The following is a 56,861-nucleotide window of genomic DNA, read 5'->3' as shown; positions in this document are numbered from 1 at the left end:
GCAGGTCTTCTACAGCGCCGACCCGACCAACTACGGTCAGGACAACCGGTACGGCGCCGCGAACCCGAACGCCGGCGGCGAGGTCCCCTTCAAGTCGGTCGATGGCACCACGATCACCACGAACACCCAGAACAACCAGTTCTACAGCTACAACACCACCAACGAGATCGACTTCGCCCGGACCGGAGCCGACGGCACCGGCAAGGAGTTCTTCGAGGTCCAGACCGCCAACGAGGCACCCCACCTCGGCTGTGGCATCCCCGTCACCACCGACGGCGTGACCAAGCCCCGGTCCTGCTGGCTGGTGATCGTCCCGCAGGGCCGCCTGGACCTGGACGGCAAGCCGTACGCGGACAAGAGCCAGGTCAACGCGGGTTCCCCGGTCTCCTCCACCAACTGGCAGAACCGGATCGCGGTCAAGCTGGACTTCAACAGCGTCGGCGACAACTGCGCCCTCGGCGCCGACGAACGCCCCACCTACGGCAGCGAGCTGGCCGCCGACGCGATGACCAGCTGGCAGACCCGGCTCTGCTCGGTCGGCAAGGTGTTCAGCTACACCGAGTTCGGCGAGCCGGACAGCCGGTCCCGGCTGATCGCGGACGGTTCCTCCGGGCTGGCGTTCACCACCCGGAAACTGGGGGCAGATCCGGCCGCGCCGGCGCCCCCGGGTACGACGACGTACGCGCCGGTCGCACTCTCCGGAGCCGTCATCGGGTTCACCATCGAACGCAGAGCCTCGTCCGACGCGCCGGCGTCCGAGGCGAAACTCGACGGCACCAAGGTCGAGTCCATCAAGCTGAACCCCCGCCTGGTGGCCAAGCTGCTCACCGAGTCGTACCGCAGCTCCACCTGGGGTTCGGTCATCAGCGGCACGGCGGCGAAGGGATACGGCTGGGCTCGGAAGAACCCGTCCGGGCTCGCCACGGACCCGGAATTCCTGGCGCTGAACCCGGAGTTCGCGTACCTGTCGGTCGCCGAGACCCCGGCCACCGACACCGACCTGCTGACCTCGCTCGGCCACTCCGACACCGCCCGCGCGATCTGGCAGTGGATCTACGCCGACAAGGACGCCCGGCAGTTCCTCGCCGGTGTCCCCGACGACGACGGCATGCGGGTCAACCCGTACTACAGCACCAACTCGGATCTGAACCCGCTGCACATCGCCTTCGACCCGTCGAACACCGACGACTACCCGAAGAGCGACCCGTGGTGCACGGTCCCGCCCGGCTCGGACGCACCGGACACCAACAAGCAGTGCATGATCGACTTCCACCCCTATGTGGAGGACATGCACGCCGGCGCCCTGCACGCCCGCCGTACCGACGTGCTGTGGAAGTCCACCTGGGACCCGCTGGCCACCCCTCCCACGTACAAGACCGCCGGCCCGCAGATCGTCGGTTCGCGCTTCGTCATCACCATCACGGACGCCGCCTCGGCCGCCCGCTACGGCCTCCAGACGGCCGAACTGAAGAACTCCGCGGGCAAGTACGTGGCCCCGACCACGGCCGGCCTGACCGCGGCCGCTGCGGCAGCCACCGGCTCCGGCGTCGCCGAGATCACCCCGGCGAACGCCACGGCGAAGGGCGCCTACCCGCTGACCGAGCTGGTCTACGCGGCGGTCCGGCCCGGCAAGGTGAGCAAGGCTGCCCGCCAGGACTACGCGGCCCTGCTGCGGTATGCCGTCGCCACCGGCCAGACGCCGGGCGCCGATCCCGGCAAGCTGCCCGACGGGTACGCCCCGCTCTCCGAGAAGCTGCGTGCCCAGACCGTCAAGGCGGCCGACGCACTGCTCGCCTACACCGGCCCGAGCTCTGCGGGCGACGGCGGCTCGGCCGACGGCGGTGGCACCGACACGAGCGGGGGCGGCGCACCCGGCTCCGCCGGGGGCACCGGCACCGTCGGCGGCACGGACGCCTCCGGCGGCGCCGGTGGCAGCGCGTCGCCGAGTGCGTCGGCGTCGTTCGACGGTGGCAAGTCACTGCAGACCACCGCGGCCGGCAACACACCTGCCGACCCGGCCAATCCTCTGCGTTATGCCGTTCCGGCGGGGGCCGTGCTCGGTGCGGTTGCCGGGGCCGGGGCGCCCTTCGCGGGTGGACGTCGGCTGTCGACGGCTGCCGTGACGGCGGCAGTGCGCCGGCTGCGGGTACGTCGTGGCTGGTCGCGCCCACGCGGCGGCAGCCGCACGTCAGATACAGCCCCGCGCCCCTGAAAGGGCGCCACATCCAGGGGCTTTCGAAAGCCCCACGGAGCCCATGTGCTCCCCACAGACGGCCGCCCGCCCCGAAAGGCAGTCGGGGCGGACGGCCCGTACCACCCTGCCAGATCCCTCAGCAACACCCCAGCTCGCTCTTCTCAGGAGACTCACGATGCGCAATCTGCGCTCTTCGGCGGCGCTCGTCGCCGCTGCCGTGGTGGCCGGCGGCATCGCCCTCGCCAGCCCGGCGGTCGCCGACCCGGACTCCGGTACCTTCCGCCAGCTGGTCGGCGTGGGCTCGGACACCACCCAGGACGTGCTCAACGCCCTGGCCGGCGACACCGTCAACAGCACCAGCTACTCCGCCACCGCCGTGAAGTCGACGAACGGCGCGGGCATCGCGTCGTACGACGCCATCCAGCCCGGCACCGGCGCCACCGGCACGAAGATCACCACCCGCACCGGCGGCACCACCTTCCTGCGCCCGAACGGTTCCGGCGCCGGCCGCACCGCCCTGAGCGAGTCGCTCACCGGTGACCTGGACGCCTCCGGCGCCTCGGTCAAGGGCCAGGTCGACTTCGCCCGCTCCTCCGGCGGTCCGTCCGCCTCCGGCTCCGCGCTCACCTACATCCCGATGGCGCGTGACGCGGTCGGCGTCGCGGTCAAGGGTTCGGGCCTGGACACCCTGACCGTGCAGCAGCTGCACGACATCTACATCGGCCACCTGACCGTGGTGAACGGGCAGACCGTGCACCCGAAGATCCCGCAGGGCGGCTCCGGCACCCGCAAGTTCTTCCTGAACGCGATCGGCGTGGCCGACAGCGACGTCCCCGCGAGCATCGGCGTCGTCCAGGAGAACCAGGCCAACGCGGCCCTCACCGAGGACGGCGCGCTCGTCCCGTTCTCCGTCGGTTCCTGGATCGCCCAGAACAACGGCGTCTCTCCCGACTACAGCAAGACGGCGGCCGCGGCCGGCGGCCACCTGGCCTCCGTGCAGCTGCCCGGCGACGACGGCGCCACCAGCCCGGTCACCACGGTGAACGGCAAGCTGGCCCCGGTCAACGCCTACTACGAGAACGCGACGTTCGGCCGTGACGTCTACAACGTCGTGCCGAGCCGGGCGATCGACCCGACCAGCATCTTCTACGACAAGGACCTGTACGACGTCTTCGTCACCAGCGGCAGCCACACGGCGCAGCTGGCGTCGGACGCCGCCGAGTCGGTCATCGCCAAGTTCGGCTTCGTCAACGAGTCCTACAACGGCTCCATCTCCGTCGCCAAGCACGCCAAGCTCGGCGGCCTGGAGGAGTCCAGCACCTTCGACCACTCGGTGCCGAACGCGCCCGCCCTGAAGTCCACGGTCGGCGACGCGAGCCTCAACCTCAGCTGGACCCCGAGCAGCACCGTCCCGGCCATGCCGGTGACCGACTACCGGATCACGCTGACCGACGCGGACGGCGGCGTCGTCGCCACGAAGGACGTCGCGACCACCACCACGTCGGCCTCCTTCACCGGCCTGGCCACCGGCACCTACACCGCCACGGTCACCGCCAACAACGTAAACGGCACCGGCGCGGCCGCCACCTGGACCGGCGCGGTCAAGTACACCAGCAAGACCGTGGCCACCACCGCCACCACCGCCTACGGCAAGGTCCCCAAGGTCGCCGTCACCGTCACCGGCTCGCACAGCGTGAAGCCGACCGGCAAGGTCACCGTCAAGGACGGCACCACCGTCGTCGGCACCGGCACCCTCGACGCGTCCGGCAAGGTCACCATCGGCCTGTCGAACCACCTCAAGGTCGCCACGCACTCCCTGTCGGTCTCCTACGCGGGCAGCTCCAGCCTGAACGCGTCCTCGACGACCGTCTCCCTGAAGATCACCAAGGCCACGGCGTCGGTCTCCACCTCCGCCCCGACCTCGGTGAGCCACACCGCCAAGGCCAAGGTCACCGTCAAGGTCACCGCGTCCGGCACCACCCCGACCGGCACCGTCCGCATCTACCAGGGCACCAAGGTCATCGCGACCGGCACCCTGAGCGGCGGCAAGGTCACCATCACCCTGCCGAAGCTGGCCAAGGGCAAGCACACCCTGCACGCCTTCTACGTCGGTTCCTCGACCGTGAACTCGAAGGCCGGCGCCAACTTCACCATCACCAGCAAGTGACCCTCTGACGGGCCCGCCGGGAGCCTCGTTCGGCTCCCGGCGGCCCCTCACCGAATTCCCCGAAGGAGGCGGGCCGCCATGACCGTCGCCGTACCGACACCGAAAACCCTGGCTCCGGCCGTGCCCCGCAGGCCCGTCCGCAGCCTCACCTTCGTCCGCCACCTCTCGCGCGGCGGACTGCTCAGCCTCGCCGCCCTGCTGCTCGGCATCACCGTCCAGCTGCTGGTGCTCAGCGGCGCCCAGGAGAACTCGGCCCAGCACGCCGACTTCGACCAGCTGCGCGAGCAACTCGCCCTCGGCACCGCCCCGGTGGCGCAGACCGGGCAGGACGGCAAGCTGCTGGCGCCCGGCACGCCGGTCGCGCTCGTCGAGATACCGAAGCTGGGCCTGAGCCAGGTCGTCCTGGAGGGCACCGACTCCTCCGTGACGACGGACGGCCCCGGTCACCGCCGGGACACCCCGATGCCCGGCCAGGCCGGCACCAGCGTGCTGATGGGCCGGGCGGCCGCCTACGGCGGCCCGTTCGGCACGCTCTCCCGGCTCGCCACCGGTGACACGTTCTCCGTCACCACCGGCCAGGGCAAGGCGAAGTTCCAGGTCATCGACGTACGGCGGGCCGGCGACCCGGCGCCGACGGCGCTGGCCGCGGGCAAGAGCCGGATCGTCCTCATCACCGCCACCGGCCCGAAGTACATGCCCTCCGGGATCCTGCGCGTCGACGCCGACCTGGTCTCCACGCCGTTCCAGACCCCGTCGGCGGTGATCCGGGCCGGCACCCTGCCGAGCTCCGAGGAACCGCTGGCCCGCCCCTCCGGGGTGCCGTGGCCGCTGGTGATGTGGCTGCAGGCGCTGCTCCTCACCGCCGTGGCCGCCGTCTGGACCTGGCACCGCTGGGGCCGCCACCAGACGTGGATCGTCTTCGCCCCGGTCGTCGCGGTGCTCGGCCTCCAGGTCGCGACGCGGACCACCGAACTGCTGCCGAACCTGCTGTGACCGAGGTGAGTGAAGTGACTGAGACAACCGACACGACCGAAACGACCGACACCGCCGTGACTGCTGTTATCGCCGAGACCGCCGAGATGACCGACACCGCCGTACTCCCCACCGCCACCACCACCGCCGTGGTGGAAGGCCCCGCGCCCGCCACGCTCGAAGCCCGTGCGGTCTCCGCCTGGTTCGGCTCGCACCAGGTGCTCAGCCAGGTGTCGCTGACCATGCCCGCGGGCGAGGTGACCGCGCTGATCGGCCCGTCCGGCTGCGGCAAGTCGACGTTCCTGCGCACCCTCAACCGGATGCACGAGCTGATCCCGTCGGCGCAGTTCGGCGGCGAGGTGCTCTTCGAGGGCGAGGACATCTACGACCCGTCCTGGCGGCTAACCGACGCCCGCCGCAGGATCGGCATGGTCTTCCAGAAGCCGAACCCGTTCCCGGCGATGTCGATCTACGACAACGTCGTGGCGGGCCTGAAGCTGACCGGCACCAAGGTGACCCGCCGGGAGAAGGACGTCCTGGTCGAGGAGTCCCTGACCCGCGCCGGCCTGTGGAAGGAGGTCCGTGACCGGCTCCGCCAGCCCGGCGGCGCCCTCTCCGGCGGCCAGCAGCAGCGCCTGTGCATCGCGCGGGCCCTCGCGGTCCGGCCCAGGGTCCTCCTCATGGACGAGCCGTGTTCCGCCCTGGACCCCACCTCCACCCGCCGCGTCGAGGAGACCATCCAGGACCTGGCCGGGCAGGTGACGATCGTCATCGTCACCCACAACATGCAGCAGGCGGCCCGCGTCTCCCAGCAGTGCGCGTTCTTCCTGGCGGAGCAGGGCACCCCGGGCGGCATCGTCGAGCACGGCGACACCGAGGCCGTCTTCAACTCCCCGCAGGACCAGCGCACGGCCGACTACGTGGCCGGCCGGTTCGGCTGAGCCCGCCGTCGGGGCTCAGCAGTACGGCGGCTGGTTGGTGAGCGAGGAAGCGACCCGCATCCAGACGCCGAACTGCCGGTAGAGGGCGGGCAGCGGACCGCGGGCCTGCACGGTACGGCTGTCCAGGGCCGTCACCCCGGGGATGCCGAGGAGGACGGCGGGGACGGAGGCGGACTGCCAGCGCACGGCGAGGACCGACTCGCTCTCGGGGCCGGCGGGCCGCTTCGGCACGGGCGTCAGGGCCGCGAGCACCCCCTCCTCGATCGCCCGGCGGGCTTCCTCCGCCGGGCGCAGCTCCGCGGCGAACCGGTCCCGGGCGTACTTCACGGGCACCACGACCACCGATTCCTCCTAGGCCGTCATCTCGGCGCACGCCGCGTCGTCACCCGTGAGGGCCACGACCGGAACGCCGAGGGCCGCGGCGGTGGCGTGCGCGAGCCCGATCTCCCCGGCGGGCCTCCCGTCCAGCCAGATGTCCTCGATCTCGTGACCCATGAAGCTGTGACTCAGCACACCGAGGGCACCGGCCCGGGAGTGGTAACCGACACATACCGCCGCGTCGTGCTCCGCCGTGAGCCCCTCCAGCATCAGCATCTTCTTCGGCTTGCCGCGCACCAGGCGGGCCGCGGGGTGCAGGTGCTCGGGGAGCAGGTTGCGCATCGGCCCGTGGGCGTCGTTGACCAGCACCTCGGTCGCCCCGGCGGCCACCGCCCCGCGGATCGCCGCGTTCACGTCCTCGGCCATCATCGACCGGCCCCGCTCGTAGTCCCGCCCGCCCGGCTGCACATCGTCCCGGTCGACCAGCCCGGTGATGCCTTCCATGTCCACGCTGATGTAGATACGCACGTCCTGAGGCTATCCGGACCCTACGTATTGTAGGTTCCCCATCGGCCACTGCGGCTCGTCAGCTCACGGGGGTACCTCATGCAGGGCACGGACACACAGGAGGCACGGCGCAGCCTCGCCCCCACGGTGGCGGTGCTGGTGGCGAGCCTGCTGGTCGCGGCCGTCGGCGTGTACGAGCTGTCCGGCTTCGGCCTGCAGGCTCTCGACCGGCGCCCGCACCTGTTCAGCGACGGGCTGGCGACCGGCGGGGTGATCGTCGCGGCGGTGCTGGCGGGGGCGGCGCTCGGCAACCTGGCGTGGATGCTGGCGGCCCGGCGGCGGGCAGAGCGGGAACGGGCGCAGGCTCCCGCACGTCCGTAAGAGCAGGAGACCCTTTCACACCGTATTCCGTACGACGGTGGACCGCTCCCGCGTCTCCCACAGCTACCCTACAGACTGTAGGGTCAGCCCTCCGTCAACCCGCTCCCCGTCCCCAAGGTGACCGGTCCCCATGCCCGCACAGCTGTCGACCCTGATCCCGTCCGGCGTCTCCGCCGCCCTGCGCGCCCCCACGGGCGCCTCGGGCGGTGCCCTGCGCAGGCGGGCCGCCGACTTCACCGTCTGGTACCTGCGCGTGATCGCCGTACTGAACATAGTGGCGGTGATGTCGCTCCCCTTCCGCCAGGAGGTCGACGAGCACAACAACGGCCGCATCACCCTGCACCTGCACCGGCAGCACGCGCACCACTCCGGCCAGTTCTTCACTCCGTACCTGGCCACGGCGGGCCTGGTCTCGGCCGCCCTCGCCATCTTCTTCGTGCTGGTGATGCGCCGCCGCAAGCGCGCGGCCTGGGTGGTCAACCTGCTGCTGTCCGCCCCGCTCTTCGTCCTCTACGTCCTCGCCCTCACCCAGCACGAGTACCGCGCCCACTTCTTCAACTGGGTCTCGGCGGCCGTCACCGGGCTCTTCGTGGCCGCGCTGCTGCTCAGCCGCCGGGAGTTCAACGCGGTGGGTGACCCGTCGAACCCGAAGACGGCGCTGGCGGTGGGCGCCGGCGGGGTCCTGGTGACCGGCGGCCTGGGCACGCTCCTCGTCCACGCCACGAACAAGCTCCCCGGCGCCACCCTCCCCGACGAGATCGCCTACACCCTCCTGAGGGGCGTCAGCGTCGGCCCGCTCGCCGACCACGTCACCGCGGTCCACGCGCCCCGCTGGGCCGACATCATCATCAACATCCTTCTCGCGGCCGCGTTCTGCCTGGTCCTCTACGCGGGCTTCCGCTCCCCGCGCGGCCGCCGCCTGCTCAGCACGGAGGACGAGACGAAGCTGAGGTGCCTGCTGGACAAGCACGGCGCCCGCGACTCCCTCGGCTACTTCGCCCTGCGCCGCGACAAGATGGCGATCTTCTCCCCCACCGGCAAGTCGGCGGTCACCTACCGCGTCGTCGGCGGCGTCAGCCTCGCCTCCGGCGACCCGATCGGGGACCCGGAGGCCTGGCCGGGCGCGATCGACGCGTGGCTGACGGAGGCGCGGCAGCACGCCTGGACGCCGGCCGTCATGGGCGCCAGCGAGGAGGCGGGCACCGTCTACGCCCGGCACGGCCTGGACGCCCTCGAACTCGGTGACGAGGCCATCGTCGACATCGCCGACTTCACCCTGGAGGGCCGTGCGATGCGCGTCGTCCGCCAGGCCCACAACCGGGTCCGCCGCGCCGGTTACACGGTCCGCATCCGCCGCCACGAGGACATCCCGGCCGACGAGATGGCGACCCTGATCGAACGGGCCGACAGCTGGCGCGACGGCGCCACGGAACGCGGCTTCTCCATGGCCCTCGGCCGCCTCGGCGACCCGGCGGACGGCCGCTGCGTGATGCTGGAGTGCCGGGACGCGGACGACACCCCCCGCGCCCTCCTCAGCTTCGTCCCCTGGGGCGAGCAGGGCCTCTCCCTGGACCTGATGCGCCGCGACCGCAACTCCGAGAACGGCCTGATGGAGTTCATGGTCGTCGAGCTCCTCCTCCGCGCCGCCGAGCTGAAGGTCGAACGGGTCTCCCTCAACTTCGCGATGTTCCGCTCGGTCTTCGAACGCGGCTCCCGCCTCGGCGCGGGCCCGGTCCTGCGCCTGTGGCACGCGACCCTGACCTTCTTCTCCCGCTGGTGGCAGATCGAGTCCCTGTACCGCGCGAACGCCAAGTACCGCCCGGTGTGGGAACCCCGCTACATCCTCTTCACGAAGACCAGCGACCTCCCCCGCATCGGCCTGGCGAGCGCCCGCGCTGAGGGGTTCCTCACGGTTCCCTGGGGGTCGTGACGAGCCTGGCGCCCCCGGGGAACCAGGGCCCCGCCGTTGGCCATCGCATCAGTCACCCAGGAACCACAGGTAAAGATGCGACCCGCGCTCCACCTGATGACAGAGGCTTTCGATCTCCGCTGCCGTGTCCTGGCCCAAGAGTTCGCGCACGAACTGATCGGCAAGCTCCTGCCGAAGCCTCACCGTCTGTCGCGAATTGAACATGGTGTCGAATTGGCATGGACACCGACGGGTCCCTGCCGGGCGGCTCAGCCGCGAGGCAGACCGCCCGTGATCCCCCCGCCCACCGTGAAGCCGATCACCGCGCCGCCGCCCTCCCGGCGGAGGGCGAAGGGGGCGCCGCCGTGGGCCAGGGCGACCTCGCGGACGATGGAGAGGCCGAGGCCGGAGCCGGGCAGGGAGCGGGCGTCGGCGGCGCGGTAGAAGCGGTCGAAGATGCGGATCAGGTCGCCCTCCGCGATACCGGGTCCGCGGTCCAGCACCTCGACGCGGACCGTGCCCGGCCGGCCGGGGCCGGTCACGCTGATCTCGATGGGGGCCTTGCCGTCACGGTCGAACTTGGCCGCGTTCTCGACGAGGTTGGAGACGGCCCGCTGGAGCATCCCCGGCCGGCCGTAGGTCGTGGTGTCGCCGGCCGCGCGCAGGACGACCTCGCGTCCGGTGCGGCGCCGCGCCAGCCCCGCCACGTCCTCCGCGATGTCGGCCAGGTCCACGTGCTGCGGGGGCTCGGTGTCGGACTGCCCGGCGGCGAGGTCGACCAGCTCGTTGACCAGGTCGGTCAGCTCGCGCGCCTCCTGGCCGAGGTCGGCGACGAGCTCGTCGCGGGTGGCGGGCGGGAGTTCGTCGATCCGGCGGAGCAGGGAGATGTTCGTACGGAGCGAGGTCAGCGGCGTGCGGAGCTCGTGGCCCGCGTCCTGGACCAGGCGCCGCTGGTCCTCCTCCGACTGGGCGAGGCGGCCCAGCATCCGGTCGAAGGCGCGGCCCAGCCGGCCCACCTCGTCCAGTCCCGTCACCGGCACCTGGATGCCGAGCTGCCGGGTGCGGGCCACGTTCTCCGCGGCCGCGGTGAGGATCACCAGCCGTCGGGTGATCCGCCGGGCCAGCCACCAGCCGAGCAGCCCGGCGGCCACCACCACGGCCGCCATCAGCAGCAGCGTCCGCTGCTGGAGCGCGTTGAGCAGGTCCTCGGTGTCGCTGAACTCCTGCGCCACCTGGACCGCGCCCCGCCCGCCGCCGAGCGCAACCGTGGCGATCCGGAACAGGTCCTCGCCGGCCTGGACGTCCTTGTGCTGGACCGTCTTCCCCGCCTCCGCGGCGGTGGCGGCCGCCCGGTCCGCGGCGGTGACGGGCAGCACCGGGCTGCCGCGGTCGACGATCTCGCCCCGCGCGCCGAGCACCTGGACGTCGGTGCGCGCGGGCCGGACCAGGTCATGGCCGGGCTGGGAGGAGGAGAAGTCCTCCGGCACCATCCTGTGCTGCTTGACCTCGTCCTGGACGTCGGAGACGACCTGCGTGAACACCGACTGCTGGTCGACGCGGACCAGCCGGGCGGCGGCGTTGTACGACAGGATGCCGACGACGACCGTGACGACGGCCGTGACCGCCGCGAAGGAGACGACGAACGTGGTCCGCAGGGAGACGAGGCCCGGCCGGCGCCGGGCCAGCACCCGCGTGAGCCGCTCCAGCCGCTGGAGAGGGCCCACTCAGTCCTCCCGCAGCACGTATCCCACGCCCCGGACCGTGTGGATCAGCTGCGGGGCGCCCGGCTCGTCGAGCTTGCGGCGCAGGTAGCCGACGTAGACGGCGAGGTTCTTGGAACCGGGGCCGAAGTCGTAGCCCCAGATGCGGTCGTAGATCGTGGAGTGGTCGAGGACGATGCCCGCGTTGCGCGCGAGCAGCTCGAGGAGTTCGAACTCGGTGCGGGTCAGCTCCAGCTCGCGCCTGCCGCGCCAGGCCCGGCGGGCCTGGAGGTCCATCCGCAGGCCGGCCGCCTCGACCTGCCGGTCGGAGACCTGGGGCTCCCGGCCGGGCTCGGCCGCGATACCGCCACCACCACCGCTGCTGCCGCCGCCGGTGGTCACGGGCGAGGTCCGGCGCAGCAGCGCCCGCAACCGGGCGAAGACCTCTTCGACGTCGAAGGGCTTGACGACGTAGTCGTCGGCGCCGGCGTCCAGTCCCGCGATCCGGTCGGCGGTCTCCACCAGCGCGGTCAGCATGAGGATCGGCGTACGGTCCCCCTCCGCCCGCAGCACGCGGCAGACCTGGAGGCCGTCGATGCCGGGCATCATCACGTCCAGGACGAGGACGTCGGGGTTGGTGCGGTGGGCGTGTGCCAGGGCCTCCACACCGTCCGCGACCGCCGTCACCTCATAACCCTCCAGGGTGAGGGCCCGCTCCAGGGCGTGGCGGATGGCGCGGTCGTCTTCGGCGAGCAGCACAGTCTGGGGCACCTCCCCAGTCTGCCAAGGCCTCCGGCGGTTCTGCCGTGGTGAGCGGGCCTACGATCACCCTTTTTACCTGCCTCTCACCGTCACAGAGGCAACCGGGCACCGGATTTCGGCTGCGGGCCGGTGGGGGCTGGGCGCGCAGTTCCCCGCGCCCCTGACGGGGCGCTGCCCAGCCGCGTCCTACATACATGGCCGCGGGCAGGCGTGCCGCAGGGCGGCACGGGTGGGCGCTGGGGGTCCCCCGGCCGAAGGCTGGGGGAGGCACCCTGCAAGCGCCGGTAGGCGTCCCCACCCCCGCCCCGGCCCACCTCAGCTCGCGGCCAGCCTCGCCAGCTGTTCCGCGAACGGCACGACCGGCAGCTCCCCGGGCTGCTCGGGCACGCTCCGGCGAAGCCCCTGCATCATCCTCGCCAGCTCCCCCGCCGCCCGCTCGACCCGGTCCTCCAGGCCCTCCGCGCCCCAGTCCTCCGACGCCGCGTACACGCCCGTCGGCACGACCACCGCCCGCAGGTACGCGAACATCGGCCGCAGCGCGTGCTCCAGCACCAGCGAGTGCCGTGCCGTACCCCCGGTCGCCGCGATCAGCACCGGCTTCCCCGCCAGCGCGTCCTTGTCGAGCACGTCGAAGAACGACTTGAACAGCCCGCTGTACGACGCCGTGAACACCGGCGTCACGGCGATCACGCCGTCCGCCCCGGTCACCGCCTCCTGTGCGGCCGCCAGCTTCCGCCCCGGGAACCCGTTGGTGAAGTTGTGCGCGATCTCCACCGCGAGGTCGCGCAGCTCGACCACCTCGACCTCGACCGGGGCCTCGGCCTGCCGGCCCACGGCCGCGGCCAGCCGGTCCGCCAGCAGCCGCGTGGACGACGGCACGCTCAGCCCCGCCGACACGACGACGAGCTTCATACCCCGGCCTCCTTCTTGTCCGATGCCTTGGCGGCGGAACCGTCCGCAGCCTCGTCGGCCTTCTTCTCCGCCGCCGCGGCGGCCCGCAGCGACGCGTGCGTCGGCGCCTCCGGGACGTCCGCCGGACGGCCCTTCGCGAACTCCTTGCGCAGCACCGGCACGACCTCCTCGCCGAGCATGTCGAGCTGCTCCAGGACCGTCTTCAGCGGCAGCCCGGCGTGGTCCATCAGGAACAGCTGGCGCTGGTAGTCGCCCGCGTACTCGCGGAAGCCCAGCGTCCGCTCGATCACCTGCTGCGGCGAGCCGACCGTCAGCGGGGTCTGCTCGGTGAAGTCCTCAAGGGACGGCCCGTGCCCATAGACCGGGGCGTTGTCGAAGTACGGCCGGAACTCGCGCACCGCGTCCTGCGAGTTCTTCCGCATGAACACCTGGCCGCCGAGCCCGACGATCGCCTGCTCGGGGGTGCCGTGCCCGTAGTGCGCGAACCGCTTCCGGTAGAACTCGACCATCCGCTTGGTGTGGTCGGCCGGCCAGAAGATGTTGTTGTGGAAGAAGCCGTCACCGTAGTAGGCGGCCTGCTCCGCTATCTCGGGCGAGCGGATCGAGCCGTGCCAGACGAACGGCGGCACCCCGTCCATCGGCCGCGGGGTGGAGGTGAAGCCCTGCAGCGGGGTGCGGAACTTGCCCTCCCAGTCGACGACGTCCTCGCGCCACAGCCGGCGCAGCAGGGCGTAGTTCTCGATGGCGAGGTTGATGCCCTCGCGGATGTCCTGCCCGAACCAGGGGTAGACCGGCCCGGTGTTGCCGCGGCCCATCATCAGGTCCACCCGGCCGTCGGCCAGGTGCTGGAGCATCGCGTAGTCCTCGGCGATCTTCACCGGGTCGTTGGTGGTGATGAGGGTGGTGGAGGTGGAGAGGATCAGCTTCTCCGTCTGCGCGGCGACGTAACCGAGCATCGTGGTCGGCGACGACGGCACGAACGGCGGGTTGTGGTGCTCACCCGTCGCGAACACGTCCAGACCGACCTCCTCGGCCTTCAGCGCGATCGCGACCATCGCCTTGATGCGCTCCCGCTCACTCGGCGTCCGGCCCGTGGTGGGGTCCGGCGTGACGTCGCCGACCGTGAAGATCCCGAACTGCATGCTCGCTCACCCTCCAGGTTGTTTACGATTCAACTATACCCACAGAACGAGACCCCGCCGCCACCTATTCCCCACGCTCACCGCTCGCGCCCTTGGGGGCGCGGGGAACTGCGCGACCAGCCACAGCGAACCCGCAGCCACACCACACCCACCAGCCACCCCTTGCATTTCCGTTGTCCCACCACCCCCGTCCAGGTCTCCCCTACGACAGCCCACACCCGTGGGAACGGACAGGAGCCCCGTGACATGCAGCACCACCGCCGCCGCAGACCCCGCCGGTACTCCGGCCCCGCCGCCGCCACCGCCGTCGTCCTCACCTGTCTCGCCCTGGTGACCGGCGTGGTGCTGGCCCGTATGCAGTCGGGCCCTGCCGCGGACCGGCGGACCACTGTCGCCGGCCCGGCGGCCCCACCCCGTACGACGGCCGCCGCCACCCCCCTCGCCAGTCCTTCCGGGAAGCCGTCACCGTCCGGCTCGGCCTCGGCGACCCCGCACGCCGGTGCCTCGCCCACGACCAGGGCCACCTCGCCCTCCCGCACCGCAAAGCCGTCGGCAACCGCCGCCCCGGCCTCCGGCAAACGCACCGTCACCCTCGTCAACCGGCTCGACCAGACCATCTGGCCGGCCATCGCCGCCGACCCCAAGCACCCGGTCGAGGCCACCGGCTGGGTCCTGCGCCCCGGCGCCAGCCTCAGCTTCACCGTCCCCGACCACTGGGACGTCCGCCTCTGGGCCCGCACCGGCTGCTCCTTCGACGCGGCGGGCGACGGTGACTGCCTGACCGGCGGCTGCGGCCACTTCCAGTGCGGCTCCACCTGGGGCGAATTCCCCTCCACCCTCGCCGAGTTCAACCTGAACGCCTGGAACGGCATGGACTTCTACGACGTAAGCCTGGTCGAGGGCAACAACCTGCCGATGTGGATCAACAGTTACGGCGGCACGTCGAAGGACAGGATCGACGCCGACGGCTGCTCGGCCGCCGGCTGCACCCGGGACGCCAACGCCACCTGTCCCGCCAAGCTCCAGCGCGTCCGCGACGGACATGTCGTCGCCTGCCTCAGCGCCTGCCTGGTCTTCGACACCGACCAGACCTGCTGCACCGGCGCCTACGCGGCCCGCCCCCAGTGCGTCCCGTCCTCCTGGCCGGTCGACTCGGCCAAGGTCTTCAAGGCGGCCGAGCCCTTCGCCTACTCCTACGTCAACGACGACGCGACCAGCGTGCTCACCTGCTCCGGAGAGTGCGGCTACCGCGTCACCTGGGGCGTCAGCCCGTGACCCGGAGGGGGCCGGTACGGTCGTCGCCGGCACCGGCCCCCTCCGTTCAGCGCGCCGCCTGGAAGGCCCGGCCCGCCGCCGTGGCCGCCGTACCGCTCGTGAACAGCCCGCTGCTCGGCTTGGCCGGGTCCGCGCCGAGCCCGAACCACGCGTACCGCTGCAGGTACGGCAGCGCGTCGAGCGCCTTCGTGGACGCGGTGACGAAGTCCGCCTGCTGCTGCGCGGACGGGAACCGGGTCCCCTGCGAGAAGTCGATCAGCGCGTACTCGGTGAGCCAGATCGGCTTGTGGTAGCGCGCGTACACCGCCGCCAGGTACGAGGTCAGCTGCTGCACGGCCTGCGGGGTGCGGAAGTCACCGCCGTACCAGTGCAGCGTGATGAAGTCGACCCGGTACCCCTTCGCCTTCGCCCCGGACATGAACCGGTCCAGCCAGCCGCCGGCCGTGTCCCCGCCGTACGCCACCGCCGGGCTGCCCAGCACCTTGCCGGCCGCCATCAGCTTCGGCCACAGCCCCAGCGCCTGGTCGACCGTCATGTTCGACTGCTGCGCCATGTCGGGTTCGTTGAAGCCCAGGAGGTACGGCCCCGCCGCCCGCGCCTGCGCCAGCGCGGCGTCGGTGACGGACGCGGAGCCCCAGATCATCGGCACGAAGGAGGCCGAGGCCGGGGTCGTCACGCCCTGGTGCTGGGTGTTCCAGGTGTAGTACCAGCTCGCCCCGCTCGCCGCGAGGGCCTGGCTCACGCCGTTGAACGTCCAGACCCCGACGCCCTTCTTCGCGCCGGAGGCCACCCGCACCTCAGCCGCGGTGTGCTTCGAGGGGGCCGGCCTGGCCGACGGTTTCGGGGACGCGCTGCGGCTGGGGGAGGGCGAAGGGGAGGCGGAGTGCGTCGGGTTCGGGCTCTGGCTCGGGGCCACGACGGCCACCGGCGTCGGCGGCGGGGCCGTGTCCGCGGCCGGGGTGGACGGGCCCGCCGTCATCCGGGCCGCGACCAGTGCGACCGCCGCGACGACCGCGACCGCCGCCGAACCGCCCACGACCGCCTGCCTGCCCACGAGTTGCCGGCCGGCCCGCGTGCCCGTCCGCCTGCCCGCACGACCGTGCCGACCCCGCGGACGACGGCCCCCACCACCGGAATCGGCGGCACCGGTCGCATGAGGCGCGGTCGCATGGGGCCCGGTGACATGGGATGCGGTCGCATGGGGCCCGGTCACGTGGGCCAGCACCCGCGCCGGGTCGAGGCCGGCCGGTACGGCCACCAGCGGCAGGCCGCTCAGCAGCCGGTCCATCGGCAGCAGCCCCCGCTCCAGGCCCGCGCACACCCCGCAGCCCCGTATGTGACGCCCGAACCGCTTGCGCCACAGCGGACTCGGCGTGCCGTCCCACGGCGTGGCGATCCCGTCCAGCTCGGCGCAGCGCGGGTCGGCCGCCAGCCCCCGCACCACCCCCCGCGAGACCTCCATCTGCTTCTTCATCCGCTGCACCCGTACCGCCGCATGCCGGTCGGACAGCCCCAGCGCACCGGCGAGTTCGGCACGCTCCAGGTCGCCGGTCTCCTCCAGCCACCACAGGGACAGCAGCTCCTGGTCGTCCGGGTCGAGCCAGCGCGTCGCCTCCGCGACCTCCCGGCGCTGCTCGGTCAGGCCCAGCCGCAGGATGGTCAGCCCGGCGAAGTCGAGCGCCGGGTCGGTGATCGTCTCCGCGTCGTCCAGGCGCGCCCGGCGGTCCCGGTCCGTGGCCCGCGACTGCTCCCGGTTGCGCACCTGCCGGATCGTGATGGCGACGAGCCACGACCGGAACGCGGACGGGTCCCGCAGCTTCTCCAGTCCCCGCACCATGCGCAACAGCGTCTCCTGTACGACGTCGTCGACGTCGGCATGACCGTTCAGGGCCCGGCCGACGATGTTGTAGACCAGCGGCAGGCACGCGGTCACCAGGTGCTCCAGAGCCGCTCTGTCCCCCGCGCGGGCGGCCGTCACCACCCCGGGGTCGGGTCCGCTGCGATGGTTCTCGGTCATGTGGGTCTGTTCCTCCGCGCAGAGTCCGGCTGTCGGAACGGAGACCCCGCGCAGGACGCGGGGACAACAGAAAACCGGCGAGTCGGCTTCGCGATTTGTGTTGTACGCCCCCCACCGAGGAGGTCACCGAGAGGCAGGCACACGTCAGGTACCGCCCGAGGAAGGCACCAGGATGGCACGAGGACGCAGGAGACACGGCGCGAGACCACCGCGACGCCGCTGGTGGTACGCCGGCGCGGCCGCCCTCGCGACGGCCGCCACCGTGATCGTCACCTACGGCACGTGGACACCCGCCGGCACCCCCACCGCGCACCCGGACCGCCGGACCGCCGCGGCCCTCCCCACCGGCCCGTCGGACACCGCGCCCGCCTCGTCACCGTCGTCTTCGCCGTCACCGTCGCCGAGCCGCAGCGCGTCCCCCTCCGCGTCGGCCCGCCCCAAGCCGTCGGCGCCGGCGAAGACCCCGGCCGTCCCCGCGACCACCGTCCAGGCCGGGCAGCCCACCACCGCCCCCGTCGGCAGACGCCTGATCACCGTCGTGAACAGGACCCCGCAGACGGTTTGGGCGGTCGTCACCAACACCTCCGTCTACCCGGCCGGCCGCAGGCTCGCCCCCGGCCAGAGTCTCTCGGTGACCGTCGCGAACAACTGGGGCGGCCGCATCTGGGGCCGCACCGGATGCACCGAGGGAACGGCCGCGGGCCCCTGCGCCTCCGGCGACTGCACCAGCGTCTGCAGCGGCGGCAACCCGCCCACCACCCTCGGCGAGTTCACCTTCGACGCCTACGCGGGCATGGACTTCTACGACGTGAGCATGGTCGACGGCTCCAACCTGCCCATGTACATCAACGTCTCCCACACCACGACCACCGACCCGGTCAGCGCCTCCGGCTGCTACCGGGGCACCTGCACCACGGACGTCGACTGCCCCAAGGCCATGCAGGCCCTCTCCGGCGGCGAGGAGATCGGCTGCAAGCCGCCCTGCGCGGCGTTCGGCGGCGACACCTACTGCTGCCGCGGCGCCTGGGCGGGCCGCGAGAACTGCGTCCCCGCCAAGTGGCCCGTCGACTACACGCAGGTCTTCAAGCGCGCCGAGCCCTACGCCTACTCCTACGCCTTCGACGACGGGGCGACCATGCCCTGCAAGGGCGCCTGCTACTACCGCGTGACCTTCGGGACGACGGCCGGCTCCACCTGAGCACGGCGGGCGGCGCCGGAGCGCGGATCCCCGGCGCGCGGTCGGCCGTTCACCCGGACGGCCCGCGCACGAGGACACGCCGACGGGTCTCCTCGACGCTGGAATCCCGGGCGTCGCCCGACGCTCCCGCCCCGAAGGACCGGCATGCACATATCCCGCTCCCCCCACGCGTCCCGTGCCTCCCGCAAGTCCGGCAGGCCCCGCCGCACCGCGCAGGCCGCCCGCTGGGGCGCGGCACTGCTGGCACTGTCGGGGACCACCTCGGTCCTGGTCCCCATGACGGCACAGGCGGGCGGTCCGGCCGGCGACCCCGGCCGGGAGAAGCCCACCATCGTGCTCCTGCACGGCGCCTTCGCCGACGCGTCGAGCTGGAACGGTGTCGTGCAGAAGCTCCAGCAGAACGGCTACACGGTGGCCGCACCGGCCAACCCGCTGCGCGGCGTCGCCCAGGACTCGGCCTACCTCGCGAGCTTCCTGAAATCCGTCACGGGACCGGTCATCCTGGTCGGCCACTCCTATGCCGGAGAGGTGATCTCGCAGGCGGCCGTCGGAAACGACAACGTCAAGGCCCTCGTCTACATCAACGCGATCATGCCCGACAAGGGAGAGTCGCAGGCCACCCTCGCCGCGAAGTTCGCCCCCGCGCCCCTCAGCAAGGCCCTGAAGCAGGTGCCCTTCCAGGTCGGCGCCGGCAGCACCGGCACGGACCTGTACGTCCAGCCGGCCAAACTGCACCAGGTCTTCGCCGCGGACCTGCCCACCAGCCAGGCTGCCGTCATGGCAGCCACCCAGCGCCCGGTCGCGATGTCGGCGTTCACCGACAAGCTCACCGGCGCCGCCTGGCGCACCAAGCCCGTGTACGCCCTCGTCGGCAGGCAGGACCAGGCGGTCAATCCGGCCCTGGAACTGTTCGAGGCGAAACGCGCGCACGCCAGGAAGACGGTGGAGATCAACTCCTCGCACGTGTCGCTCATCTCCCACCCGCAGGCGGTCAAGGACCTGATCACCGAGGCCGCCGAGGACTACATGTGGAAGTAGGCCGCTGCGCCTGTTCCTCGGCGTCGACGGCATGCACCACGAGGAAGTAGCGGTCCGGGCCGCTGCCCGGCGGCGGCACCGGACCGAGGTACCTGCGGTGGCCGGCGCATTTCCCGGACGTCGGCCCTGAGTTGCGGCCCCCGGAATACCCGCCCAGACTTGATGGGCGCATTTGAACGCATCCCCATGAACGTCCCGGAGGAGCGTGCCATGGCCAGGATTCTGTGTGTGGTGACCGGCGCGAGCTACTGGACCCTCAAGGACGGGCACCGACATCCCACCGGCTACTGGGCCGAGGAGTTCGTGGCTCCCTACCGCGTGTTCACCGACGCGGGACACGAAGTCACCGTGGCCACTCCGCACGGGGTCGTACCCGTCGTGGACACCATGAGCCTGCGACCCCGGATGGCGGGCGGCGAGGAGAACTCCCTGCGCGAGGAGGCCGTCATCGAGGAGGCGGAGGAGCTGCGGTACGCCGTCCCCCTCACCGACATCCGCCTGGAGGACTACGACGCGGTCTACTACCCCGGCGGCCACGGCCCGATGGAGGACCTCTCGACCGACCTGGACTCCGCCGCGCTGCTGCGGGACGCCCTCGCCTCCGGCCGTCCCCTCGGCATCGTCTGCCACGCCCCCGCCGCCATCCTCGCCACCCGCGACGCGAGTGGCGGCACCCCCTTCGCGAACTACCGGCTGACGGGTTTCTGCAACGAGGAGGAGGCCGGCGTCGGATTCGCCGACAGGGCCAAGTGGCTGCTGGAGGACGAGCTGAAGAAGCTGCCCACCGAGTATTCGCGGGGCCCCGCCTGGGAGCCCTACACGGTCGTCGACCGCAACCTCTTCACCGGCCAGAACCCCGCGTCCTCGGGCCCGCTCGCCCGGGAACTCGTAGCGGCACTGGCCTGAGCCCGGCCCTGAGACCCGGCCGACGCGACGGCGCACGCGTGGGCGGGCGACAGACGTTCGCCCACGGACCCGGCTCGGCCGGTGCCGCCCGCCGATCAGAACGCGTACGGATCCCCCGTCGCCAGCACCAGCACCCGCTGCTCGTCGTTCGTGCGGTCCTGGTCCACCGCGCCCCCGCCCCACGCCACGTCCACCGCCAGCCGCACCTCCGCAGGCCGCTCCCGCAGCCGTACCGGCACCACCAGCTCCTCCCCCGGCACCTCGACCGCCAGCGGCCCCGTCTCGCACACCACCTCCCGGTCACCGGTGCGCGCGCACCCGCCCGGCAGCTGCTGCGAGTCGGCCAGCGGCGCCGACGAAGCCAGCCGCACGCTGGCCCCGGTCACCCCGTCCGGCCCGTGGTTGCGCGGAGTCACCCGGACCTCCACCAGGTCCCCGTTCAGCACCGCGGACCCGTGCACCTCCAGATCCGCGCTGCCGGCCCAGGCGGCACCACCGCCGCCCACGACCAGCACACCCACCGCCACCGCACCGGCCACCGCCGGTCCACCACGACGCATCGCCATGCCACCCGTCCCGTCCGACTCCGGCATCCGTAACCCTGCTCTCGTACGGATGTATGCCACCCGGACCCGGCCACAGGCGCCCCCCATCAGGTGACATCCGCCGCACGTGGCACGCTGCACGCATGCTCATCCTCCGCTCCGCCGCCCTGTTCGTCGTCGCCGCGTTCTTCGAGATCGGCGGCGCCTGGCTGGTCTGGCAGGGCGTACGCGAACACCGCGGCTGGCTCTGGGTCGCCGGCGGCATCCTCTCCCTCGGCGCCTACGGCTTCGTCGCCACCTTCCAGCCCGACGCCCACTTCGGCCGCATCCTCGCCGCGTACGGCGGCATCTTCGTCGCCGGCTCGATCCTCTGGGGCGTCGTCGCCGACGGCTACCGCCCGGACCGCTGGGACATCACGGGCGCGGCGGTCTGCCTGGCGGGAATGGCGGTGATCATGTGGGCACCCAGAAACTGACGTGGCACACCCCCCACCGGCCCGCGGCCGCCCGGTTCGGCGCCGGCCACGGCGCCTAGACTCACCAGAGCAAGCCGCACGAACACACCCCGCCGAGGAGCAACCCATGGCCCCCTCCCGCATCGCGGTCGTCACCGGCGCCAGCAGCGGCATCGGCGCCGCCACCGCCCGCCGGCTCGCCGAGGCCGGCTACCGCGTCGTCCTCACCGCCCGCCGGGAGGACCGCATCGAGGCCCTGGCCAAGGAGATCAACGACGCCGGCCACCAGGCCACCGCCTACCCCCTCGACGTCACGGACCGCGCGGCCGTGGACGAGTTCGCCACCGCCTTCAACACGGTCTCCGTCCTCGTCAACAACGCCGGCGGAGCCCTCGGCGCCGACCCGGTCGCCACCGGCGACCCGGCCGACTGGCGCACGATGTACGAGACGAACGTCATCGGCACCCTGAACCTCACCCAGGCCCTGCTCCCCAAGCTGGAGGCGAGCGGCGACGGCACGGTGGTCGTGGTCTCCTCCACCGCAGGCCACGCCACCTACGAGGGCGGCGCAGGCTACGTCGCCGCCAAACACGGCGCCCACGTCCTCGCCGAGACCCTCCGCCTGGAGATCGTCGGCAGGCCGGTCCGGGTCATCGAGGTCGCCCCCGGCATGGTCAAGACGGACGAGTTCGCGCTGACCCGCTTCGGCGGCGACGAGGAGAAGGCCGCCAAGGTCTACCAGGGCGTCGCCGAGCCCCTCACCGCGGACGACGTCGCCGACACCATCGCCTGGACGGTGACCCGCCCCAGCCACGTCAACATCGACCTCCTCGTCGTCCGCCCCCGCGCCCAGGCCTCCAACACCAAGGTCCACCGGGACCTCTGATGCCGGCCGAGGACGACCCCACGACCGCCCTGGAAAGGCAGCTGGAAAAGGACCGCCTGCGGCAGGAGACGAAGAACGAACGCCAGGTCTGGTACTTCCTCGCCTACTTCCTCTTCGGCATCCACGTCATCGCCTTCGTGATGATCTACGCGGTCCGGCACGCGAAGTAACCCACGCGGGTGAACGTCATCGATCACCCGACCTACGCTCGCACCACACCGTCAACTCGACGGCCCTCGGCAGGGATGCAGCCCCGCCGGGGGCCTGACCAGCACGGAAGTGGAGCCGTCCCTGGGGCGCCGGCTCTCTCCGAGCGAGGCGAGCCGGTCTCATCCCGTCGGCCATTCGGCTGGAACGCGGACTGGCCCGGGGTGCGGGCCGTCGTGCCTGTGAGGGCGTATGCCGCCTTCAGCTTGCCGGCGTGTGTGCCGTGCCCTTGCTGCGGATGCGCTGACGGAGAAAGAGAGCGGCGCGCTCCAGTGCCTCGTCGGCTTCGTCCAGGACGCCGGCAAACGCCTGGAAGACATGCGGAACGTCCGCGGTGACGTCCAGGATGACGTCCACTCCGGCTTCCCTGGCGCGGGCGGCCATGCGTGTGGAGTCGTCCAGGAGTATTTCGTTGGTGCCCGCCTGCAGAAGCATCGGGGGGAAACCGGTCAGGTCGGCGCGGATGGCGGGGCTGAGCATGGGCTGGTGCGGGTCCTGTCCCGCAAGGTACATGGCTCCGGTGCGTTCCAGGCCCTCACGCGTGAAGAACGGATCGATGCCCGCCTTGCCGTCCATGCTCCCGCCTGTCCGGGTCATGTCGAGTCCAGGGGAGAACGCCACGATCGCGGCGGGCATGGGCAGGCCCGCGCCGCGAGCGGCGAGGCAGGTGGCGGCGGTGAGGCCGCCACCGGCGGAGTCCCCGGCGAACGCGATCGCCGAAGGGTCTTCGCCGCTGTCGAGAAGGGCGCGGTAGGCGCTCAGCGCGTCCTCGATCGCGGCCGGGAACGGGTGCTCAGGGGCAAGCCGGTAATCCAACGAGAACGCCCTGAATCCTGTTCTGGTCACCAGGTTCCCCGTCAGCGACATCGCCGTCTCCGGTGAACCGACCACGTAGGAGCCGCCGTGGAAGTAGAGGATCGTCCCGGCCGTCGGAGTGCCGGCCGGCTCGACGAGCAGCGCGGGCCGGTCGCCGAGCGTCGCAGTCCGGGTGCGGATCCCGGCCGGGACGATCATTTCGGCCATCATCGCCCTGAACCCGGCGCGGAGCTCCTCCACCGACCGAGGGCCCTCGGGCCGGGGCTGCCGGACCATCGCGTCGATCTTCGCGCGCTGTTGCCTGCTCATTGTCGCCTCCACCGCCAGTGCATGCCAAGGAACTATATGCCAAGGCATCTGTATGGGTGTTAAGATATATGCCATGGCATCTAAGTCAAGCGGTGGCCGGGTCGACCTCCCGGGCTTCTTCTCCGACCTCGTTCGCTGCGAGACACGCCTCTACAACGCGCTGAACGACCGTCTTCGCGAGCGGCACGGGATCGTCACCTCGCAGTTCGAATCCCTGCGCTTCCTGCGCGACCACCCTGGGTCCCGGGTGGCGGACGTTGCCGCCGAGTTCGCCATCGGGATCGGTGCGACCAGCAAGGGCATCGACCGTCTGGAGAAGCAGGCATGGGTCGTACGGCGAACCAATCCATCGGACCGTCGCTCGTCACTGCTGGACCTGACCGATGACGGCCTGCAACTCGTCGAGGCGGCGGAGGCGACCTTCACCGAAACGCTGGCCGAGCTGACCGCAGGCGCCCTCGGTGGCCCCTCAGGACTGGCCGCCGTACAGGTCCTTTCGGAGCTCCGCTCCGTGCTCGAACGCCATCAGATCGGCCTGCCCACAGGCTGACCGGCATGTGCATCCAGTGCCGCTCGGCCGGTGCTCTTCAAATCGTCATGCCCGGCATTCCGAACCGTTTCCACCCGTCGCCGACAGGGCGGCGGGAGGCACCTCGCCTCCCGGCCCGCCCTGCACAGCAACGGCTGCCAACTCGTCACCAGCAGGGAGACACCTCAGGGTTCCGAGATGTCAGCCCTTCACGCAGACGACCTGCTTCAGCTTCGCGACGACCTCCACCAAGTCCCGCTGCTGGTCGATGACCTGGTCGATCGACTTGTAGGCGCCGGGGATCTCGTCCACGACACCGGAGTCCTTGCGGCACTCCACGCCCCGAGTCTGGTCTTCCAGGTCCTTCGTCGAGAAACGGCGCTTGGCCGCATTGCGGCTCATGCGTCGGCCCGCACCGTGCGAAGCGGAATTGAAGGACATCTCGTTACCGAGACCCTTCACGATGTACGAGCCGGTGCCCATGGAGCCGGGGATGATGCCGTATTCCCCGGTTCGGGCACTGATCGCACCCTTGCGGGTCACCAGCAGGTCCACGCCTTCGTAACGCTCGCGGCTCACGTAGTTGTGATGACAGCTCACTTCGGGTTCGAAAGTGACCCTGGCCTTCTTGAACTCCTTGCGGACCACGTCCTTGAGGAGGGCCATCATGAGCGACCGGTTGTACTTCGCGTACTCCTGAGCCCAGTAGAGATCGTGCTCGTACGCAGCCATCTGCGGGGTGTCCGCCACGAAGACGGCGAGGTCCCGGTCGACCAGCCCCTGGTTGTGCGAAAGCTTCTGGGCCACGCCGATGTGGTGCTCGGCGAGTTCCTTGCCGATGTTCCGGGATCCGGAGTGCAGCATGAGCCACACCGAATCGGATGTGTCGACGCACACCTCGACAAAGTGGTTGCCGGCGCCGAGCGTCCCCATCTGCTTGACGGCCCGCTCCTCCCGGAACTTCACCGCTTCCGCAACCCCCTCGAACCGCCCCCAGAACTCCCCCCACCCCGTCGCGGGCAGCCCGTGGAAGTCGCCCGGCTCCACCGGGTCCGCGTGCATCCCGCGCCCCACCGGAATCGCCTGCTCGATCTTCGAGCGGAGCCGGGACAGGTCGCCCGGCAGGTCGTTCGCCGTGAGGGACGTCTTCACCGCGGACATGCCGCAGCCGATGTCCACGCCGACCGCTGCCGGGCACACCGCACCCTGCATCGCGATGACGGACCCGACCGTCGCACCCTTCCCGTAGTGGACGTCCGGCATCACCGCGAGGCCCTTGATCCACGGCAGGGTCGCGACGTTGCGCAGCTGCTGCAGCGCCACGTCCTCGACGGTCGCCGGGTCGGTCCACATCCGGATCGGCACCTTCGCGCCCGGCATCTCCACGTACGACATGTCTTCCTCATTCCCCCGCGGACAGCACAACAAAAAGGACAAAAAGCTTTAATTCCAACAAAACGCAAATGCGGCGCCATAGGTCCGGAAACCAGACAAGGGACCGGCGTTCACAGCAGTGCGTGCGATAGACATTGTCTCCAGGGGGCGCCCCGCTGCGGCAAGCGATTAACCAGCGGGGACACTGGAGCAGGACCGAGCGGACCAGTGAACGGAAGGAGCCTGACCGTGCAGCGGAAGGCGTACGTAACCGGCATCGCCGCCCTTCTCGCGGCCCTGCTGGCCGGCTGCACGAGCGGTTCCAGCGGTGGCGACGACACCAGCGGCAAGAACGCGGACACCAGCACCTCCACCGTCGCCGCCCAGCCCGGCAAGTACCGCACCCTCCCGGAGGCCTGCGGCGCGGTCAGCCACGACACCCTCGACTCGCTCCTGCCGGGCATCGCCCAGATCACCGACGAGCAGCAGCGCGAAAAGGCGTACGCGGGCGACGCGGCGCTCACCTACGACACCGACCGCAAGGTCGGCTGCCGCTGGAAGGTCGAGTCCACCGACGCCACGGACCGGCTGTCCGTCGATTTCGAGCGTGTGGTGTCGTACGACAACGCGGTCAGCGACGACAACGAGGCGCAGACGATCTACACGCAGCTGGAGTCGGCGGCGGACATCCCCGAGTCCGCGCCCCCGAGCCCGGCCGAGACGGAATCACCGTCGCCGACGCCGTCGTCGTCGGCTTCGTCGTCCGCGTCGGACTCCCCGTCCGCGACCTCATCGTCATCCTCGTCGTCATCCTCGTCGTCGTCCGCGTCGTCCTCCGGGTCGCCGTCCGGGTCCCCCGGCGGATCCGTCGATCCGTCCTCCTCGGCCTCCGCCACCCCGGCCGGTCTCCAGCCGCGCGCCCTCTCCGATCTCGGCGACGAGGCGTATCTCGACGACCAGCTCAGCGGCTCGGGTTCGACGGCCGAACAGCGGACGGTGACTGTGGTGTTCCGCACGTCGAACGTCGTCGTGACCATCGTGTACGAGGAGCAGCCGATGGCCACCGGGACCGTGCCGGACAGCAAGGAAATGCAGGACAGGGCGCAGAATCTGGCCGGGCAGCTGGCCGAGGCCCTCAACGGCTGAGGGTTCCCGCACGCCCTCCGCACCCCGCCCGCAAAGGACCTGAACCGGAACCGCACAGCTTCCTCACCGCGTACCGTGGCCCCTCGGACCCGATCCGACCGCAGGAACCCCGAACGTATGAGTGAAGGAACCATGCAGCGAGTAGCAGTCCAGTCAGACGACCAGCGTGCCCGGAACGGGCGGAAGGCACAGCGGCGGGCAGGGCGCCTGCGCCGCGGTCTCGTCTGCGCGGCCGCCGTCCCCGCCGTGGCGCTGTTCGCGACGGCCTGCTCCTCGGGCTCGGACGCCGCCGCGCAGGGGACGGGCGGAGGTTCGGACTCCTCCTCCGCCGCCGGGTCGACCGACACCGGCGGTTCCTCGGCGGCTTCGCCGGAGGTTCAGGCGGCGAAGTACGCGAAGCTGCCGAAGCCGTGTGCGGTGCTGTCGCAGAAGACGCTCACCTCGCTGGTGCCGAAGGGCGCGAAGTCGGGCAAGGAGGGCACGTCGGACGACGTGGCCACGCGGGGCAGCTGCTCGTGGAGCAGCCTGGACAGCAACGGCGTGAAGGGCTCGCAGTTCCGCTGGCTCAACATCTCCTTCCTGCGCTTCGACTCGGACGCAGGCCGGGGTTCGGGTGAGAAGCAGGCGGAGGCGTACTACACGAGCCAGGTGCAGGGTGCCCAGTCGGTGGCGGGTGCCAAGAACACCAAGTCGGTGCCGGTGTCCGGGGCCGGGGACCAGGCGACGGCGGTGCGCTACGACCTGAAGAAGAAGGAGGGCGCCTTCAAGCAGCAGACGGTCGTGGCCCGGGTCGCGAACGTCGTCGTCACCCTCGACTACAACGGTGCGGGTCTGGCGGGCGGGAAGGCGCCAGACGCGGACGCTCTGACGAAGGCGGCGGAGAAGGCGGCCACGGAGGCGGTGGGGTCGGTGGCGACGGCCAACGGCGCGGCTCCCGCACCGAGTTCACCTGCGGCGACGCCTTCGAAGTCGGTCTCCAAGTCGGCCTCGCCGTCCCCCTCGCCTTCCAAGTCGTCAGCCAAGAAGAGCTGACCGGCCACACGTACGCCGCACTGATGTGCCACCCTGTTGCGCGCAACAACTGGCAAGGGGAGGGGAGTACCGGTGGCCGCGCCCATACAGCTGACTCGGATGCACCGCGTTCTCATCGGTGTGGTCGTGACCGGCGCGATGATCATCGCCGGGATCGGCTTCGCCGGCTCGTACGCGGCCGTCCGTGAGCTGGCCATCAAGAAGGGTTTCGGGAACTTCGCCTATGTGTTCCCGATCGGCATCGACGCGGGCATCTGCGTCCTGCTCGCCCTTGACCTGCTGCTGACCTGGATCCGCATTCCCTTCCCGCTGCTGCGGCAGACGGCCTGGCTGCTGACCGTCGCGACGATCGCCTTCAACGGCGCGGCGGCCTGGCCGGACCCGCTGGGCGTGGGCATGCACGCGGTGATCCCGGTGCTGTTCGTGGTGGCGGTCGAGGCGGCCCGGCACGCGATCGGCCGGATCGCGGACATCACGGCGGACAAGCACATGGAGGGGGTGCGGCTCACCCGCTGGCTGCTCTCCCCGGTGCCGACCTTCCTCCTGTGGCGCCGGATGAAGCTCTGGGAGCTGCGCTCCTACGACCAGGTCATCAAGCTGGAGCAGGAACGTCTCGTCTATCAGGCGCGGCTCCGCTCCCGGTTCGGCCGCGCCTGGCGCAGGAAGGCTCCCGTGGAGTCCCTGATGCCCCTGCGGCTGGCCAAGTACGGCGTCCCGCTGGCGGACACGGCCCCGGACGGCCTGGCGGCGGCGGGCATCGACCTGCCGGCGCTGCTGCCCGCTGCCGAGTCGGCTGCGGGCGTTCGTGCCGCCGGGGCGGCGCCCGCCCCCCAGCAGGCGGCGCCTTCCGGCGGGCAGCGCCCGGAGCTGGTCCCCGGCCCCCGCCCGGAGCAGCCTGTGTACGCCTCCGCGCCGGAGCCGTCGCAGCCCGACCCGGAGGTCAACCCCTGGCTGCACGCCAGGAACCCGCAGCAGATCGAGTACCACGGCGACTACGACCCGACGTACGAGCCCCAGTACTCCGAGGAGCAGTACGCGGCCTGGCAGTACCAGCAGGAGCAGGAGCAGTACCAGCGCCAGCTGCAGGAGTACGAGCAGGCGCAGCTCCAGCAGCAGTTCCCGCCGGACCAGCTCCCCCAGGAGCAGCAGCCGCTGCCCGAGGAGTCCCCGTCGGAGACGACGGGCAGCTTCCCCATCCCCTCCGGTCCGGGCCGTACCCGTGAGCTCGGCGAGGGCGGCGGCCCGCCGGAGCCGACCGAGGAGGACTTCTACCTGGTCTTCAAGAAGTCGATAGACGGCGGCTACCCCAGCTCCAGCCAGTTCAGGGGTGACGTGGAGGCGACCTTCGGCACCACGCTCCCGCAGCGCGAGGCCGACCGCATGGTCAACCGCTTCACGAACCGCCACACGGCGGAGCTGCAGGACGACCACATCGCGTAGGCCGCGTAGGCGAGCCGCGCACGGCGTACGGCGTGAAGAAGGGGCCCTCCTCGGCGGAGGGCCCCTTCTTCATGCCGGCGTCACGCCCCGAGCAGCGCCCGTACCCGCTCCTGCCCGACCGCGAGCAGCAGCGTGGGCAGCCGGGGGCCGGTGTCCCGCCCGACCAGCAGGTGGTAGAGCAGGGCGAAGAACGTCCGCTGGGCCGTCTTGATCTCGGGCGGCAGTTCCTTCGGGGTGGCGTCGGCGGAGAACCCGGCCTGGACCTTGGGCACGCCGTAGACGAGGTGGGTGAGCCCGTCCAGCGACCAGTGCTCGGCGAGGCCGTCGAGGAGGAGCCGTACGGACTGCTGGGACGCCTCGTCGAGGGACTTCAGCAGTTCGGCGTCGGGCTCGTCGCGCACGATGGTCCGCTGGTCGGCCGGCACCTGGGTGTTGATCCAGGCCTCGGCCTTGTCGTACCGCGGCCGGGCCTCGTCCAGCGAGCCCAGCGGGTTGGCCGGGTCCAGTTCGCTGAGGATGCGCAGCGCCTGGTCCTCGTGCCCGGCGGTGATGTCGGCGACGGAGGCGAGGGTCCGGTACGGCAGAGGGCGCGGCGTCCGGGGCAGCTCGCCGGCGGCCGTACGGACGGCGCGCGAGTGCGCGGCGATGTCACCGGGCAGCGCGGACCCGTCCGCGACCTTCCCGTCGAGCTTGTCCCACTCGTCGTAGAGCCGCTGGATCTCCTGGTCGAAGGCGATCTTGAAGGACTGGTTGGGCCTGCGCCGGGCGTAGAGCCAGCGCAGGATCTGCGGCTCCATGATCTTCAGCGCGTCGGCCGGGGTGGGCACCCCGCCCCGCGAGGACGACATCTTCGCCATGCCGCTGATGCCCACGAAGGCGTACATGGGCCCGATGGGCTGCTTGCCCCCGAAGATCCCGACGATCTGCCCGCCGACCTGGAATGACGACCCCGGCGACGAATGGTCCACCCCGCTCGGCTCGAAGATCACGCCCTCGTAGGCCCACCGCATGGGCCAGTCGACCTTCCAGACCAGCTTGCCGCGGTTGAACTCGCTGAGCCGCACGGTCTCGGAGAACCCGCACTCGTTGCAGGTGTAGGTCAGCTCGGTGGTGCCGTCGTCGTACGCCGTGACGGTGGTGAGGTCCTTGCCGCAGCCGCCGCAGTACGGCTTGTACGGGAAGTACCCGGCGGAGCCGGACGAGCCGTCGTCCTCGCTCGCCGCGCCCGAGCCCTCCTCGGCCTCCAGCTCGGCCTCGTCGACCGCCTTCTGCTGGGGCTTCTTGCCGGTCTTCGGCTTGGTCCGGTACTGGGCGAGGATGGCGTCGATGTCCCCGCGGTGCTTCATGGCGTGCAGGACCTGCTCGCGGTACACGCCGGAGGTGTACTGCGCGGTCTGGCTGATCCCGTCGAACTCCACGCCCAGCTCGGCCAGCGACTCGATCATCGCGGCCTTGAAGTGCTCGGCCCAGTTCGGGTACGCGGAGCCCTGCGGGGCGGGCACCGAGGTGAGCGGCTTGCCGATGTGCTCGGCCCAGGACTCGTCGACGCCGGCGATCCCGTTCGGGACCTTGCGGTAGCGGTCGTAGTCGTCCCAGGAGATCAGGTGCCGGACCTGGTACCCGCGCCGCCGGACCTCGTCCGCGACCAGGTGCGGGGTCATGACCTCGCGGAGGTTGCCGAGGTGGATCGGCCCGGACGGGGAGAGACCGGACGCGACGACGACCGGTTTGCCCGGGGCCCGACGCTCCGACTCCTCGATGACCTCATCCGCGAAACGGGAGACCCAGTCGGTGGTCTCGGTGCTCTGAGCCACGATCGGCACGTCCTTCTTTCTGGCGTGGGACAGCCGGTACGGTCGCACGGCTGACCGCTCCATTGTCCCAGCCGAGACCGAATCCACGAAAACGGGTTATGGCAGGCGGCGCAGCCGCACTGTCAGGGGCGCGGGGAACTGCGCGACCAGCCACGACGCACCCGCACCCGGCCACGCACCGGTCCCCCGCGAGCTCGTAGCCGAGAAAACCCCTTTACCCCGCGTGAAATACTGGACCCGTCTACCAAACCCCACGAGGAGAAACGGCTCCCACTCCATGGCCCCGGTCACGCCCCTCAGCGCCTCCGTCAACCAGCAGCTCACCGACGCCCTGTCCGCCGCCCTGCCGGAGGCCACCGTCGACCCGCTGCTGCGACGCAGCGACCGGGCCGACTACCAGGCGAACGGCATCCTCGCCGCCGCCAAGAAGGCCAAGGCCAACCCCCGGGAGCTGGCGACGCAGGTCGTCTCCCACATCACCACCGGCGCGGACCTGATCCAGGACGTCGAGGTCTCCGGCCCCGGCTTCCTCAACATCACCCTCTCCGACAAGGCGATCACCGAGAACCTGGCCGCGCGGTACGCGGACGGCGACCGGCTCGGCGTGGCGGCGAAGGCGGACCCGGGCATCACGGTCATCGACTACGCCCAGCCGAACGTGGCCAAGGAGATGCACGTCGGCCACCTGCGCTCCGCGGTGATCGGTGACGCCCTGCGCGGCATGCTCGACTTCACCGGCGAGCGGACGATCGGCCGGCACCACATCGGCGACTGGGGCACCCAGTTCGGCATGCTCATCCAGCACCTGATCGAGAACCCGGACGAGCTGTCCGCGGAGACCGACACGGACGGCGAGCAGGCCATGTCGAACCTGAACCGGGTCTACAAGGCGTCCCGGGCGGTCTTCGACGCGGACGAGGCGTTCAAGGAGCGGGCGCGGAAGCGGGTGGTCGCCCTGCAGTCCGGCGACAAGGAGACCCTCGACCTGTGGCAGCGGTTCGTGGACGAGTCGAAGGTCTACTTCTACTCGGTCTTCGAGAAGCTGGACATGGAGATCCGGGACGACGAGATCGTGGGCGAGTCGGCGTACAACGACGGCATGCCCGAGACCGCCCGGCTGCTGGAGGAGATGGGCGTCGCGGTCCGTTCCGAGGGCGCCCTGGTCGTCTTCTTCGACGACATCCGGGGCAAGGACGACCAGCCCGTCCCGCTGATCGTGCAGAAGGCGGACGGCGGCTTCGGCTACGCGGCCTCCGACCTGACCGCGATCCGCAACCGGGTCCAGGACCTGCACGCCACCTCGCTGCTCTACGTCGTGGACGTCCGCCAGTCCCTGCACTTCAAGATGGTCTTCGAGGCGGCCCGGCGGGCGGGCTGGCTCACCGACGAGGTCACCGCGCACAACATGGGCTACGGCACGGTGCTGGGCGCGGACGGCAAGCCGTTCAAGACGCGTGAAGGTGAGACCGTCCGGCTGGAGGACCTGCTGGACGAGGCCGTGCAGCGGGCCGCCGAGGTGGTCCGGGAGAAGGCGCAGGACCTGACCGAGGAAGAGATCCAGGAGCGGGCCCAGCAGGTCGGCATCGGGGCCGTGAAGTACGCGGACCTGTCGACGTCGCCGAACCGGGACTACAAGTTCGACCTGGACCAGATGGTCTCGCTGAACGGCGACACGTCCGTGTACCTCCAGTACGCGTACGCCCGGATCCGGTCGATCCTCCGCAAGGCGGGCGAGGTCCGGCCTGCCGCCCACCCGGAGCTGGAACTGCACGCGGCGGAGCGGGCGTTGGGCCTGCACCTGGACGCGTTCGGCGACACGGTCTTCGAGGCGGCGGCGGAGTACGCCCCGCACAAGCTGGCCGCGTACCTGTACCAGCTGGCGTCCCTCTACACGTCGTTCTACGACAAGTGCCCGGTCCTCAAGGCCGACACCCCGCAGCAGGTGGAGAACCGCCTCCTCCTGTGCGACATCACGGCCCGCACCCTGCACCGGGGCATGGCACTGCTGGGCATCAGGACGCCCGAGCGGCTCTGACACCCGGTCGCCGACGGCGTTGTCAGTGACGCCCCTTACAGTCATCGCCATGGCGACTCTTCCCAACCCGCTGCCCAAGCTGGCGACCGACCCGAGTGGTCGGTCGCTCGGGCTCCAACTCCCGCCCGGGACACTGCTCGACGACACGCTCGACGGCCCCTGGCACCAGCCGTTGCTGTGGTACGCCGGGCAGCCCGCCGGGCCCGGGACCTGGACCGCGCTGGGTGCGCCGGCCGCCCGTGCGGGGCTGCTGCCGGTGCTCATCGACGTGTCCGAGCTCGACGACTGGGACTTCGCCCCCGGGGAGACGTCGTACCCGGGGGACCACGACGCCGACGAGGTGCTGGAGGACTACTGGGAGGAGGACCCGCCGGAGGGCGAGGAGTGGCCGGGACTCGCTCCCTCCACGGCGCTGGTCGCCGACCCGGACTCGCGTGCCGCGGACGTCGCCGACGCACTGAGCCAGGGGCGGCCCTGGCTGAAGGAGCCGCATCTGGCGCTGGTGTCCGCCCGGCGCAGCGCGGACATACCGGCGGCCATCGGCTGGAGCGGCCCGGTGAACTACGAGGAGGACGTGGCCCGGCTGTCCGCGGTGCTGCGCTCCTGGGAGGACCGGTTCGGCGTCCGGCTGGTGGCGCTCGGCTTCGACCACCTCGCGCTGTCCGTCGCCGCCCCGCCCGCCGACCTCGACGAGGCGGAGGCGGTCGCCGCCGAGCACTTCGCCTTCTGCCCGTACGCCGTGCTGCCGGACACCGAGGACACCCTCTCGTCGTACGCCGAGCAGCTGGTCGGGGAGCGGCTGTGGCACTTCTGGTGGGACTGAGTCCCGGCCTCGGCTAGCTGCCCAGGCCCTTGGCCAGCCTCCGCAACCCTTCCCCGATCTGCTCCGGCGTCTGCGTCACGAAGCACAGCCGCAGCGTCGAGCGGTCGGGGTCGGCGGCGTAGAAGGGTTCGCCGGGGACGTAGGCCACGTTCTGCTCCACCACCCGGCGGAGCAGCGCGGTGGTGTCGTACGACGACGGGAGCCTGGCCCAGAGGAACATGCCGCCCTCGGGCCGGTTCCAGGTGGACCCGGCCGGGAGGGCGTCGGCCACGCCGGCGAGCATGGCGTCCCGGCGTTCGCCGTACACCGCGCGCACCTTGGCGACATGGGCGTCGAGCACGTCCAGGTAGCGGGCGGCGGCGAGTTGGTTGAGGGTCGGGGTGTGCAGGTCGGCCGCCTGTTTGGCCACCGCGCAGGCACGGCGCAGGGCGCCGGGGGCGCGGAGCCAGCCGAGCCGGAGGCCGGGGGCCATGACCTTGGAGAAGGAGCCGAGCAGGACCGTCCGGTCCTCGGCGCCGGGGAAGGACGCGATCCAGGGGACGTGGTCGCCGTCGTAGCGCAGTTCGCCGTAGGGGTCGTCCTCTATGATCCACAGGCCGTGCCGGGCGGCGGTCGTGGCCAGGGCGGCGCGGCGGGCTGCGGGCACGGTGCGGCCGGTGGGGTTCTGGAAGGTCGGGACGAGGTAGAGGAGTTTGGGCCGTTCGGCGCGGATGAGCTCCTCCAGGGCGGCCGGGTCGACGCCGTCCGCGTCCCCGGGCACCGGCAGCACGCGTGCGCCGGCCAGCCCGAACACCTGAAGTGCCGCGAGGTAGCAGGGACTTTCGACGAGGACCGTGTCGCCTGGGTCGATCAGGGCGCTCGCGAGGAGGGAGAGGGCCTGCTGGGATCCGGTGGTGACGAGGAGGTCGTCGGCCTCGGTGGGCAGGCCCCGCGCGGAGACGCGTGCCGCGAGCCGCTGCCGCAGCGCCGGTTCGCCCTCGGTCGTCGAGTACTGCAGGGCCCGCTCCGGCGCCTCCTCGAGGACCGCGCGGAAGGCGGCGGCTATGCCCTCCCGGTCGAAGAGTTCGGGGGCCGGGAGCCCGCCCGCGAAGTTGATCACCTCGGGCCGGGCGGTGACCGCGAGGATCTCCCGCACGGGCGACCCGCCGACGGTCCGGGACCGAGCGGCGAGCGGGGGAAGCGGGGCGGGGGCAGGGGTGAGGGTCACGGACGGCTCCTTGGGCTGATCCTCGTCTTGGCGGGAGCGTAGAGAGGTACGTGCCGTCTACACCGGTGATTCCGCGATGCGGACGAGCGGCGCCGGATCCGTGTTCCGGGGTGCTTGGTCGTCCCGTGTCGCCGTCCCACGCGGCGTGATCCGCGCAGTTCAGCGGGGTGGACCGGGCTCAGGCGTCCCGAATCGCCCGTGAAGTCTGGCGGTTCGGCCGGGCCGCACCACAGGCTGAGGATGCTTCGGGACCGCCGACCGCGCCGAGATCGTCAAGGGAGCCCTCGTATGTCCGCCACGCACCGCACCCCGGCCGCCGGCCGCCGCCGCCTGCTCGCGGCGGCCGCCCTGGCGCTGGCCGCCGCGACCGCCCTCACCGGCTGCCGCGACGGACAGGGCGTACGCGACGAGGGCCCGTCCTCCTCCGCGGCCCGCGTCCGGCCCGGCGCCGATCCCACCCGGGGACCGGCACCCGGGTCCGGCGTCCCCGGTCAGCCCAGCATCCGGGCGGCCTCCACCGCCCAGTAGGTGAGGATGTTCTGCGCGCCGGCCCGCCTGATGCCGGTCAGGGTCTCCAGGATCGCGCGGTCGCGGTCGATCCAGCCCTTCTCGGCGGCGGCCTCGATCATCGAGTACTCGCCGGAGATCTGGTACGCGGCGACCGGCACGTCCACCGAGTCGGCGACCCGCGCGAGGATGTCGAGGTAGGGCCCGGCCGGCTTGACCATCACCATGTCGGCCCCCTCCTCCAGGTCGAGGGCGAGTTCCCGCAGCGACTCCCGCACGTTGGCGGGGTCCTGCTGGTAGGTCTTGCGGTCGCCCTTCAGCGAGGACCCGACGGCCTCCCGGAAGGGGCCGTAGAAGGCGGAGGCGTACTTCGCGGTGTAGGCGAGGATCGCGACGTCCTCGCGGCCGATCTGGTCGAGCGCGTCGCGGACGACGCCGATCTGGCCGTCCATCATCCCGCTGGGCCCGACGACGTGGGCGCCCGCGTCGGCCTGCACCTGGGCCATCTCGGCGTACCGCTCCAGCGTGGCGTCGTTGTCGACGCGGCCCTCGGCGTCGAGGACCCCGCAGTGCCCGTGGTCGGTCGTCTCGTCGAGACAGAGATCGGACATCACGAGCAGGTCGTCGCCGACCTCGGCGCGCACGTCCCGCAGCGCGACCTGCAGAATCCCGTCCGGGTCGGTACCGGGGGTCCCGAGGGCGTCCTTCTTCCCCTCCTCCGGCACCCCGAACAGCATGATCCCGGAGATGCCCGCCTCGACCGCCTCCGCGGCCGCCTTCTTCAGGCTGTCCCTGGTGTGCTGCACGACGCCGGGCATGGCGGCGATCGGCACCGGCTCGCTCACCCCCTCCCTGACGAACGCCGGGAGGATGAAGTCCGCGGGGTGCAGCCGGGTCTCGGCGACCATGCGCCGCATGACGGGGGTGGTCCGCAGCCGCCGCGGCCGCGTGCCGGGGAAGGAGCCGTACTTCGTCATGCCCCCTACGCTACGCCCGCCACAGCAGCCCCCTTACCGACTCGACGTCGGCGCCCCCGAAGGGCGGGTGGACGAGGAAGTTCGCGTAGCGGGCGGACAGCTCTACGACAGTGGCCATAGGGTGCCCCGCCTACTTCCAGGTCAACTCGCCCGTGGTGGGGACGAGGGACTCCAGCCGGCTGAAGACGTCCTCGGGCCCGTCGATGACGGTGGTGTTGGGTCTGCCCGCGTACTCCCTGGCCCACTCGTGGGTCAGGAGGGAGCGCATCAGGAAGACCCGGCGCCCGTGTTCCAGCGCGAGTCGTGCCTGCACACGTGCGCCGCTTCGGTAGGCGGCCTCCACGACGACGGTGGCGAGGCTGTACCCGCTCATCACGGCGTTGCGCATGGGGAAGGACGCCTTCGACGGCGGCGCGTCGGGCCAGAACTGCGAGATCAGCAATCCTCGCTCGGCGATCTCCTCCTGAAGCCGCGCGTTCTGCGCGGGGTAGACCCGGCGCAGCCCCGTGCCGATGACACCGACGGTACGTCCACCCACGGCGAGGGCGGCACCGTGCGCGGCGGTGTCGATCCCGGCGGCCAGACCGCTGACGACGGTGACACCCCGCTCGGCGAGGCCCCCCGCGATGGCGCGGGCGTGAGCGATCCCGTCGGGGGTGGGCGTGCGGGTACCCACGACGGCGACGCGCAGATCGTTCTCGACGGGCGTGCCCCGCAGGAACAGGAACGGAGGTCGTTGGTGGACCAGCCGCAGATAGAGCGGGTAGTCCTGGTCGAGGATAGTCACCAACCGCATCCCCTCCCGTTCCCAGGCGGCGACCTCGTCGGCGATGCCGTCCAGGTCCACGGCGGGGCCGGGATCGAAGAGCGCGGCCTGTCCGGACGCGTCGAGCGCGTCGTTCAGGACGTCCCGGGCGCTGCCGACCATCTCGATCTGGTCGGTCAGCTCGGACCAGGAGCGATCACCGCGCCGCAGCAGTGCTACGACGGCTGCCCGCTCCAGCTCCTGATCCATGGCGCAAGTATAGGAACGCCCTCGGGCGCGAGGAGTGGCCGAGAACGAACGAACGGAAGCTGTCGCGGTCATCTGCCGGGCTCCGCTCAGGCCGCGCAGGCATCGGCGGGCGTTGCCTGCCGATGCCTGCAGTCACGGCAACGGCCGGGCGCCGGTGCGCGGAAGGCACGTTCACAGCCGTCGCAGGTCTGGAAGGGGTGCGTGCGGCGTCGGCCGCCCCGGACATCCGCCGGTACGGAGGATGGTGCGGGAATCGCCGGCAGGGGCGCGGGCAGCAGTTCACGGAGGCGGTAGTCGAGCACACCGGCCGGGCGTCGCATGTCCACGGGGAGATCGGCGGTCAGGGCGCGGTGCACGACGGCTGCCGGGACACCACGGTCGAACCAGGCGGTGACAGCGGGGGCGAGCCGGTGCACGTCCCGTGGGGAGAGCGTGAGGCGGTCGTCGGAGCGGCGCAGAGCTGCGAGGAGGGCAGCAGCCTTCTCGTGACGTGCGTCGGGATGTGTCTGCACAGCGGACGGAACGCACGCGACGGACTGGTCGTCGGCCGCCTCGTGACCTCCCTCGGGCCCTGCGGGTAGCACCGGCTCGGCCTCGGCAGGGACGGAGACGGCCGGTGCGTCGTGGGCCGCCGGCCCGGCGCCGTCTCGGTCGTCCTCCTGAGGTGCCTGCCGGTCGTCCGCCGAGGGGCGGGCCGCCGCAACGCCTCGCGTCCGGCCTCGCGCCGTGCCTGCCCCGCCGGGGGTGTGGTGCGCATATGTCCGGGTGAACAACCGCCCCGCCTCGGTACGCTCCCGGACCCGCTCCAGGTAGCCGTGCGCCTCCAACTCCCGCAGGGCGAAGGCGATCCGGTCCCGCCCCTCGGGGAAGCGGTCGGCGAGACCGCGGATGTCGACCGGGGCGCCCTCCGGCAGCGACAGGATGTGGGTGCCCAGTCCGATCGCGGTCAGCGACAGCTCGCGATGCTGGGCGAGGTGATTGCCTACGACGGTGTAGTGGCCCGACTGGTACGTGCGTACGTGGGTGACACCGGAGTGGGTGGTCGTCGGTCGAACGTCCTGATTCGAGCGCGGCGCGGGGATAAGCTTCTTCTCAGCCATGGGGAAGGGTCCTGTCTTCCTCGTTGGTCAGGCCCTCGCACTGGGATGCCAGTCCCGGCGGGGGCCGAAGCACGTATGGGGTTGTGGATGTTGCCTGCGGCGAGACTGCCCGCCCGAGCCACCGCCGCGCCAGCCACACCGGCCGGATTCACCCGCCCGTGTGACGAAGGCGAGGTTTGGTCGGTTGGTGGGTTATTTCCCCGGGTTCTTTGGTCTTTTACCGCCCGCAGCCCCGGCCCGCGCCGCACCGCGTCCCGCCCTTCCGGCTGCCGGGGCCGCACGCCGAGCCCACCCACCCGCGGACGACAGCGCCCCCGAAGAGCCACGGGAAACCGCACGCCCAGCCCCACCCACCCGCGGACGACAGCGCCCCCGAAGGGGCGCGGGGAACTGCGCGGCCAGCCCCCGCCCACCCGCAGCCGACCGACGACACGCGAAAGGGGGTCCGGGGCGCAGGCCCCGGACCCCCTCACCTCGCGTAGCTCGCGCGGCTCACGTGGTGGTACGCCTCCTGCGTGCCCCCGGCCGCCGTTCGCTCGGCCGGGTCACCGGATCGCCGGCCTCCAGCGCGCTCGCGCGCCTGCGCAGGCCGAACTCCGCCAGCGCCTCCGCCAGCTTCGCGGCCGACGGCTCCGGAGCCATCACGTCCACCCGCAGCCCGTGCTCCTCGGCCGTCTTGGCCGTGGCGGGCCCGATACAGGCGATCACCGTCACGTTGTGCGGCTTCCCGGCGATGCCCACCAGGTTCCGCACGGTCGACGACGACGTGAAGAGCACCGCGTCGAAGCCGCCGCCCTTGATCGCCTCCCGGGTGTCGGCCGGCGGCGGCGACGCCCGCACGGTCCGGTAGGCGGTCACGTCGTCCACCTCCCACCCGAGCTCGATGAGCCCGGCGACCAGCGTCTCGGTGGCGATGTCGGCACGCGGCAGGAAGACGCGGTCGATCGGGTCGAAGACCGGGTCGTAGGGCGGCCAGTCCTCCAGCAACCCCGCGGCGCTCTGCTCACCGCTCGGCACCAGGTCCGGCTTCACGCCGAAGGCGACCAGCGCCTTGGCGGTCTGCTCGCCGACCGCCGCGACCTTGATCCCGGCGAAGGCACGGGCGTCGAGCCCGTACTCCTCGAACTTCTCCCGGACCGCCTTGACGGCGTTGACCGAGGTGAAGGCGATCCACTCGTAGCGGCCGGTGACGAGCCCCTTCACGGCCCGCTCCATCTGCTGGGGCGTGCGCGGCGGCTCGACGGCGATGGTCGGCACCTCGTGCGGCACGGCCCCGTAGGACCGCAGCTGGTCGGAGAGGGACGCCGCCTGCTCCTTCGTGCGTGGCACGAGCACCTTCCAGCCGAACAGCGGCTTGGACTCGAACCACGACAACTGGTCGCGCTGCGCGGCGGCGGACCGCTCACCGACCACGGCTATCACCGGCCGGCCGCCGTCCGGCGACGGCAGCACCTTCGCCTGCTTCAGGGTCTGCGCGATGGTGCCGAGAGTGGCGGTCCAGGTGCGCTGGCGGGTCGTCGTACCGGCGACGGTGACCGTCAGCGGGGTGTCCGGCTTGCGGCCGGCGGCGACCAGTTCCCCGGCGGCCGCGGCCACCGAGTCGAGGGTCGTCGACACGACCACCGTGCCGTCCGAGGCGCCGACCTCGGTCCAGCAGCGGTCCGAGGCGGTACGGGCGTCCACGAAGCGGACGTCCGCGCCCTGCGCGTCCCGCAGCGGTACACCGGCGTAGGCCGGCACCCCCACCGCGGCCGCGACACCCGGCACGACCTCGAACGGCACACCCGCGGCGACGCAGGCGAGCATTTCCTCGGTCGCGTACGTATCTAGTCCCGGGTCCCCGGACACCGCACGGACGACCCGCCTGCCACCCCGCGCGGCCTCCATGACAAGATGAGCCGCATCCCGCACGGGCGGGAGGGAAGCGGTTGTTGACGCGCCGTCAACAACCGTGAGTTGAGGCGTGCCCGTGCCCGGATACGGGTCCGACAACGGATCCGGATTCGTGGTCACGACGGAGACGCCCTGCCTGGCGTGGCTTCTGATCACGTCGAGCACCTCGTGCTCGGCGACCAGGACGTCCGCGCTGGACAGTGCCTCCACGGCACGCAAGGTCAGCAGTCCCGGATCCCCGGGTCCGGCACCCAGGAAGGTGACGTGCCCGTGTTCCAGGCCGGCGGGAAGGTTGGTGGGGCTCACTGTGCTCGCTCCCCCATCAGACCGGCCGCGCCCTGGGCAAGCATCTCGGTGGCGAGTTCGCGACCGAGCGCCGTCGCCTGGTCGTATGTCTCGGGCACGGGACCGGTGGTGGACATCTGCACCGTACGGGTGCCGTCGGTCGTGCCGACGACGGCCCGCAGGCGCATTTCCTTGACAATCTGCCCGTCGGCCAGCAGGTCGGCAAGCGCGCCCACAGGGGCGGAGCAGCCGGCCTCCAGGGCGGCGAGCAGTGATCGCTCGGCGGTCACGGCGGCCCGCGTGAGCGGGTCGTCGAGTTCCCCGAGCGCGACGATGAGCTCCGCGTTGTCCGCGGCGCACTCGATCGCCAGTGCCCCCTGGCCGGGGGCGGGCAGAACCGTGTCGACCGACAGGAAGTCGGTGACCTCGTCGATGCGGCCGATGCGGCTCAGGCCGGCCGCCGCCAGCACGACGGCATCGAGCTCGCCGTCGTGTATGTATCCGATCCGGGTGTCGACGTTCCCCCGGATCGGCACGGTCTCGATGTCCAGCCCGTGGGAGCGCGCGTACGCGTTCAGCTGCGCCGCCCTGCGCGGCGAACCGGTGCCGATGCGCGCCCCGCGCGGCAGGTCGGTGAACTTCAGCGCGTCCCGGGCGACGATCACGTCCCGCGGGTCCTCGCGCACCGGTACGGCGGCCAGGACCAGGTCGGCGGGCTGGGTGGTCGGGAGGTCCTTGAGCGAGTGAACCGCGAAGTCGACCTCGCCGCGCAGCAGCGCGTCCCGCAGGGCGGTCACGAAGACACCCGTGCCGCCGATCTGTGCGAGGTGCTCGCGGGAGGTGTCGCCGTACGTGGTGATCTCCACGAGTTCGACGGGCCGGCCGATCACCCGGTGTACGGCCTCCGCCACCTGCCCGGACTGGGCCATGGCGAGTCTGGATCGCCTGGTCCCCAGCCGCAATGGCTTCAGTGGATAGTCACTCATGCCGGTCGGTCCTTCTCGTCTGTGCTGTCCACGGCCCGGGAGACGGCGGCCACCGTCTCGGGGTCGAGGTCGAACAGGGTCCGCAGCGCGTCCGCGTACCCGGCGCCGCCGGGCTCGGCCGCGAGCTGTTTCACCCGTACGGTCGGCGCGTGCAGCAGCTTGTCGACGACCCGGTGCACGGCCTGCCGGATCTCGCCGCGCTGGCGTTCGTCCAGGTCGGGCAGACGCCCGTCGAGCCGTGCGATCTCGCCCGCGACGACGTCGGCTGCCATCGTCCGCAGGGCCACCACGGTGGGCGTGATGTGCGCCGCCCGCTGGGCCGCGCCGAAGGCGGCGACCTCGTCCGAAACGATCCTCCGCACCTGGTCCACGTCGGCCGCCATCGGCGCGTCCGCGGACGCCTCCGCCAGCGACTCGATGTCCACCAGGCGCACCCCGGCCAGCCGGTGCACGGCCGCGTCGATGTCGCGGGGCATGGCGAGGTCGAGGAGGAAGAGCGCGGGGGCGGGCCGGGCGAAGCCGGCGACCGGCTCCGGCCTGCGCCGCTCCGGGATCCGGCCGACCCGGGCGGCGGCCGCGGCCAGCGCCCCGATCAGCTCGGCCTGGGCCTCGGGACTCTCGGGCGTACGACGTCCGGTCTCCCGGATGTCGACGGTCCCGTTGTCCACCCAGGCCGCGTGCTGCTCCAGCTCCGCCGCGGCCATCCCGGCGACGGCGGCCTCCCCCATCACGGAGAAGCCACTCTGCGCGGCGGTGAGGTCGAGGGGGCAGTTGTCGTCGTTCCCGAGTCCGGCAGCGGCGCCGGCCGACGGCTGCTTCGGCGCGCGCGGTACGTCGATCTCGGCGACGGGCTCACCCGTACGGCCCTCGACGGCCGCCGCGACCGCCTCCGCGGTCAGCACCAGCCCCGTCGCCCCCGTGCAGGAGACGGCGACGTCGGCACGTGTCAGCTCGCCCGGCACCGCATTCATCGGTACCGCGCGGGCCACCACGTCCGTGTCGTCGGCGTCGTTCAGGATCTGCGCCAGCCGCTCCGCACGGTCGTACGTGCGGTTCGCGACGACGATCTCCGCCACCCCCGCCCGTGCCAGCGTCGCCGCGGCCAGCGAGGACATCGATCCGGCGCCGATGACCAGCGCCTTCTTGCCCTTGGCCCAGTCCTGCACATCCCCGCCGGCCGCCAGCTGCTCGAGACCGAAGGTGACCAGGGACTGTCCGGCCCGGTCGATCCCGGTCTCGGAGTGAGCCCGCTTGCCGACCCTGAGGCCCTGCTGGAACAGGTCGTTCATCAGCCGCCCGGCGCTGTGCAGCTCCTGCGCGCGGGCCAGGGAGTCCTTGATCTGCCCGAGGATCTGCCCCTCGCCGACCACCATCGAGTCGAGCCCGCAGGCCACCGAGAACAGGTGGTGGACGGCACGGTCCTCGTAGTGCACGTAGAGATAGGGGGTGAGCTCGTCGAGCCCGACCCCGCTGTGCTGGGCGAGCAGCGTGGACAGCTCGGCGACCCCGGCGTGGAACTTGTCCACGTCGGCGTAGAGCTCGATGCGGTTGCAGGTGGCGAGGACCGCGGCCTCGGTGGCCGGCTCGGCGGCGACGGTGTCCTGGACCAGCTTGACCTGGGCGTCCGCGCCGAGCGCGGCCCGCTCCAGGACGCTGACCGGGGCGCTGCGGTGGCTCAGCCCGACGACGAGGAGACTCATGCCGGCATCACGGCGGGTACGTCCCCGTCGGGTCCCTGCTCGTCGGCCTCCTGGTGCGCCGCGGCCGGCGCGGCCGTGCCCTCGTGCTCCTCGCCGGCCTTGCGCTGCTCGTGGAAGGCGAGGATCTGCAGCTCGATGGAGAGGTCGACCTTGCGTACGTCGACGCCGTCCGGGACGGAGAGCACGGTCGGCGCGAAGTTCAGGATGGAGGTGACCCCGGCGGCCACCAGGCGGTCGCAGACCTGCTGGGCGACGCCCGGCGGAGTGGTGATCACGCCGATGGAGACGCCGTTGTCGGAGATGATCTTCTCCAGGTCGTCGCTGTGCTGCACGGCGATCCCGGCGACCTGCCGCCCCGTCATCGCCGGATCGGCGTCGATGAGCGCCGCGACCCGGAATCCGCGCGACGCGAACCCGCCGTAGTTGGCGAGGGCGGCCCCCAGATTTCCGATACCGACGATCACAACCGGCCAGTCCTGGGTCAGGCCCAGCTCACGGGAGATCTGGTAGACGAGATACTCGACGTCGTAGCCGACACCGCGCGTTCCGTACGAACCCAGGTAGGAGAAGTCCTTGCGCAGCTTCGCGGAGTTGACCCCCGCGGCCGCGGCCAGTTCCTCCGAGGAGACCGTGGGGACCGAGCGCTCCGACAGTGCGGTCAGAGCGCGGAGGTACAGCGGAAGCCGGGCGACAGTGGCCTCGGGGATCCCTCGGCTGCGGGTCGCCGGTCGGTGAGTTCGGCCAGTTGCCACGGTGCTCCAACGGGTTGAGCGGGGCTGCGGACGGTCACACGTACCCAGACCGCCCCGTCGACAGCAGGCTATGTCTTTGTGAACGCGTGCACAAAGATGGTGTCCGATTTGCCCGGCCAACGTGACCGGGGTCACGCGCCCCCGGCGCAGCTGTCCGGAACCGGCGCACAAGCGCCCGCGCTCCCTCTCCATTGGGGGCAAAACCGTACACACTCCTCACGCATCCCGCCCCCGAGACCAAGCCGCCATCGATCCTAAGCGACTTTTCCAGCCGGTTTGGACTAGTCGGTCAGTGCCTTGCGGAGCCGTTCCTCGTTCACGCGCCAGAAGGTGTGCTGTTCGCCGTCGACGAGTACCACCGGGATCTGTTCCCAGTAGAGATCGTGAAGCTGCGAATCCTGGGTGATGTCCTGCTGCTCCCAGTGCACTCCGAGATCGCCGCACACCTTCTCGACCACGACCTGTGCGTCATCACACAGATGGCAGCCGGGTTTACGGATGAGGGTGACCGATCGCGCACTCGGCGCGGGCGCCTTCCGGCCAAAGAGGGGACTCATGACGTCCATTGTCCCGCCCCTGGGAGGGCATGTCCGCCGTCTTCTGCACGGGTTCTTCGCCTTGTTTAACGACCCGGTCGCGGAGAGTTCACACCGAGCCAACTCCCGTGACTCCGGAACTCCCGAACAAACTGGCTATGCTCACGACATGGCCGCTCTCGGATGGCTCACTCCCCGTAGGCGCTCCGCCACGGCGCGGAGCGTGTTGGCAGGCGAGGCCTCGGCGGAGGCCGCGCGCAAGAACCAGGAAGCGACCGCGCCCCTCCACGAGGCCGCGGAGCCGGACTTCCCGGTGCTCGGCGACGACAAGGCCGCCGCGTTCTTCGACCTGGACAACACCGTCATGCAGGGCGCCGCCATCTTCCACTTCGGCCGCGGCCTGTACAAACGGAAGTTCTTCGAGACCCGCGACCTCGCCCGGTTCGCCTGGCAGCAGGCGTGGTTCCGGCTGGCCGGCGTCGAGGACCCCGAGCACATGCAGGACGCCCGCGACTCGGCCCTCTCCATCGTCAAGGGCCACCGCGTCGCCGAGCTCCAGACCATCGGCGAGGAGATCTACGACGAGTACATGGCCGAGCGCATCTGGCCCGGCACCCGCGCGCTCGCCCAGGCCCACCTGGACGCGGGCCAGAAGGTGTGGCTCGTCACCGCGGCCCCGGTGGAGATCGCCGGCGTGATCGCCCGCCGGCTGGGCCTGACCGGCGCGCTGGGCACGGTCGCCGAGTCGGTGGACGGCGTGTACACCGGCAAGCTGGTCGGCGAGCCCCTGCACGGACCCGCCAAGGCGGAGGCGGTACGCGCCCTGGCCGCCGCCGAGGGCCTCGACCTCTCCCGCTGCGCGGCCTACAGCGACTCCCACAACGACATCCCGATGCTCTCCCTGGTCGGCCACCCCTACGCCATCAACCCCGACACCAAGCTGCGCAAACACGCCCGCGAACTGGACTGGCGGCTGCGCGACTACCGCACGGGGCGCAAGGCGGCGAAGGTCGGCATCCCGGCGGCGGCCGGCGTCGGCGCGGTGGCCGGTGGCACCGCGGCCGCGATCGCGTTGAGCCGACGGCGTCGGTAGTTCGGCGTCTCGGCGTCGGCCGGGCAGCACCGCCGTAGCACCGGAGGCCGGTTCCCGGCTGCGGGTGCATCGTGGCTGATCGCGCAGTTCCTCCCCCAGCCTTCGGCCGGGGGGACCCCCAGCGCCCCTAAAGGGGCGCTACTCCCCCGTTTCCCTCAAGCTGCGGGCAGGCGTGCCGCAGGGCGGCACGGGTGGGCGCGGCGGCACCCTGCAAGCGTCCCCACCCCCGGCCCTCAGCCGCCACGCGCCCGGAATTATCGCGCCGTCACCCCAACACGCCCCGCACATCGCCGAAACCCGCACGTTTTCGTTCAACAACCGGTCACTCTAAGGCTCTTGAGGCGGCTCCAAACGGTTACAGAAGCGACGCAATCGATGATTTGAGCAACTCGGTGTAGCAGTGCCTGCACGAAGCGTTATTCTCCTCAGACGCAAACCGGTTCCCCTCCGTCGCTACGACGGGTGAAAGGTTCCGTACTGCACGTGATGGAAGCTCTGCCTCTGGGAGTCCCGTGTACCCACACGTCGGGGTTGACGCCTCGGGCCTGGCTACGCTGCGCGCAACAGTCGCGACGGTCAAAGAGACGCTGCGCGGCCTTGCCCCGACCGCGTACGCCGTCCCCGCCTTCGCCACCGCCGCCCCCGTCGGCCCGTGCTACGCACTGGCCGACGGCATGGAACAGGTGCCGGCGCGCAGCGCCGTCGTCGAGGGCCGCCGGTCCGGCGACGGCCGGGGCGTGGGCAGACGCGGCCGCACCACCGGCACCGGCACCGGCACCACCACCCGCCGCCCGGCCGCGGACAGCGACAGCGCCCGGATGATGGACCTCGTGGAGCGCGCCCAGGCCGGCGAGGCCGACGCCTTCGGCCGCCTCTACGACCAGTACAGCGACACCGTGTACCGCTACATCTACTACCGCGTCGGCGGCAAGGCGACCGCCGAGGACCTGACCAGCGAGACGTTCCTGCGCGCGCTCAGAAGGATCGGCACCTTCACCTGGCAGGGCCGCGACTTCGGTGCCTGGCTGGTCACGATCGCCCGCAACCTGGTCGCCGACCACTTCAAGTCGAGCCGCTTCCGCCTCGAGGTCACCACGGGCGAGATGCTCGACGCCAACGAGGTCGAGCGCTCCCCCGAGGACTCCGTCCTGGAGTCCCTCTCCAACGCGGCCCTGCTCGACGCCGTACGACGCCTCAACCCCCAGCAGCAGGAGTGCGTGACGCTCCGCTTCCTCCAGGGCCTCTCGGTCGCCGAGACCGCCCGCGTGATGGGCAAGAACGAGGGCGCCATCAAGACCCTCCAGTACCGGGCCGTGCGCACTCTCGCCCGGCTCCTCCCCGACGACGCCCGCTGAACCGGCCACCCTGGGCGATGCTCAACTCACGCTCCGTAAAAGCGCGTTGCCTTTCTGAGCCGATCACCGGCCGTCCGTAACCCAAGTACCGAGCCGCTCGTTGTGCGGGATACAGGCTCCCTGTGGTCACGCCCGGCCAGCCCCCGATCACCCGATCGTGTGGACTGGCCGAGGGCGTGCAACCCTCAGGACCCCCTGGGGAGTCGACCGTCATGACGAGAGGAGGTGCCGCCAGTGATCGCGAACGTATCGGCCCACCGGCGGGCGAACGCCTTCGCCCAGGCTCTGGAGGAGCAGCCCGACCGGGACCCGGCGGCCGAGCCGTCCGGAGGACCGGCGGGCGATCCACCCGCCGCCCCGGACCGGGCCGAACGGACCGAGCAGGGCGAGCTGTTGGCCCTGGCGACCGGGCTCGCCGCGCTGCCCAAGCCGGAGCTCGACCCGGAGGTCAAGGTCGTCCAGCGGGCCCAGCTGGTGGCCGCGATGGAGGCCATGCTGGCGGAGGGCACCCTGGGCGGGGCGGCGGAGGCTTCGGTACCCGAGCAGCGCGCGTCCCGTGGCAAGGGCGCGCACCGGGCCAGCCCGCTGGGCAAGTTGCGGCCGCGTTCCCGGCTCACCAAGGGGCTCGCCGCGGGCGGCCTGAGCGTCGGCGTGGCCGCCGGAGCCTTCGGCGGGGTCGCCGCCGCCAGCTCCGACGCCCTGCCCGGCGACTCCCTGTACGGCCTCAAACGCGGCATCGAGGACTTCAAGCTCAACTATCTGTCCGACGGTGACGACCAGCGCGGCCAGACCTACCTCGACCAGGCCTCGACCCGGTTGATGGAGGCCCGCCGGCTCATGGAGCGGGACCGCGGCGGCCACCTCGACCACGAGTCGATCGGCGAGATCCGCCGCACCCTGTCCGGGATGCAGCACGACGTCACCGAGGGCCACCGCCTGCTCCACGAGGCATACGAGCGCGACCCGAACTCCCTGGGGCCCATCCAGGCCCTGTCCGCGTTCGCCCAGTCCCACCGTGAGGCCTGGGGCGCCCTGCGCGAGAGGCTGCCGGTCCAGCTCGGGGACGTCAGTCAGCAGGTGTCGTCGGTTTTCGACGCCATAGACCAAGAGGTCGCCCCGCTGCAGTCCCTGCTTCCCCAGCCGTCCCAGAACACCGGCGACGGCACGGGCAGGCAGGACTCCGGCACGGCGTCCACCGGCTCCTCCGGCAGCCACCGGTCGACGGCCCCGTCCTCCTCCGGCAGCTCCTCCTCGGGCCACGAGACCGGTACCGGCAGCCCCAGCGGCTCGGCCTCCGGCAACGCCGACAACGGCCTCATCGGCGGCACCACGGGCGGCCTCCTGGACCCCCCGAAGACCGGTTCGAGCACCCCGTCCCCGTCCAAGTCCGCCTCCAGCGCACCGGACGTCACCCTGCCCCCGCTCCTGCCGGGGCTGCTACCGGGCCTGGGCATCGACAGCCAGGACAGCAGCAACTAATCACGAGGTGTACCCCCGCGCCCCCGAGGCGGCGAAGCCGCCCTTGGGGGCGCGGGGCTGTATCTGATATGCCGCGCCGGCCATCGCACCTCAACCCGCAGCGGTGCTCAAAAGAAAACCGACCGCCGCTGCACCAGCAACTTGTACAGCGTGTGCTGAATCTGCTCCCGCACCTGATCCGTCAGGTTGAACATGAGCATCGGATCCTCGGCCGCCTCCGGCGGATAGCCGTCCGTAGGGATCGGCTCCCCGAACTGAATCGTCCACTTCGTCGGCAACGGCAGCGCCCCCAGCGGCCCCAGCCACGGAAACGTCGGCGTCAGCGGAAAGTACGGAATCCCCAGCACCCGCGCCAGCGTCTTCGCATTGCCGATCATCGGGTAGATCTCCTCGGCCCCCACGATCGAGCAGGGAATGATCGGCACCCCCTGCCGGAGCGCGGTGGACACGAACCCGCCCCGCCCGAACCGCTGGAGCTTGTACCGCTCGCTGAACGGCTTCCCGATGCCCTTGAACCCCTCCGGCATCACCCCGACCAGCTCACCCTGGGCCAGCAGCCGTTCGGCGTCCTCCGCGCACGCGAGCGTGTGCCCCAGCTTCCGCGCCAGCTCGTTCACCACCGGCAGCACGAAGACCAGGTCCGCCGCGAGCAGCCTGAGGTGACGATTCGCCGGATGCCGGTCGTGCACGGCGACCTGCATCATCAGCCCGTCCAGCGGCAGCGTCCCGGAGTGGTTGGCGACGATCAGTGCACCACCGTGGGCGGGGATGTTCTCCACGCCCTTCACGTCGACGCGGAAGTATTTCTCGTACACCGGCCGCAGCAGGGACATCAGGACCTGGTCGGTCAGCTCCTCGTCGTACCCGAAGTCGTCGACCTCGTACTCCCCGGTCAGCCGCCGCCGCAGGAACGCGAGTCCGCGTGCGACACGCTGCTCCAGGCCGGCCTCGTCGTGCGGCGGCTGCTTCACGCCCGTCTCAGGGTTCTCCCGGGTCACATGCACATCCTCCTGCGCGGGGATCCGCCCGGCGAGAGGCTGGACCTCACGCACCACCGCGGACTCGCGCCCCGCCGCCTGCTCGCCGCCGCCCTTGCGCCGGCTCCCCGCACCCCGGCGCCGGGCGGCCGGCCGCTGCACGGCAGCCCCGCGGGACCGGTCGTCGTCGAACGGAATGACCTTGGCGTCCGCCATCGTTGCTGCGCTCCTCAGTTGGCGCTCTGGGTCGGGTCCTGCGTCGGGGCCGCCGCCGGCGTCCGCGCGCCGCTCAGGGCGGGCAGTGCGGCGATCCGGTCGACGGCCGCGGCCACCGCCTGGGGCGGCAGCAGCCCCGGGGCCTGGGCGAGCACGAAGTCCGCGAAGGCCTCCGCCGTCGTGTACTTCGGCCGGAACCCCAGCGTCTCGCGCATCTGGACGGTGTCCACCACCCGGCCGTGCGTCAGCAGCCGGATCTGCTCGGGGGAGAAGTCGCTCATGCCGAGCGTCCGCACCAGGGACCCGGCCCAGGTGACCGCCGGCAGCAGCAGCGGCACGGTGGGCCGCCCCAGCCGCCGCGAGCACTGCGAGAGCAACAGCACCCCGTCACCCGCGATGTTGAACGTGCCGCTGTTCAGTGTCCCCCGCTCCGGCTCGTGCGAGGCGATCCGCAGCACCTCGATCACGTCGTCCTCGTGCACGAACTGCAGTCGCGGGTCGTACCCGAGGACGGTGGGCAGCACGGGCAGCGCGAAATAGGACGCGAGCGGGGTGTCCGCGGTCGGTCCGAGGATGTTGGCGAACCGCAGCACGCACACCGCCACGTCGGGCCGCCGCCTGGCGAACCCCCGCACATACCCCTCCACCTCCACCGTGTCCTTCGCGAACCCCCCGCTGGGCAGGGACTTCGGCGGGGTGGTCTCGGTGAAGACGGCCGGATCCTTCGGCGCGGAGCCGTACACGTTCGTGCTGGACTTGATCACCAGCCGCCGGACGTTCGGCGACTTCTGGCAGGCGCCGAGCAACTGCATCGTCCCGATGACGTTGGTCTCTTTGACGGTGGTCCGGCTCCCGCTGCCGAGCGGTGTCCCGGTCACGTCCATGTGGACGACGGTGTCGGCGCCGCTCTCGGCCAGTACCCGGGCGATGGTCGGCTGCCGGATGTCGGTCTGGATGAAGTCCGCCCCGCCCAGATGATGCTCCGGCGGCACGGCGTCCACGGCGACCACCCGGTCCACCTCGGGGTCACGCTGAATACGCCGTACGAACCGGCCCCCGAGTTGACGGGCCACTCCGGTCACGAGCACGACCTTCCCCAAGATCAGCGCCTTTCTTCCGTGTTCCCGTATGCGGGCCAACTTAGCGGGTTGATGTTGCGCTGGCATGACCCCCAGCAGGCCACGACAAGCCGCAACGGCCGGAAAATGCAGTGGCCCCCCACCGTACTGGTGGGGGGCCACACACAAGCTCTCGCGGCTCGGCGCCGTAATTACTTCTTGTTACGGCGCTGAACACGCGTGCGCTTGAGCAGCTTGCGGTGCTTCTTCTTGGCCATCCGCTTGCGCCGCTTCTTGATAACAGAGCCCACGACTACCCTCGCTCACTTCTCATCACTCGGTGCTGGGCATCATGGGCCCATACGACCTACGAGGGGCTAGCCTACCCGCCCGAGCGCTGAGGTCGTAATCGAGGTGCCCCGGGAAGAATCCCGGAACGGCCGTCAGGCGGTCTCCACCCCCACATAGCTCTCGCGAAGGTACTCGTGTACCGCTTGTTCGGGGACGCGGAAGGACCGCCCCACCCGGATCGCGGGCAGATGACCGCTGTGCACCAGCCGGTACACGGTCATCTTCGACACTCGCATCACCGCGGCGACCTCCGCCACGGTCAGGAACACAACCTCGTTCAGAGGCCTCTCGCCAGCTGCCATGACACACCTGAACCTTCCGCACTCGACGGGCCACCGGCTTCCCCTTCCGGTGACTCTTCGTCGTTGCGTGCTCACTCCCCAATGTAGGGGCGGGTGATGCGAGTGGGGAAGAGGTGCACCCATCGGCGGCCTACTGTGACAGACACGCTCGATTGAGTACGTAGCGGGTAAGCGGCGTGTAGCAATCAGACCGCACGCCGTCATCAACCGGAACGGCCACCGACACCACCCCCTCGGCCTCCCCCACGAAGAGCGCAGGGTCATCCGTATCCGCGAGCCCAATGGCCTCAAACCCGAGCTGACCTGCACCGCAGACCCACCCATGGTCCCCGACCACCAGCTCCGGCAGGGGTCCGCCGCTCCCGGCCGCCGCTTCCAGCGCCACCCGAACCGGCAGCGGCGAATGCGTGTGCGCACCCGGCGCACAACCGGGGCGTTCACGGCCCACTTCTCTCATGAACCCGACACCTCGTACGTAATCGAGGCTGCACGTACGTAGGCCGAACCGGGTCGTTATGTCGACACAGTGACCCTGCGCGGGGGTGAGGACCTCACACCCCGCCGCCGACAGCGCGTCCGCGAGACCGGCGTAGAACCCGATCAGCCGGTGCGGATGCCCGGTCCCGAACAACACGGGGGCACGCCGCCGGGCCGCCTCCCCCACCCGCTCGGCGAAGGCATCCAGCCCCGCGATCGTCAGGTCAGGATCGATCACATCATGCCCTGAAACACACCGGGGATCGTCCGAAACCCCGCACTTGGCAGCCATCAACCGAATCAACTCCGCCTCTCCCCAACCCCCTTGCGGATCAATTCCGATCAACACCCGAGGATCCCGAGCCGCGAACAGCCGATAACTCCGCAGACTCCGCTCCCGCGAGGTCCCCACCACGCCCGCCAGCCCGGCAGCCACCAAATAGCCCTGAAGCCCACCACCACTCACCACACAGAAATGCTGACGCCCTCCACCCCACCAGACCCCCAGAACCGACAAAAACCGCACAGTCGGCCTAACGGCACCCCATCCCAACCCGCCCGGCGCCTGAGGACGACGACGGGCCCGCACCCCACCCTCCACCCCGTCCGGCGCCGCAGGACAACGCCCGGCCCGCACCCCCACTCTCCAGCCCGTCCGGCACCGGAGGACAACGCCCGGCCCGCACCCCCCACCCTCCAGCCCGTCCGGCGTTTGAGGACGAGGCCGCAGGCCGAAGCGGGGGTCCGGGGGCGGCAGCCCCCGAAACGGGCGGTCGCAGGGGGCGCACCCCCTGGAAGGACGGGACGGGTAGGGGCGGCGGGGGCGAGAAAACCCCTACGCCAGCAACCCCCGCAGCGGAAACACGGCCCGCCGAGTCGCCAGCACGGCCTGATCCAAGCGATCAGCGGGGTCGTACCCCGCCTCCCACCCGGCCCACCCCACCGGCCACCGCCCATCCGTCATCCGCCCGGGCCCCAACTGCCGAGTCCGGGCAAACACTTCCTGCCGCCACCCCTCCGGCACCAGCGTCTCGGGCGCAACCTCCCGCCCCGCCGCAACCCCCACCAGATGCGTCCACGACCGAGGCACGACATCCACCACCTCGTACCCTCCCCCGCCCAACGCGACCCACTTCCCCCCGGCGTACTCGTGCGCCAGCTCATGACACGCCACCTGCACCGCCCGCTGCGCATCCAGCGAAACGGCCAGATGAGCCAGCGGATCCTCGAAATGCGTGTCGGCGCCGTGCTGCGTCACCAGCACCTGCGGCCGGAAGTCGGCCACCAGCTCCGGCACGACGGCATGAAACGCCCGCACCCACCCCGCGTCCCCGGTCCCCGCCGGCAGCGCCACGTTCACGGCGGAGCCCTCCCCCGCCCCGGCCCCGACCTCCTGCGGCCACCCGGTCTGCGGGAACAACGTACGGGGATGCTCGTGCAGCGAGATCGTCAGCACCCGCGGATCCTCCCAGAACGCGGCCTGCACCCCGTCCCCGTGATGCACGTCCACATCCACGTACGCGACCCGCTCCGCCCCCAGCTCCAGAAACCGCGCGATCGCCAGCGAGGCGTCGTTGTAGATGCAGAACCCCGACGCCGCCCCCGGCATCGCATGGTGCAACCCGCCCGCGAAGTTCACGGCGTGGTCGGCATCCCCCCGCCACACCGCCTCCGCCGCCCCCACCGACTGCCCGGCGATCAGCGCCGACACCTCGTGCATCCCGGCGAAGGCGGGATCGTCCACCGTCCCAAGCCCGTACGACTGGTCGGCCGACCCAGGGTCCGCCGAGGCCGCCTTCACGGCCTCGATGTAGTCCTCCCGGTGCACCAGGCGCAGCGTCGACTCCCCGGCCGGCTTCGCCGCGACCACTTCCATCGCCCGGTCGAGCCCGAAGGCACCGACCAGACTCCGGGTCAACGCCAGCCGGACCGGATCCATCGGATGACCCGGACCGAAGTCATAGCCCGTTACTGCCTCGTCCCACATCAGCTGTGCGCGGCCGCTCATGCCCGCCACCGTATCGGTCCGACCTGGTCGCGAACGAACGGGCGTACACCAGCGTCACCAGCACCAACACCATCGGCACCAACATCGCCCCGCGATAGCTCCACGCATCACCGAGCGCCCCAACCAACGGCGAACCGATCAGGAACCCGACGTAGTTGAAGATGTTCAGCCGCGCGATGGCCGCATCCGAAGCCCCCGGAAACAGCCGCCCCGCCGCCGCGAAGGTCTGCGGAACCAGCACGCACAGTCCCAGCCCCAGCAGAGTGAACCCGGCCATGCCGACCCACGCCCCCGGCGCCGCCGCCACCACCGCGAACCCCGCGGCCGCCACCACCGCCCCCAGCCGTACGACGGGCACGGCACCGAACCGCCGTACCCCGAAGTCCCCGATGCCCCGCCCTACCAGCGTGGTCACCATGTACACGTTGTACGGCACGGTCGCGAGCTGCTCGCTGCTCCCCAACACGTCCTTCAGGTACTTCGCACTCCAGTTGGAGACGGTCGAGTCCCCGATGTAGGCGAAGGTCATCACCAGACACAACGGCAGCAGCACCTTGAAGACGACACCGCCCGCGCCCCCACCGGCCGCCTCGTCCGCCACCGGCGCGGGTTCACCGTCCACGTACCACCGGCTCCCCACCAGCGCAGCCGGCAGCAGCACCGCGACCACCGGCAGGTACGACACCCACAGCGCGAGATGCCAGTGCGCCCCCACCCAGGCCAGCGAGGCCCCGAGGATGCCGCCCAGGCTGTACGCCGCATGGAAGCTGAGCATGATGCTGCGCCCGTACGTCCGCTGCAGACTCACCCCGAGCATGTTCATCGAGGCGTCCAGCGCACCGACGGCCAGGCCGAACGCGGCAAGCGCCACCGCCAGCTCCGCCATCACCCCACCGGACCCGACCCCCAGCAGCGCAAGCATCACCACGGGCTGGGACCAGCGCAGCAGCCGGCTGGGCCGTATTCGCTTCACCAACTGCTCGGTGGTGACACTGCCGACACCGGCCAGGATGGGCACGGCAGCGAGAAAGACCGGCAGCAGCGCGTCGGAGACGCCGTACCGGTCCTGGATGGCGGGGATGCGCGTCACCAGCAGCGCGAAGGTGGCGCCCTGGGTGAAGAAGCTGAACGCCAGCGAGGCCCTACCGCGCCGCAGCACATCTGTCATGGCGGCGAGCGTAGGGCCCCGGCGTACTCGTGGGTAGATCCAGCCAAAGATGAATTTCCCTCAGCTTTACCTCCCGGCCGCTCAGGCGGCGACCGCGAGCTCCTGTTCCTGCGGCTGCGCGGCCTCCTGGCGCTTCACCTCGTCGGTGATCAGGCAGGCCATGGGCTCGGCGGCCGCCCCACCGCAGATCACCATGCCGAGGCTGATCGCCACGACCAGGAGGAGCGAGCTCAGCCAGACCATGGTGTCGACGGGGATGGTGTACGCGCCGACGACCCGGGCGACGCATTCGGTGAGGAGCACCAGACCCCAGATCACGGAGAAGACCCGCTCCTTGCGCAGGAACTCCGCCGACCGGACCGCGGTCCCGGATGCCAGCCGCTCCCAGGCGGCCTCCCGGCCGGCGTTCCCCTTCACCAGGAACGGCTTCAGCCCAGCCGACATCATCGGCCGGCCCAGCGCCACCGACACCAGGATGCCGATCCCGATGGTGCTGCTGACCGCACCGTCCTTGGCGAGCATGAGCCGCGGGTCACCGGAGACGAAGCTGAGCGCGAGCCCGACCACGTTCACGACCAGGATCAGCGCCGCAAGCCCGTTGACCGTGCGCTCCTTCGCCACGCTCCAGCCCGTCCGTACGGCCGGCACCACGCTGCTCCAGGCGAGCGCCGCGAAGGTGCTCATCCCGAAGGCCCCCTTGAAGAAGTAGTACGACCCGAGAGGCACCGCCACGTCCACGATCAGCGGGCGGAGGTTCTCCAGCACGCTGGGCTGCTGCTTGCTCTGGGACCCGGTGTTCGTCGTCTTCGTCATGCCCTCAGCTTCGCGTCCGAGCGAGGTCCCCCAGTAGAAACGAACGTCCGGAGCTCGGCATGACAATTGTCAGCGCCGCCGTCATGCCCCCGGTCATTCCAGCAGGTCAGCCAACTGCCCCATGTCGGAGAAGAGTTGCGTCGCCCCCTGCAACCGGTCGGCCGGCGTCATGGCCGTGAACCCGTACACGTCCATCCCGGCCGACACCGCCGCCCGCACCCCCAGCGGACTGTCCTCCACCACGGCACACCGCTCCGGCACGACCCCCATCCGCTCGGCCGCGTGGAGAAACAGATCCGGCGCCGGCTTCCCCCGCCCCACATCCTGCGAACTGAAGATCCGCGACTCGTCGAACCACCGGTCCAGCCCGGTCGTCCGATGCCCCACCCGAATCCGCTCATGGCTCCCCGACGACGCGACGCAGTACGGCACCCCGTCCGCCGCCAGTTGCTCCAGCACCCCCGCGACGCCGGCCACGGGCTTCAACTCCGCCTCGAAGGCCGTGAACACCCGCCCGTGGAAGACATCGTCGAAGTCGTCCGGCAGCCGCTCGCCGGTACGCTCCAGGACGAGGTCGTGGATCCGGTGCATCGCGGACCCCATGTAGTCCCGTATGGAGTCCTCGTAGGAGGTCGGATGCCCCAACTCGGTGAGATAGGCAGCCAGCAGCCGGTTGGAGATGGGCTCACTGTCGACAAGGACGCCGTCGTTGTCGAAGATAACCAGGTCGTAGCGCATACCCCGAGCCTAAACGACCCTGCAAACGCAGAAAGGCCCACGCCAATGGCGTGGGCCTTTCCCAATATTTGTTCGGCGGTGTCCTACTCTCCCACAGGGTCCCCCCTGCAGTACCATC

51 protein-coding genes and 1 pseudogene (1 of these 52 running past the window's edge) are annotated in these 56,861 nt (G+C 71.2%); 23 read left to right on the top strand and 29 right to left on the bottom strand.

What is annotated here, in order from left to right:
• From ACFY0K_RS27690 to pstB, 4 genes are all read left to right on the top strand, one after another.
• Positions 1–2,212: the 3' portion of a hypothetical protein gene (locus ACFY0K_RS27690; protein WP_390642124.1), read on the top strand. The gene continues 407 nt to the left of window position 1, outside the view; 2,212 of the gene's 2,619 nt are visible here — the last part of the coding sequence; its start codon lies beyond the left edge, outside the window; its stop codon occupies positions 2,210–2,212.
• Between the two features lie 157 nt (positions 2,213–2,369).
• Complete coding sequence (locus ACFY0K_RS27685; RefSeq protein ID WP_390642123.1) at positions 2,370–4,361, top strand: Ig-like domain repeat protein; 1,992 nt, start codon at positions 2,370–2,372, stop codon at positions 4,359–4,361.
• A gap of 78 nt (positions 4,362–4,439) precedes the next feature.
• The gene (locus ACFY0K_RS27680) at positions 4,440–5,354 is read left to right on the top strand and encodes a sortase (RefSeq protein ID WP_390642122.1); all 915 of its coding nucleotides are present in this window, start codon (positions 4,440–4,442) and stop codon (positions 5,352–5,354) included.
• Positions 5,355–5,440: 86 nt separating this feature from the next.
• Positions 5,441–6,274 (top strand): phosphate ABC transporter ATP-binding protein PstB, encoded by an 834-nt coding sequence (pstB, locus tag ACFY0K_RS27675; protein ID WP_390642403.1) that lies wholly within the window; start codon positions 5,441–5,443, stop codon positions 6,272–6,274.
• Between the two features lie 15 nt (positions 6,275–6,289).
• On the opposite strand, the pseudogene ACFY0K_RS27670 reads toward pstB, so the two are convergent.
• A pseudogene (locus ACFY0K_RS27670) lies at positions 6,290–7,120 on the bottom strand (M55 family metallopeptidase).
• A gap of 78 nt (positions 7,121–7,198) precedes the next feature.
• Between ACFY0K_RS27670 and ACFY0K_RS27665 the strand changes: the two are divergent.
• Together ACFY0K_RS27665 and ACFY0K_RS27660 are read left to right on the top strand one after the other, a co-directional pair.
• Positions 7,199–7,480, top strand: coding sequence for a hypothetical protein (locus ACFY0K_RS27665; RefSeq protein WP_390642121.1), 282 nt, complete (start codon positions 7,199–7,201; stop codon positions 7,478–7,480).
• 130 nt (positions 7,481–7,610) lie between these two features.
• Entirely contained in the window at positions 7,611–9,410 is a 1,800-nt protein-coding gene (locus tag ACFY0K_RS27660) for a phosphatidylglycerol lysyltransferase domain-containing protein (protein ID WP_390642120.1), read from the top strand.
• 248 nt (positions 9,411–9,658) lie between these two features.
• On the opposite strand, the gene ACFY0K_RS27655 is transcribed toward ACFY0K_RS27660, so the two are convergent.
• The 4 genes from ACFY0K_RS27655 to ACFY0K_RS27640 form a co-directional block, all read right to left on the bottom strand.
• Positions 9,659–11,113, bottom strand: a complete 1,455-nt coding sequence (locus ACFY0K_RS27655) for an ATP-binding protein (protein ID WP_390642119.1) — start codon at positions 11,111–11,113, stop codon at positions 9,659–9,661.
• Positions 11,114–11,860 carry a response regulator transcription factor gene (locus ACFY0K_RS27650; RefSeq protein ID WP_390642118.1) on the bottom strand — a complete coding sequence of 249 codons (747 nt, stop codon included), beginning with the start codon at positions 11,858–11,860 and terminating at the stop codon, positions 11,114–11,116.
• A gap of 306 nt (positions 11,861–12,166) precedes the next feature.
• A complete protein-coding gene (locus tag ACFY0K_RS27645) occupies positions 12,167–12,763 on the bottom strand; it encodes an FMN reductase (protein WP_390642117.1) in 597 nt (198 codons plus the stop codon).
• The gene (locus tag ACFY0K_RS27640) at positions 12,760–13,905 is read right to left on the bottom strand and encodes an LLM class flavin-dependent oxidoreductase (RefSeq protein WP_351957388.1); all 1,146 of its coding nucleotides are present in this window, start codon (positions 13,903–13,905) and stop codon (positions 12,760–12,762) included. The genes ACFY0K_RS27645 and ACFY0K_RS27640 overlap by 4 nt, the downstream gene beginning before the upstream one ends.
• A gap of 246 nt (positions 13,906–14,151) precedes the next feature.
• Between ACFY0K_RS27640 and ACFY0K_RS27635 the strand changes: the two genes are divergently transcribed.
• Positions 14,152–15,180, top strand: a complete 1,029-nt coding sequence (locus ACFY0K_RS27635) for a thaumatin family protein (RefSeq protein ID WP_390642116.1) — start codon at positions 14,152–14,154, stop codon at positions 15,178–15,180.
• A 46-nt stretch (positions 15,181–15,226) separates the two neighbouring features.
• On the opposite strand, the gene ACFY0K_RS27630 is transcribed toward ACFY0K_RS27635, so the two are convergent.
• A complete protein-coding gene (locus ACFY0K_RS27630) occupies positions 15,227–17,197 on the bottom strand; it encodes a sigma-70 family RNA polymerase sigma factor (protein WP_390642115.1) in 1,971 nt (656 codons plus the stop codon).
• A 172-nt stretch (positions 17,198–17,369) separates the two neighbouring features.
• Here ACFY0K_RS27630 and ACFY0K_RS27625 point away from each other — a divergent pair, with 172 nt between their 5' ends.
• The gene (locus ACFY0K_RS27625; RefSeq protein WP_390642114.1) at positions 17,370–18,395 is read left to right on the top strand and encodes a thaumatin family protein; all 1,026 of its coding nucleotides are present in this window, start codon (positions 17,370–17,372) and stop codon (positions 18,393–18,395) included.
• A 144-nt stretch (positions 18,396–18,539) separates the two neighbouring features.
• Positions 18,540–19,433 carry an alpha/beta fold hydrolase gene (locus ACFY0K_RS27620; RefSeq protein WP_390642113.1) on the top strand — a complete coding sequence of 298 codons (894 nt, stop codon included), beginning with the start codon at positions 18,540–18,542 and terminating at the stop codon, positions 19,431–19,433.
• On the opposite strand, the gene ACFY0K_RS27615 is transcribed toward ACFY0K_RS27620, so the two are convergent.
• Positions 19,399–19,605: a hypothetical protein gene (locus ACFY0K_RS27615; RefSeq protein WP_390642112.1), complete on the bottom strand. Its 207-nt coding sequence runs from the start codon at positions 19,603–19,605 to the stop codon at positions 19,399–19,401. The two genes, ACFY0K_RS27620 and ACFY0K_RS27615, sit on opposite strands and share 35 nt — an antisense overlap.
• A 38-nt stretch (positions 19,606–19,643) precedes the next feature.
• On the opposite strand from ACFY0K_RS27615, the gene ACFY0K_RS27610 reads away from it, so the two are divergent.
• A complete protein-coding gene (locus tag ACFY0K_RS27610) occupies positions 19,644–20,339 on the top strand; it encodes a type 1 glutamine amidotransferase domain-containing protein (protein WP_390642111.1) in 696 nt (231 codons plus the stop codon).
• Positions 20,340–20,434: 95 nt separating this feature from the next.
• On the opposite strand, the gene ACFY0K_RS27605 is transcribed toward ACFY0K_RS27610, so the two are convergent.
• On the bottom strand, positions 20,435–20,905 hold the full coding sequence (locus ACFY0K_RS27605; RefSeq protein WP_390642110.1) for a hypothetical protein: 471 nt from the start codon (positions 20,903–20,905) through the stop codon (positions 20,435–20,437).
• A gap of 122 nt (positions 20,906–21,027) precedes the next feature.
• Here ACFY0K_RS27605 and ACFY0K_RS27600 point away from each other — a divergent pair, with 122 nt between their 5' ends.
• From ACFY0K_RS27600 to ACFY0K_RS27590, 3 genes are all read left to right on the top strand, one after another.
• Positions 21,028–21,360 carry a YnfA family protein gene (locus ACFY0K_RS27600; RefSeq protein ID WP_351957381.1) on the top strand — a complete coding sequence of 111 codons (333 nt, stop codon included), beginning with the start codon at positions 21,028–21,030 and terminating at the stop codon, positions 21,358–21,360.
• Positions 21,361–21,466: 106 nt separating this feature from the next.
• Positions 21,467–22,225, top strand: a complete 759-nt coding sequence (locus tag ACFY0K_RS27595; protein ID WP_390642109.1) for an SDR family NAD(P)-dependent oxidoreductase — start codon at positions 21,467–21,469, stop codon at positions 22,223–22,225.
• Entirely contained in the window at positions 22,225–22,395 is a 171-nt protein-coding gene (locus ACFY0K_RS27590) for a hypothetical protein (RefSeq protein ID WP_390642108.1), read from the top strand. Before ACFY0K_RS27595 ends, ACFY0K_RS27590 begins: the two co-directional genes overlap by 1 nt.
• 238 nt (positions 22,396–22,633) lie before the next feature.
• Here ACFY0K_RS27590 and ACFY0K_RS27585 read toward each other — a convergent pair whose 3' ends face one another.
• Complete coding sequence (locus ACFY0K_RS27585; protein ID WP_390642107.1) at positions 22,634–23,557, bottom strand: alpha/beta hydrolase; 924 nt, start codon at positions 23,555–23,557, stop codon at positions 22,634–22,636.
• A gap of 73 nt (positions 23,558–23,630) precedes the next feature.
• Here ACFY0K_RS27585 and ACFY0K_RS27580 point away from each other — a divergent pair, with 73 nt between their 5' ends.
• Complete coding sequence (locus tag ACFY0K_RS27580) at positions 23,631–24,107, top strand: MarR family winged helix-turn-helix transcriptional regulator (RefSeq protein WP_390642106.1); 477 nt, start codon at positions 23,631–23,633, stop codon at positions 24,105–24,107.
• 180 nt (positions 24,108–24,287) lie between these two features.
• Here ACFY0K_RS27580 and ACFY0K_RS27575 read toward each other — a convergent pair whose 3' ends face one another.
• A complete protein-coding gene (locus tag ACFY0K_RS27575; protein WP_390642105.1) occupies positions 24,288–25,481 on the bottom strand; it encodes an RtcB family protein in 1,194 nt (397 codons plus the stop codon).
• A gap of 228 nt (positions 25,482–25,709) precedes the next feature.
• Between ACFY0K_RS27575 and ACFY0K_RS27570 the strand changes: the two genes are divergently transcribed.
• From ACFY0K_RS27570 to ACFY0K_RS27560, 3 genes are all read left to right on the top strand, one after another.
• Positions 25,710–26,606, top strand: a complete 897-nt coding sequence (locus ACFY0K_RS27570; protein ID WP_390642104.1) for a DUF3558 domain-containing protein — start codon at positions 25,710–25,712, stop codon at positions 26,604–26,606.
• Between the two features lie 117 nt (positions 26,607–26,723).
• Positions 26,724–27,638: a DUF3558 domain-containing protein gene (locus ACFY0K_RS27565; RefSeq protein WP_390642103.1), complete on the top strand. Its 915-nt coding sequence runs from the start codon at positions 26,724–26,726 to the stop codon at positions 27,636–27,638.
• Between the two features lie 99 nt (positions 27,639–27,737).
• Positions 27,738–29,078, top strand: coding sequence for a DUF2637 domain-containing protein (locus ACFY0K_RS27560; RefSeq protein ID WP_390642102.1), 1,341 nt, complete (start codon positions 27,738–27,740; stop codon positions 29,076–29,078).
• Positions 29,079–29,158: 80 nt separating this feature from the next.
• On the opposite strand, the gene lysS is transcribed toward ACFY0K_RS27560, so the two are convergent.
• Positions 29,159–30,901: a lysine--tRNA ligase gene (gene lysS / locus ACFY0K_RS27555; RefSeq protein WP_390642402.1), complete on the bottom strand. Its 1,743-nt coding sequence runs from the start codon at positions 30,899–30,901 to the stop codon at positions 29,159–29,161.
• A gap of 268 nt (positions 30,902–31,169) precedes the next feature.
• Between lysS and argS the strand changes: the two genes are divergently transcribed.
• A complete protein-coding gene (gene argS, locus ACFY0K_RS27550) occupies positions 31,170–32,927 on the top strand; it encodes an arginine--tRNA ligase (RefSeq protein ID WP_390642101.1) in 1,758 nt (585 codons plus the stop codon).
• Between the two features lie 49 nt (positions 32,928–32,976).
• Positions 32,977–33,750: a DUF4253 domain-containing protein gene (locus ACFY0K_RS27545; protein WP_390642100.1), complete on the top strand. Its 774-nt coding sequence runs from the start codon at positions 32,977–32,979 to the stop codon at positions 33,748–33,750.
• A 13-nt stretch (positions 33,751–33,763) separates the two neighbouring features.
• Here the strand turns inward: ACFY0K_RS27545 and ACFY0K_RS27540 are convergent, their stop codons facing one another.
• Positions 33,764–34,957 (bottom strand): PLP-dependent aminotransferase family protein, encoded by a 1,194-nt coding sequence (locus ACFY0K_RS27540; protein ID WP_390642099.1) that lies wholly within the window; start codon positions 34,955–34,957, stop codon positions 33,764–33,766.
• A 288-nt stretch (positions 34,958–35,245) separates the two neighbouring features.
• On the opposite strand from ACFY0K_RS27540, the gene ACFY0K_RS27535 reads away from it, so the two are divergent.
• Positions 35,246–35,485, top strand: a complete 240-nt coding sequence (locus tag ACFY0K_RS27535) for a hypothetical protein (RefSeq protein ID WP_390642098.1) — start codon at positions 35,246–35,248, stop codon at positions 35,483–35,485.
• On the opposite strand, the gene hemB is transcribed toward ACFY0K_RS27535, so the two are convergent.
• From hemB to ACFY0K_RS27495, 8 genes are all read right to left on the bottom strand, one after another.
• Positions 35,449–36,441 carry a porphobilinogen synthase gene (hemB, locus tag ACFY0K_RS27530; RefSeq protein WP_093499926.1) on the bottom strand — a complete coding sequence of 331 codons (993 nt, stop codon included), beginning with the start codon at positions 36,439–36,441 and terminating at the stop codon, positions 35,449–35,451. The genes ACFY0K_RS27535 and hemB overlap by 37 nt on opposite strands.
• Before the next feature lie 130 nt (positions 36,442–36,571).
• Positions 36,572–37,456, bottom strand: a complete 885-nt coding sequence (locus tag ACFY0K_RS27525; protein WP_390642097.1) for a DNA-processing protein DprA — start codon at positions 37,454–37,456, stop codon at positions 36,572–36,574.
• A gap of 86 nt (positions 37,457–37,542) precedes the next feature.
• Positions 37,543–38,556, bottom strand: a complete 1,014-nt coding sequence (locus tag ACFY0K_RS27520) for a helix-turn-helix domain-containing protein (protein WP_390642096.1) — start codon at positions 38,554–38,556, stop codon at positions 37,543–37,545.
• 492 nt (positions 38,557–39,048) lie between these two features.
• Positions 39,049–40,755, bottom strand: coding sequence for a uroporphyrinogen-III synthase (locus ACFY0K_RS27515; RefSeq protein ID WP_390642095.1), 1,707 nt, complete (start codon positions 40,753–40,755; stop codon positions 39,049–39,051).
• Positions 40,752–41,720, bottom strand: a complete 969-nt coding sequence (gene hemC / locus ACFY0K_RS27510; RefSeq protein ID WP_390642094.1) for a hydroxymethylbilane synthase — start codon at positions 41,718–41,720, stop codon at positions 40,752–40,754. Before hemC ends, ACFY0K_RS27515 begins: the two co-directional genes overlap by 4 nt.
• Positions 41,717–43,420 carry a glutamyl-tRNA reductase gene (locus ACFY0K_RS27505; protein WP_390642093.1) on the bottom strand — a complete coding sequence of 568 codons (1,704 nt, stop codon included), beginning with the start codon at positions 43,418–43,420 and terminating at the stop codon, positions 41,717–41,719. Before ACFY0K_RS27505 ends, hemC begins: the two co-directional genes overlap by 4 nt.
• Positions 43,417–44,172 carry a redox-sensing transcriptional repressor Rex gene (locus ACFY0K_RS27500; protein WP_390642092.1) on the bottom strand — a complete coding sequence of 252 codons (756 nt, stop codon included), beginning with the start codon at positions 44,170–44,172 and terminating at the stop codon, positions 43,417–43,419. Before ACFY0K_RS27500 ends, ACFY0K_RS27505 begins: the two co-directional genes overlap by 4 nt.
• A 281-nt stretch (positions 44,173–44,453) precedes the next feature.
• The gene (locus ACFY0K_RS27495; protein WP_388605350.1) at positions 44,454–44,729 is read right to left on the bottom strand and encodes a glutaredoxin family protein; all 276 of its coding nucleotides are present in this window, start codon (positions 44,727–44,729) and stop codon (positions 44,454–44,456) included.
• A gap of 148 nt (positions 44,730–44,877) precedes the next feature.
• On the opposite strand from ACFY0K_RS27495, the gene ACFY0K_RS27490 reads away from it, so the two are divergent.
• From ACFY0K_RS27490 to ACFY0K_RS27480, 3 genes are all read left to right on the top strand, one after another.
• Positions 44,878–45,801: an HAD-IB family hydrolase gene (locus tag ACFY0K_RS27490; RefSeq protein WP_351962736.1), complete on the top strand. Its 924-nt coding sequence runs from the start codon at positions 44,878–44,880 to the stop codon at positions 45,799–45,801.
• A gap of 512 nt (positions 45,802–46,313) precedes the next feature.
• The gene (locus tag ACFY0K_RS27485; RefSeq protein WP_390642091.1) at positions 46,314–47,156 is read left to right on the top strand and encodes an ECF subfamily RNA polymerase sigma factor, BldN family; all 843 of its coding nucleotides are present in this window, start codon (positions 46,314–46,316) and stop codon (positions 47,154–47,156) included.
• A 234-nt stretch (positions 47,157–47,390) separates the two neighbouring features.
• Positions 47,391–48,635, top strand: a complete 1,245-nt coding sequence (locus ACFY0K_RS27480) for a DUF5667 domain-containing protein (RefSeq protein WP_390642090.1) — start codon at positions 47,391–47,393, stop codon at positions 48,633–48,635.
• 107 nt (positions 48,636–48,742) lie between these two features.
• On the opposite strand, the gene ACFY0K_RS27475 is transcribed toward ACFY0K_RS27480, so the two are convergent.
• The 9 genes from ACFY0K_RS27475 to ACFY0K_RS27435 all read right to left on the bottom strand — a co-directional run bounded on the left by ACFY0K_RS27475 (position 48,743) and on the right by ACFY0K_RS27435 (position 56,743).
• Positions 48,743–49,828: a lysophospholipid acyltransferase family protein gene (locus tag ACFY0K_RS27475; protein ID WP_390642089.1), complete on the bottom strand. Its 1,086-nt coding sequence runs from the start codon at positions 49,826–49,828 to the stop codon at positions 48,743–48,745.
• Between the two features lie 14 nt (positions 49,829–49,842).
• On the bottom strand, positions 49,843–50,928 hold the full coding sequence (locus tag ACFY0K_RS27470) for an NAD-dependent epimerase/dehydratase family protein (RefSeq protein WP_390642088.1): 1,086 nt from the start codon (positions 50,926–50,928) through the stop codon (positions 49,843–49,845).
• Between the two features lie 170 nt (positions 50,929–51,098).
• Positions 51,099–51,197 carry a 30S ribosomal protein bS22 gene (locus ACFY0K_RS27465; RefSeq protein ID WP_003948845.1) on the bottom strand — a complete coding sequence of 33 codons (99 nt, stop codon included), beginning with the start codon at positions 51,195–51,197 and terminating at the stop codon, positions 51,099–51,101.
• Positions 51,198–51,329: 132 nt separating this feature from the next.
• Positions 51,330–51,539: a helix-turn-helix domain-containing protein gene (locus ACFY0K_RS27460; RefSeq protein ID WP_067299677.1), complete on the bottom strand. Its 210-nt coding sequence runs from the start codon at positions 51,537–51,539 to the stop codon at positions 51,330–51,332.
• 130 nt (positions 51,540–51,669) lie between these two features.
• Positions 51,670–52,485, bottom strand: a complete 816-nt coding sequence (locus ACFY0K_RS27455) for a phosphatase (protein ID WP_390642087.1) — start codon at positions 52,483–52,485, stop codon at positions 51,670–51,672.
• Positions 52,486–52,851: 366 nt separating this feature from the next.
• Entirely contained in the window at positions 52,852–54,024 is a 1,173-nt protein-coding gene (locus tag ACFY0K_RS27450) for an acetoin utilization protein AcuC (protein WP_390642086.1), read from the bottom strand.
• A complete protein-coding gene (locus tag ACFY0K_RS27445; protein ID WP_390642085.1) occupies positions 53,975–55,192 on the bottom strand; it encodes an MFS transporter in 1,218 nt (405 codons plus the stop codon). Before ACFY0K_RS27445 ends, ACFY0K_RS27450 begins: the two co-directional genes overlap by 50 nt.
• An 81-nt stretch (positions 55,193–55,273) precedes the next feature.
• On the bottom strand, positions 55,274–56,005 hold the full coding sequence (locus ACFY0K_RS27440) for a VC0807 family protein (RefSeq protein WP_390642084.1): 732 nt from the start codon (positions 56,003–56,005) through the stop codon (positions 55,274–55,276).
• A 93-nt stretch (positions 56,006–56,098) separates the two neighbouring features.
• On the bottom strand, positions 56,099–56,743 hold the full coding sequence (locus ACFY0K_RS27435) for an HAD family hydrolase (protein WP_390642083.1): 645 nt from the start codon (positions 56,741–56,743) through the stop codon (positions 56,099–56,101).
• Positions 56,744–56,861 lie beyond the last annotated feature (118 nt).

This window comes from Streptomyces sp. NPDC001507 (assembly GCF_042894765.1).
GTDB lineage: Bacteria > Actinomycetota > Actinomycetes > Streptomycetales > Streptomycetaceae > Streptomyces.
The sequence above is the reverse complement of the archived record's forward strand: the minus strand, read 5'-3'. Positions and strand labels throughout refer to the sequence as shown.

Coding starts and splice junctions, on each gene's coding strand:
- ACFY0K_RS27685 (WP_390642123.1), top strand. CDS start 2,370: ATGCGCAATCTGCGCTCTTCGGCGGCGCTCGTCGCCGCTGCCGTGGTG.
- ACFY0K_RS27680 (WP_390642122.1), top strand. CDS start 4,440: ATGACCGTCGCCGTACCGACACCGAAAACCCTGGCTCCGGCCGTGCCC.
- pstB (WP_390642403.1), top strand. CDS start 5,441: ATGACCGACACCGCCGTACTCCCCACCGCCACCACCACCGCCGTGGTG.
- ACFY0K_RS27665 (WP_390642121.1), top strand. CDS start 7,199: ATGCAGGGCACGGACACACAGGAGGCACGGCGCAGCCTCGCCCCCACG.
- ACFY0K_RS27660 (WP_390642120.1), top strand. CDS start 7,611: ATGCCCGCACAGCTGTCGACCCTGATCCCGTCCGGCGTCTCCGCCGCC.
- ACFY0K_RS27645 (WP_390642117.1), bottom strand. CDS start 12,763: ATGAAGCTCGTCGTCGTGTCGGCGGGGCTGAGCGTGCCGTCGTCCACG.
- ACFY0K_RS27640 (WP_351957388.1), bottom strand. CDS start 13,905: ATGCAGTTCGGGATCTTCACGGTCGGCGACGTCACGCCGGACCCCACC.
- ACFY0K_RS27635 (WP_390642116.1), top strand. CDS start 14,152: ATGCAGCACCACCGCCGCCGCAGACCCCGCCGGTACTCCGGCCCCGCC.
- ACFY0K_RS27630 (WP_390642115.1), bottom strand. CDS start 17,197: ATGACCGAGAACCATCGCAGCGGACCCGACCCCGGGGTGGTGACGGCC.
- ACFY0K_RS27625 (WP_390642114.1), top strand. CDS start 17,370: ATGGCACGAGGACGCAGGAGACACGGCGCGAGACCACCGCGACGCCGC.
- ACFY0K_RS27620 (WP_390642113.1), top strand. CDS start 18,540: ATGCACATATCCCGCTCCCCCCACGCGTCCCGTGCCTCCCGCAAGTCC.
- ACFY0K_RS27615 (WP_390642112.1), bottom strand. CDS start 19,605: ATGCGCCCATCAAGTCTGGGCGGGTATTCCGGGGGCCGCAACTCAGGG.
- ACFY0K_RS27610 (WP_390642111.1), top strand. CDS start 19,644: ATGGCCAGGATTCTGTGTGTGGTGACCGGCGCGAGCTACTGGACCCTC.
- ACFY0K_RS27605 (WP_390642110.1), bottom strand. CDS start 20,905: ATGGCGATGCGTCGTGGTGGACCGGCGGTGGCCGGTGCGGTGGCGGTG.
- ACFY0K_RS27600 (WP_351957381.1), top strand. CDS start 21,028: ATGCTCATCCTCCGCTCCGCCGCCCTGTTCGTCGTCGCCGCGTTCTTC.
- ACFY0K_RS27595 (WP_390642109.1), top strand. CDS start 21,467: ATGGCCCCCTCCCGCATCGCGGTCGTCACCGGCGCCAGCAGCGGCATC.
- ACFY0K_RS27590 (WP_390642108.1), top strand. CDS start 22,225: ATGCCGGCCGAGGACGACCCCACGACCGCCCTGGAAAGGCAGCTGGAA.
- ACFY0K_RS27585 (WP_390642107.1), bottom strand. CDS start 23,557: ATGAGCAGGCAACAGCGCGCGAAGATCGACGCGATGGTCCGGCAGCCC.
- ACFY0K_RS27580 (WP_390642106.1), top strand. CDS start 23,631: ATGGCATCTAAGTCAAGCGGTGGCCGGGTCGACCTCCCGGGCTTCTTC.
- ACFY0K_RS27575 (WP_390642105.1), bottom strand. CDS start 25,481: ATGTCGTACGTGGAGATGCCGGGCGCGAAGGTGCCGATCCGGATGTGG.
- ACFY0K_RS27565 (WP_390642103.1), top strand. CDS start 26,724: ATGAGTGAAGGAACCATGCAGCGAGTAGCAGTCCAGTCAGACGACCAG.
- ACFY0K_RS27560 (WP_390642102.1), top strand. CDS start 27,738: ATGCACCGCGTTCTCATCGGTGTGGTCGTGACCGGCGCGATGATCATC.
- argS (WP_390642101.1), top strand. CDS start 31,170: ATGGCCCCGGTCACGCCCCTCAGCGCCTCCGTCAACCAGCAGCTCACC.
- ACFY0K_RS27545 (WP_390642100.1), top strand. CDS start 32,977: ATGGCGACTCTTCCCAACCCGCTGCCCAAGCTGGCGACCGACCCGAGT.
- ACFY0K_RS27535 (WP_390642098.1), top strand. CDS start 35,246: ATGTCCGCCACGCACCGCACCCCGGCCGCCGGCCGCCGCCGCCTGCTC.
- hemB (WP_093499926.1), bottom strand. CDS start 36,441: ATGACGAAGTACGGCTCCTTCCCCGGCACGCGGCCGCGGCGGCTGCGG.
- ACFY0K_RS27525 (WP_390642097.1), bottom strand. CDS start 37,456: ATGGATCAGGAGCTGGAGCGGGCAGCCGTCGTAGCACTGCTGCGGCGC.
- ACFY0K_RS27520 (WP_390642096.1), bottom strand. CDS start 38,556: ATGGCTGAGAAGAAGCTTATCCCCGCGCCGCGCTCGAATCAGGACGTT.
- hemC (WP_390642094.1), bottom strand. CDS start 41,720: ATGAGTGACTATCCACTGAAGCCATTGCGGCTGGGGACCAGGCGATCC.
- ACFY0K_RS27505 (WP_390642093.1), bottom strand. CDS start 43,420: ATGAGTCTCCTCGTCGTCGGGCTGAGCCACCGCAGCGCCCCGGTCAGC.
- ACFY0K_RS27495 (WP_388605350.1), bottom strand. CDS start 44,729: ATGAGTCCCCTCTTTGGCCGGAAGGCGCCCGCGCCGAGTGCGCGATCG.
- ACFY0K_RS27490 (WP_351962736.1), top strand. CDS start 44,878: ATGGCCGCTCTCGGATGGCTCACTCCCCGTAGGCGCTCCGCCACGGCG.
- ACFY0K_RS27475 (WP_390642089.1), bottom strand. CDS start 49,828: ATGGCGGACGCCAAGGTCATTCCGTTCGACGACGACCGGTCCCGCGGG.
- ACFY0K_RS27460 (WP_067299677.1), bottom strand. CDS start 51,539: ATGGCAGCTGGCGAGAGGCCTCTGAACGAGGTTGTGTTCCTGACCGTG.
- ACFY0K_RS27450 (WP_390642086.1), bottom strand. CDS start 54,024: ATGAGCGGCCGCGCACAGCTGATGTGGGACGAGGCAGTAACGGGCTAT.
- ACFY0K_RS27445 (WP_390642085.1), bottom strand. CDS start 55,192: ATGACAGATGTGCTGCGGCGCGGTAGGGCCTCGCTGGCGTTCAGCTTC.
- ACFY0K_RS27440 (WP_390642084.1), bottom strand. CDS start 56,005: ATGACGAAGACGACGAACACCGGGTCCCAGAGCAAGCAGCAGCCCAGC.
- ACFY0K_RS27435 (WP_390642083.1), bottom strand. CDS start 56,743: ATGCGCTACGACCTGGTTATCTTCGACAACGACGGCGTCCTTGTCGAC.